Source organism: Actinacidiphila oryziradicis (genome assembly GCF_005047355.1).
Taxonomy (GTDB): Bacteria; Actinomycetota; Actinomycetes; order Streptomycetales; family Streptomycetaceae; genus Actinacidiphila; species Actinacidiphila oryziradicis.
Window position 1 is genome coordinate 54,554 of the sequence record NZ_SUMC01000008.1, and the last position, 56,124, is coordinate 110,677.

At 69.7% G+C, this 56,124-nt stretch carries 53 protein-coding genes, 1 tRNA gene and 3 pseudogenes (1 of these 57 running past the window's edge); 27 read left to right on the top strand and 30 right to left on the bottom strand.

The genetic code is table 11. The features are described from left to right. Nucleotides 1-35: 35 nt before the first annotated feature. The 5 genes from FCI23_RS11175 to FCI23_RS11195 form a co-directional block, all read right to left on the bottom strand. A complete protein-coding gene (locus FCI23_RS11175) occupies nt 36-536 on the bottom strand; it encodes a SigE family RNA polymerase sigma factor (protein ID WP_136723348.1) in 501 nt (166 codons plus the stop codon). Nucleotides 537-670: 134 nt separating this feature from the next. Beyond that, a complete protein-coding gene (locus tag FCI23_RS11180) occupies nt 671-1,708 on the bottom strand; it encodes a glycoside hydrolase domain-containing protein (RefSeq protein ID WP_136723349.1) in 1,038 nt (345 codons plus the stop codon). 52 nt (nt 1,709-1,760) lie between these two features. Continuing rightward, the gene (locus tag FCI23_RS11185; protein ID WP_136723350.1) at nt 1,761-2,951 is read right to left on the bottom strand and encodes a lipid-transfer protein; all 1,191 of its coding nucleotides are present in this window, start codon (nt 2,949-2,951) and stop codon (nt 1,761-1,763) included. Next, complete coding sequence (locus FCI23_RS11190; RefSeq protein ID WP_136723351.1) at nt 2,948-3,391, bottom strand: FAS1-like dehydratase domain-containing protein; 444 nt, start codon at nt 3,389-3,391, stop codon at nt 2,948-2,950. The genes FCI23_RS11185 and FCI23_RS11190 overlap by 4 nt, the downstream gene beginning before the upstream one ends. Nucleotide 3,392: 1 nt before the next feature. Then, nucleotides 3,393-4,301 (bottom strand): Zn-ribbon domain-containing OB-fold protein, encoded by a 909-nt coding sequence (locus tag FCI23_RS11195; protein ID WP_136723352.1) that lies wholly within the window; start codon nt 4,299-4,301, stop codon nt 3,393-3,395. A gap of 511 nt (nt 4,302-4,812) precedes the next feature. Here FCI23_RS11195 and FCI23_RS11200 point away from each other — a divergent pair. Next, on the top strand, nt 4,813-6,459 hold the full coding sequence (locus FCI23_RS11200) for an APC family permease (protein ID WP_136723353.1): 1,647 nt from the start codon (nt 4,813-4,815) through the stop codon (nt 6,457-6,459). A gap of 593 nt (nt 6,460-7,052) precedes the next feature. Here the strand turns inward: FCI23_RS11200 and FCI23_RS11205 are convergent. After that, a complete protein-coding gene (locus FCI23_RS11205; RefSeq protein ID WP_246143635.1) occupies nt 7,053-8,360 on the bottom strand; it encodes a PP2C family protein-serine/threonine phosphatase in 1,308 nt (435 codons plus the stop codon). Nucleotides 8,361-9,160: 800 nt separating this feature from the next. Between FCI23_RS11205 and FCI23_RS11210 the strand changes: the two genes are divergently transcribed. Continuing rightward, nucleotides 9,161-9,349 carry a hypothetical protein gene (locus FCI23_RS11210; protein WP_169316764.1) on the top strand — a complete coding sequence of 63 codons (189 nt, stop codon included), beginning with the start codon at nt 9,161-9,163 and terminating at the stop codon, nt 9,347-9,349. 688 nt (nt 9,350-10,037) lie between these two features. On the opposite strand, the gene FCI23_RS11215 is transcribed toward FCI23_RS11210, so the two are convergent. The 3 genes from FCI23_RS11215 to FCI23_RS11225 all read right to left on the bottom strand — a co-directional run bounded on the left by FCI23_RS11215 (nt 10,038) and on the right by FCI23_RS11225 (nt 12,919). Further along, nucleotides 10,038-10,124, bottom strand: a tRNA-Ser gene (locus FCI23_RS11215). A gap of 166 nt (nt 10,125-10,290) precedes the next feature. After that, nucleotides 10,291-10,956: a class I SAM-dependent methyltransferase gene (locus FCI23_RS11220; RefSeq protein ID WP_136723354.1), complete on the bottom strand. Its 666-nt coding sequence runs from the start codon at nt 10,954-10,956 to the stop codon at nt 10,291-10,293. Nucleotides 10,957-11,506: 550 nt separating this feature from the next. Then, nucleotides 11,507-12,919: a S1C family serine protease gene (locus tag FCI23_RS11225; RefSeq protein WP_136723355.1), complete on the bottom strand. Its 1,413-nt coding sequence runs from the start codon at nt 12,917-12,919 to the stop codon at nt 11,507-11,509. A 176-nt stretch (nt 12,920-13,095) separates the two neighbouring features. Here FCI23_RS11225 and FCI23_RS11230 point away from each other — a divergent pair, with 176 nt between their 5' ends. The 3 genes from FCI23_RS11230 to FCI23_RS11240 all read left to right on the top strand — a co-directional run bounded on the left by FCI23_RS11230 (nt 13,096) and on the right by FCI23_RS11240 (nt 15,798). Continuing rightward, nucleotides 13,096-13,941, top strand: coding sequence for a glycerophosphodiester phosphodiesterase (locus FCI23_RS11230; RefSeq protein WP_136723356.1), 846 nt, complete (start codon nt 13,096-13,098; stop codon nt 13,939-13,941). Between the two features lie 180 nt (nt 13,942-14,121). Continuing rightward, nucleotides 14,122-14,703 carry an ATP-binding protein gene (locus FCI23_RS11235; RefSeq protein WP_136723357.1) on the top strand — a complete coding sequence of 194 codons (582 nt, stop codon included), beginning with the start codon at nt 14,122-14,124 and terminating at the stop codon, nt 14,701-14,703. 114 nt (nt 14,704-14,817) lie between these two features. Next, the gene (locus FCI23_RS11240; RefSeq protein ID WP_136723358.1) at nt 14,818-15,798 is read left to right on the top strand and encodes a DUF5926 family protein; all 981 of its coding nucleotides are present in this window, start codon (nt 14,818-14,820) and stop codon (nt 15,796-15,798) included. Nucleotides 15,799-15,975: 177 nt separating this feature from the next. Here FCI23_RS11240 and FCI23_RS56315 read toward each other — a convergent pair whose 3' ends face one another. Then, the gene (locus FCI23_RS56315; RefSeq protein ID WP_169316765.1) at nt 15,976-16,554 is read right to left on the bottom strand and encodes a hypothetical protein; all 579 of its coding nucleotides are present in this window, start codon (nt 16,552-16,554) and stop codon (nt 15,976-15,978) included. A 138-nt stretch (nt 16,555-16,692) separates the two neighbouring features. Next, the gene (locus FCI23_RS11255) at nt 16,693-17,352 is read right to left on the bottom strand and encodes a bifunctional DNA primase/polymerase (RefSeq protein WP_136723361.1); all 660 of its coding nucleotides are present in this window, start codon (nt 17,350-17,352) and stop codon (nt 16,693-16,695) included. Nucleotides 17,353-17,993: 641 nt separating this feature from the next. On the opposite strand from FCI23_RS11255, the gene FCI23_RS11260 reads away from it, so the two are divergent. From FCI23_RS11260 to FCI23_RS63035, 4 genes are all read left to right on the top strand, one after another. Continuing rightward, nucleotides 17,994-19,370 carry a PP2C family protein-serine/threonine phosphatase gene (locus tag FCI23_RS11260; RefSeq protein ID WP_136723362.1) on the top strand — a complete coding sequence of 459 codons (1,377 nt, stop codon included), beginning with the start codon at nt 17,994-17,996 and terminating at the stop codon, nt 19,368-19,370. A gap of 104 nt (nt 19,371-19,474) precedes the next feature. Next, nucleotides 19,475-20,962: an aminopeptidase P family protein gene (locus tag FCI23_RS11265; RefSeq protein ID WP_246143636.1), complete on the top strand. Its 1,488-nt coding sequence runs from the start codon at nt 19,475-19,477 to the stop codon at nt 20,960-20,962. Nucleotides 20,963-21,169: 207 nt separating this feature from the next. Then, a complete protein-coding gene (gene nicT, locus FCI23_RS11270) occupies nt 21,170-22,327 on the top strand; it encodes a Nickel transporter NicT (RefSeq protein ID WP_246143637.1) in 1,158 nt (385 codons plus the stop codon). An 81-nt stretch (nt 22,328-22,408) separates the two neighbouring features. Beyond that, nucleotides 22,409-22,792, top strand: a complete 384-nt coding sequence (locus FCI23_RS63035; RefSeq protein ID WP_211265285.1) for a Rossmann-fold NAD(P)-binding domain-containing protein — start codon at nt 22,409-22,411, stop codon at nt 22,790-22,792. Nucleotides 22,793-22,984: 192 nt separating this feature from the next. Here FCI23_RS63035 and FCI23_RS11280 read toward each other — a convergent pair whose 3' ends face one another. Then, a complete protein-coding gene (locus FCI23_RS11280) occupies nt 22,985-23,452 on the bottom strand; it encodes an ATP-binding protein (RefSeq protein WP_136723364.1) in 468 nt (155 codons plus the stop codon). 192 nt (nt 23,453-23,644) lie between these two features. On the opposite strand from FCI23_RS11280, the gene FCI23_RS11285 reads away from it, so the two are divergent. From FCI23_RS11285 to FCI23_RS11325, 9 genes are all read left to right on the top strand, one after another. Next, nucleotides 23,645-24,442: a hypothetical protein gene (locus FCI23_RS11285; protein ID WP_136723365.1), complete on the top strand. Its 798-nt coding sequence runs from the start codon at nt 23,645-23,647 to the stop codon at nt 24,440-24,442. Between the two features lie 85 nt (nt 24,443-24,527). Continuing rightward, on the top strand, nt 24,528-25,238 hold the full coding sequence (locus FCI23_RS11290; protein WP_136723366.1) for a YcnI family copper-binding membrane protein: 711 nt from the start codon (nt 24,528-24,530) through the stop codon (nt 25,236-25,238). 45 nt (nt 25,239-25,283) lie between these two features. Next, on the top strand, nt 25,284-25,934 hold the full coding sequence (locus FCI23_RS11295) for an SCO family protein (protein ID WP_136723367.1): 651 nt from the start codon (nt 25,284-25,286) through the stop codon (nt 25,932-25,934). After that, the gene (locus tag FCI23_RS11300) at nt 25,931-26,377 is read left to right on the top strand and encodes a copper chaperone PCu(A)C (protein WP_246143638.1); all 447 of its coding nucleotides are present in this window, start codon (nt 25,931-25,933) and stop codon (nt 26,375-26,377) included. Before FCI23_RS11295 ends, FCI23_RS11300 begins: the two co-directional genes overlap by 4 nt. Nucleotides 26,378-26,392: 15 nt before the next feature. Beyond that, entirely contained in the window at nt 26,393-28,717 is a 2,325-nt protein-coding gene (locus FCI23_RS11305) for a copper resistance CopC/CopD family protein (RefSeq protein WP_246143639.1), read from the top strand. 13 nt (nt 28,718-28,730) lie between these two features. Then, a complete protein-coding gene (gene efeB / locus FCI23_RS11310; RefSeq protein ID WP_136723368.1) occupies nt 28,731-29,987 on the top strand; it encodes an iron uptake transporter deferrochelatase/peroxidase subunit in 1,257 nt (418 codons plus the stop codon). Nucleotides 29,988-30,334: 347 nt separating this feature from the next. Further along, the gene (gene pheA, locus FCI23_RS11315; protein ID WP_136723369.1) at nt 30,335-31,264 is read left to right on the top strand and encodes a prephenate dehydratase; all 930 of its coding nucleotides are present in this window, start codon (nt 30,335-30,337) and stop codon (nt 31,262-31,264) included. 572 nt (nt 31,265-31,836) lie between these two features. Further along, nucleotides 31,837-33,114: a serine--tRNA ligase gene (serS, locus tag FCI23_RS11320; protein ID WP_136723370.1), complete on the top strand. Its 1,278-nt coding sequence runs from the start codon at nt 31,837-31,839 to the stop codon at nt 33,112-33,114. Continuing rightward, entirely contained in the window at nt 33,111-33,920 is an 810-nt protein-coding gene (locus FCI23_RS11325; RefSeq protein WP_136723371.1) for an HAD family hydrolase, read from the top strand. The genes serS and FCI23_RS11325 overlap by 4 nt, the downstream gene beginning before the upstream one ends. Nucleotides 33,921-33,931: 11 nt before the next feature. On the opposite strand, the gene FCI23_RS11330 is transcribed toward FCI23_RS11325, so the two are convergent. The 7 genes from FCI23_RS11330 to FCI23_RS11360 form a co-directional block, all read right to left on the bottom strand. Beyond that, a complete protein-coding gene (locus tag FCI23_RS11330; protein WP_246143640.1) occupies nt 33,932-34,630 on the bottom strand; it encodes a rhomboid-like protein in 699 nt (232 codons plus the stop codon). Nucleotides 34,631-34,665: 35 nt separating this feature from the next. Then, the gene (locus FCI23_RS11335; protein ID WP_136723372.1) at nt 34,666-35,274 is read right to left on the bottom strand and encodes a YceI family protein; all 609 of its coding nucleotides are present in this window, start codon (nt 35,272-35,274) and stop codon (nt 34,666-34,668) included. Between the two features lie 84 nt (nt 35,275-35,358). Then, on the bottom strand, nt 35,359-36,399 hold the full coding sequence (locus tag FCI23_RS11340; RefSeq protein ID WP_136723373.1) for a Vgb family protein: 1,041 nt from the start codon (nt 36,397-36,399) through the stop codon (nt 35,359-35,361). Between the two features lie 214 nt (nt 36,400-36,613). Next, the gene (locus tag FCI23_RS11345) at nt 36,614-37,333 is read right to left on the bottom strand and encodes an ABC transporter permease subunit (protein ID WP_136723528.1); all 720 of its coding nucleotides are present in this window, start codon (nt 37,331-37,333) and stop codon (nt 36,614-36,616) included. Nucleotides 37,334-37,362: 29 nt separating this feature from the next. Then, nucleotides 37,363-38,280, bottom strand: a complete 918-nt coding sequence (locus FCI23_RS11350) for an ABC transporter ATP-binding protein (RefSeq protein ID WP_136723374.1) — start codon at nt 38,278-38,280, stop codon at nt 37,363-37,365. After that, nucleotides 38,277-39,191 (bottom strand): ABC transporter permease, encoded by a 915-nt coding sequence (locus FCI23_RS11355; RefSeq protein WP_136723375.1) that lies wholly within the window; start codon nt 39,189-39,191, stop codon nt 38,277-38,279. Before FCI23_RS11355 ends, FCI23_RS11350 begins: the two co-directional genes overlap by 4 nt. Beyond that, complete coding sequence (locus tag FCI23_RS11360) at nt 39,181-40,149, bottom strand: ABC transporter ATP-binding protein (protein ID WP_136723376.1); 969 nt, start codon at nt 40,147-40,149, stop codon at nt 39,181-39,183. The genes FCI23_RS11355 and FCI23_RS11360 overlap by 11 nt, the downstream gene beginning before the upstream one ends. A gap of 144 nt (nt 40,150-40,293) precedes the next feature. Here FCI23_RS11360 and FCI23_RS11365 point away from each other — a divergent pair, with 144 nt between their 5' ends. Continuing rightward, on the top strand, nt 40,294-40,467 hold the full coding sequence (locus FCI23_RS11365; RefSeq protein WP_136723377.1) for a TetR family transcriptional regulator: 174 nt from the start codon (nt 40,294-40,296) through the stop codon (nt 40,465-40,467). A gap of 81 nt (nt 40,468-40,548) precedes the next feature. Here FCI23_RS11365 and FCI23_RS11370 read toward each other — a convergent pair whose 3' ends face one another. The 4 genes from FCI23_RS11370 to FCI23_RS11385 all read right to left on the bottom strand — a co-directional run bounded on the left by FCI23_RS11370 (nt 40,549) and on the right by FCI23_RS11385 (nt 43,521). Further along, a complete protein-coding gene (locus FCI23_RS11370) occupies nt 40,549-41,340 on the bottom strand; it encodes a VOC family protein (RefSeq protein WP_136723529.1) in 792 nt (263 codons plus the stop codon). Nucleotides 41,341-41,545: 205 nt separating this feature from the next. Further along, nucleotides 41,546-41,920, bottom strand: a complete 375-nt coding sequence (locus FCI23_RS11375) for a DUF6344 domain-containing protein (protein ID WP_136723378.1) — start codon at nt 41,918-41,920, stop codon at nt 41,546-41,548. Between the two features lie 135 nt (nt 41,921-42,055). Beyond that, nucleotides 42,056-42,886 (bottom strand): SDR family NAD(P)-dependent oxidoreductase, encoded by an 831-nt coding sequence (locus FCI23_RS11380; protein WP_136723379.1) that lies wholly within the window; start codon nt 42,884-42,886, stop codon nt 42,056-42,058. After that, on the bottom strand, nt 42,883-43,521 hold the full coding sequence (locus FCI23_RS11385; RefSeq protein ID WP_136723380.1) for a TetR/AcrR family transcriptional regulator: 639 nt from the start codon (nt 43,519-43,521) through the stop codon (nt 42,883-42,885). Before FCI23_RS11385 ends, FCI23_RS11380 begins: the two co-directional genes overlap by 4 nt. Before the next feature lie 55 nt (nt 43,522-43,576). Here FCI23_RS11385 and FCI23_RS11390 point away from each other — a divergent pair, with 55 nt between their 5' ends. Next, complete coding sequence (locus FCI23_RS11390) at nt 43,577-44,296, top strand: SDR family oxidoreductase (RefSeq protein ID WP_136723381.1); 720 nt, start codon at nt 43,577-43,579, stop codon at nt 44,294-44,296. 111 nt (nt 44,297-44,407) lie between these two features. Further along, nucleotides 44,408-44,494, top strand: a pseudogene (locus FCI23_RS62335) (DUF433 domain-containing protein); the annotation flags it as partial. A gap of 129 nt (nt 44,495-44,623) precedes the next feature. On the opposite strand, the gene FCI23_RS59455 reads toward FCI23_RS62335, so the two are convergent. Continuing rightward, the gene (locus tag FCI23_RS59455; protein WP_136723378.1) at nt 44,624-44,998 is read right to left on the bottom strand and encodes a DUF6344 domain-containing protein; all 375 of its coding nucleotides are present in this window, start codon (nt 44,996-44,998) and stop codon (nt 44,624-44,626) included. Between the two features lie 403 nt (nt 44,999-45,401). On the opposite strand from FCI23_RS59455, the gene FCI23_RS11400 reads away from it, so the two are divergent. Both FCI23_RS11400 and FCI23_RS11405 read left to right on the top strand, forming a co-directional pair. After that, the gene (locus FCI23_RS11400) at nt 45,402-46,307 is read left to right on the top strand and encodes an LLM class flavin-dependent oxidoreductase (RefSeq protein ID WP_136723382.1); all 906 of its coding nucleotides are present in this window, start codon (nt 45,402-45,404) and stop codon (nt 46,305-46,307) included. 470 nt (nt 46,308-46,777) lie between these two features. Further along, nucleotides 46,778-46,876, top strand: a complete 99-nt coding sequence (locus FCI23_RS11405) for a DUF3696 domain-containing protein (RefSeq protein ID WP_246143653.1) — start codon at nt 46,778-46,780, stop codon at nt 46,874-46,876. 116 nt (nt 46,877-46,992) lie between these two features. Here FCI23_RS11405 and FCI23_RS11410 read toward each other — a convergent pair. Next, a pseudogene (locus tag FCI23_RS11410) lies at nt 46,993-47,124 on the bottom strand (LLM class flavin-dependent oxidoreductase); the annotation flags it as partial. A gap of 99 nt (nt 47,125-47,223) precedes the next feature. On the opposite strand from FCI23_RS11410, the gene FCI23_RS11415 reads away from it, so the two are divergent. Both FCI23_RS11415 and FCI23_RS11420 read left to right on the top strand, forming a co-directional pair. Next, complete coding sequence (locus FCI23_RS11415) at nt 47,224-47,535, top strand: calcium-binding protein (protein ID WP_136723383.1); 312 nt, start codon at nt 47,224-47,226, stop codon at nt 47,533-47,535. 38 nt (nt 47,536-47,573) lie between these two features. Further along, nucleotides 47,574-48,794, top strand: a complete 1,221-nt coding sequence (locus FCI23_RS11420; RefSeq protein WP_246143641.1) for a hypothetical protein — start codon at nt 47,574-47,576, stop codon at nt 48,792-48,794. Between the two features lie 172 nt (nt 48,795-48,966). On the opposite strand, the gene FCI23_RS11425 is transcribed toward FCI23_RS11420, so the two are convergent. The 3 genes and pseudogenes from FCI23_RS11425 to FCI23_RS11435 form a co-directional block, all read right to left on the bottom strand. After that, the gene (locus FCI23_RS11425) at nt 48,967-49,419 is read right to left on the bottom strand and encodes a DUF5615 family PIN-like protein (protein WP_136723384.1); all 453 of its coding nucleotides are present in this window, start codon (nt 49,417-49,419) and stop codon (nt 48,967-48,969) included. Continuing rightward, nucleotides 49,416-50,063, bottom strand: coding sequence for a DUF433 domain-containing protein (locus tag FCI23_RS11430; protein ID WP_136723385.1), 648 nt, complete (start codon nt 50,061-50,063; stop codon nt 49,416-49,418). Before FCI23_RS11430 ends, FCI23_RS11425 begins: the two co-directional genes overlap by 4 nt. A gap of 163 nt (nt 50,064-50,226) precedes the next feature. Further along, nucleotides 50,227-50,466 (bottom strand): annotated as a pseudogene (locus FCI23_RS11435) (LLM class flavin-dependent oxidoreductase); the annotation flags it as partial. 109 nt (nt 50,467-50,575) lie between these two features. Between FCI23_RS11435 and FCI23_RS11440 the strand changes: the two are divergent. Beyond that, nucleotides 50,576-50,731 (top strand): AbfB domain-containing protein, encoded by a 156-nt coding sequence (locus FCI23_RS11440; RefSeq protein WP_136723386.1) that lies wholly within the window; start codon nt 50,576-50,578, stop codon nt 50,729-50,731. Nucleotides 50,732-50,760: 29 nt separating this feature from the next. Continuing rightward, nucleotides 50,761-51,630: an HAD-IIB family hydrolase gene (locus FCI23_RS11445; RefSeq protein ID WP_136723387.1), complete on the top strand. Its 870-nt coding sequence runs from the start codon at nt 50,761-50,763 to the stop codon at nt 51,628-51,630. A gap of 5 nt (nt 51,631-51,635) precedes the next feature. Here FCI23_RS11445 and cydD read toward each other — a convergent pair whose 3' ends face one another. Next, nucleotides 51,636-55,706, bottom strand: a complete 4,071-nt coding sequence (gene cydD / locus FCI23_RS11450; RefSeq protein ID WP_136723388.1) for a thiol reductant ABC exporter subunit CydD — start codon at nt 55,704-55,706, stop codon at nt 51,636-51,638. Nucleotides 55,707-55,720: 14 nt separating this feature from the next. Next, a protein-coding gene (gene cydB, locus FCI23_RS11455; protein WP_136723389.1) for a cytochrome d ubiquinol oxidase subunit II crosses the window boundary here: on the bottom strand, nt 55,721-56,124 show its end. Its footprint extends 601 nt past the window's final position; 404 of the gene's 1,005 nt are visible here — the last part of the coding sequence; the start codon falls outside the window, past its right edge — the gene reads right to left on this strand; it ends in the stop codon at nt 55,721-55,723.

The following is a 56,124-nucleotide window of genomic DNA, read 5'->3' on the forward strand; positions in this document are numbered from 1 at the left end:
CCCGTGATTGTGCTGGCATACCGCTCGGTATGTCACTACCCAAGGCGCAATTCGGGGTCTTCCCTCAATTTGCCGAGCGCACGCGATACGGCACTTTTGACGGTGCCGACCGAGACTCCGAGTACCTCGGCCGTCTGTACCTCGCTCATGTCCTCGTAGTACCGCAGCACCACCATCGCCCGCTGCCGGGCCGGCAGCCGCGAGATCGCCCTCAGCATCGCGTCGCGCTGCGCCTGCTGCTCGGTGGGATCGGGCCGGCCGCGGACGGTCGGCTCGGGGATTTCATCGGTGGCGTACTCGTCGATCCGGCGCTTCCGCCACTGGGAGGTGCGCGTGTTGAGCAGGGTGCGGCGGACGTAGCCGTCCAGGGCCGCGTGGTCGTCTATCCGGTCCCACGCCAGGTAGGTCGCGGCCAGCGCGGTCTGAAGCAGGTCCTCTGCGTCGCACGGGTTCGCGGTGAGCGAGCGCGCGGTACGCAGCAGTACCGGGCCCTTGGCCCGTACGTAACTGGTGAACTGCAACGCGGTCGTGGTCATGCTTCCACGCTAGGAGCCCACCATGGGTCACCGGATCCCCCGCAGGTCCCGAAACCGGATCACCCTCAGGTCGTACGGAGGGGGCTCGCATACCCCCACCGGGCGGATGTGCGCCCTGAGGTCGACGCTCCGCGTCATCCGGGGTCCGCGCCCCATTGGTCGGCGCCCCACGAGCCCCACAGTCCGACGCCCCAGGAGGTGACCCCCCATGGGTTGACGCCCGGCGGATCGGCATGGGACGGGTATGCCTGGGACGGATCGGCATGGGACGGGTCGCCACGGGACGGGTCGGCCCCCGACTGGTCACCATGGGACGACTCGAAGACGGCGACCGGCGCGTCCAGCCGGTTGCGGTCGATGGTCAGTTGATGGCCGCCGTGCTTCTCCTTCACATTGCCCGAGTACTGGTGGATCCGGCGGTGCGGCTGCCAGGCGTCGGAATCCAGCGACGGCTCGTCGCTCAGGGTCGGGCCCACCTTCCAGCGGGCGTACCAGATGGTGACCGGCAGGTCGCCGTAACCCTGGCGGCGGGCGTCCTCCATGTGCGCGATACCGGAGTCGGCGCTGCTGTAGAAGCCGGGCAGATACCCCTGGCGGCTGACCTCGCGGTCCCAGGCGCGGACGAAGTCCAGGGTGGGGCCGGTGCAGCTGTCGCTGTTGATGCGGTACGTCTCCATGTCGAGGTAGAGCGCGCTGCCGGGCCCGAAGCCCAGGTCGTCGGCGCGGCTGACGGCGTCGCGGGCCTCGGCGGCGCCCTCGTCCCAGGCGTTGTCGGCGCTCATGCGGTAGCCGCGCTTCTTCTGGTTGGTGACGCAGGGGCTCTGCGAGCCGACGTAGAGCGGTACGATCCGCCAGCCCATCCCGGTCGTGGACCGCACCCAGTCGGGGGTGAGATTCGGCTGCTTCCTGCAGCCGCGGGCGCGGCCCGCGTAATAGACGCCGATGGCCCGGTAGTCCGAGCTCAGCCAGGCGCGCATGGTGGCGGTTGACGGGGTGTGGCAGGTGTCGAAGCCCCAGCCCCGGAAGACGCGCGCCTGGGATGCGACAGCAGCGGGGCCCGAGGCCGTACGCCAGGACTCGGCGGCTGAATCGCCGACCGGGGCGGCGGACATCAGGCAGGCGAACAGGACGACCGCCACCACATATCGGATGATCCAGTTTTTATGGCGCATGCGCCGAGTCAAGCCACCGACCCCGGCCCCGCCGCGCAGACACGCCCGCGATTCAGCCGTCTGCGCCGTCTGCGCCGTCCGCCCCGAGCAGCAGCCCTGACGTAGGAACCCCCGCCCCCGCCGTCACCAGGACATGCGCGGCGCCCGGCACCTGGTTGACGCTCTCCCCACGCAGCTGCCGTACCGCCTCCGCGATGCCGTTCATCCCGTGCAGATAGGCCTCGCCGAGCTGTCCGCCATGCGTGTTGAACGGCAGCCGGTCCTCGGCCACAAAGGCGCCCCCCTCGCCGCGTCCGCAGAAACCGAACTCCTCCAGCTGCATCAGCACGTACGGCGTGAAGTGGTCATACAGCACCGCCACATCGATGTCCGCAGATCCGAGGCCGGAAGTCCGCCACAGCTGGCGGGCGACGACCCCCATTTCAGGGAGCATGACCAGATCGTCCGCGTCCCGGTAGAAGCTCGTCATCTGCTCCTGCCTGCGGCCCGCCCCCTGCGCGGCTGCCCGCACCACCGCCGGCGCGTGCGCCAGGTCCCGGGCGCGCTCGGCGGACGTCACGACGAGCGCCTGGCCGCCATCCGTCTCCTGGCAGCAGTCCAGCAGCCGCAGCGGCTCCACGATCCACCGTGACGCGGCATGGTCGGCGAGCGTGATCGGCTTTCCGTAGAAGTACGCTGCCGGGTTCCTTGCCGCGTGCCGCCGGTCGGCCACCGCCACATGGCCGAAAACCGTTGCGTCGAGGTGGTACGCGTGGAGGTACCGCTGTGCCGCCACGGCCACCCAGGACGCGGGCGTCAGCAGCCCCGCCGGCAGATTCACCCCCAGCGCCGCGCCTTCCGCCGACGGCTCCCGATGCTGCACCCCGGCCCCGAACCGCCGCCCCGAGCGCTCGTTGAACGCCCGGTAGCACACCACCACCTCCGCGACCCCGGTCGCCACCGCCATCGCCGCCTGCTGCACCGTCGCGCAAGCCGCCCCGCCCCCGTAGTGCACCCGGGAGAAGAAGGACAGCTCCCCGATCCCGGCCGCCTGCGCAACCGTGATCTCCGGGCTGGTGTCCATCGTGAACGTCACCAACCCGTCCACGTCCGCGGGGCGCAACCCGGCATCCGCGATGGCCGCCCGTACCGCCTCCACGGCGAGCTTCAGCTCGCTCCGGCCCGAATCCTTGGAGAACTCCGTCGCCCCGATCCCGGCGATCGCAGCCCGCCCGCCGAGCCGATCCGCACTGCGCAAGCTCACCGGACCCCACCCCCCTCTTCCCCGAGCACCGGCCCCGGCATCGCCGCCGTCACCGCCCCGGTGACGTGCGAGCCGAGGCTGTTCGTGCCGGTCACCTCCACACTCACCACGTCACCCTCCACCGCTGTGACCCGCCCGGTCAGCACCAGCTCGTCCCCGGGATAGCTGGGCACGCCCAACCGGATCCGTACGCTCCGCAGCACTACCCCCACGCCGAAACACTCGGCCATATACCGGCCGACCAGGCCATTCGTCGTCAGGATGTTCATAAAGATGTCCGGCGAGCCCTTCGCCCGCGCCGCCTCCGCGTCATGGTGCACATCCTGGTAGTCCCGCGTCGCCACCGCGCCGGCCACGATCAGCGTGCGGCTCACCTCGATCCGCAGCGGCGGCAGCTCATCCCCGACCTCCGCCGTCCCAGCCGCCGTCCCAGTCGCCATCTCAGCCCTCCTCCGCGCGGAACACGGGCACCGTGAACTCCCCGTCCACCCGCTGGAATTCCAGCGCCACCGGCATCCCGACCCGCACCTTCTCGTACGGCACCCCGATCACATTCCCCAGCACACGCACCCCCTCCGCCAGCTCCACCAGCGCCACCGCGTACGGCGGGTCGAACGCCGGGAACGGCGGATGGTGCATCACGACATACGAGAAGACCGCACCCCCGCCCGCCGCCGGAACCGTGTCCCACTCCTGCCCGCCGCACCCATTGCAGCCCGGCAGCCAAGGCAGCCGCAGAGCGCCGCAGCCACCGCAGCGCTGGATGAGCAGCCGGTGCTCCTCGATGCCCTGCCAGTAGCCCGCGTTGTCCCGATTGACCACCGGCCGCGGACGCCGTGCCCCCGGCGGCGCCTTGGTCGCCGCCTTGGCCTGCCGCTCAGCCGGCTCGTACTTGAGGATCCGGAAGCGATGCGTACCCACCAACTCGCCGCCGCCGACCCGGATATCCGTCCGCGTGGTGACGAAATACCCGGTCCCGAGCGCCGTCGTCTTACGGGTCGATACGGACTCGATCACCGCATCGAACGTAATCCGCTCGCCGGGGCGCAGCACCCTCACGTACTCCTGCTCGCAGTCTGTCGCGACGACCGAAGCGCACCCGGACTCGTCAAGCAGCGCGAGCAATTCGTCATACGCCCCCGCCCGCGCCGCCCCATGACCGGCGAGGCCGCTCATCGTCCACACCTGGAGCATCGTCGCGGGCGCCGACCCGTCCTCCGGAACGGGGTGGCCCATGGCCTCGCACCAATGCCGGATCATCGGCGAGTTCACCGGGTCCTTGCCCTCGGCCGCGATCGCGGCGGGCCGGCCCTCGTACGCCTTGAGCCGGTCATACAGCTCGTCCACGATGGCGGCCTCCTCGTATCTGACTGACCGTCAGATTCGGGGTGGATCGTGAGGCCTGTCAAGAGACAAAAGTTATCCACAGCCTGTGGAAACATTTCGGGACTCCACTCATGGACATCAGCGCTGCGCAGGCTCAGCGAAGCCGCGAGATCAGAACTGCCCGCGCGATTACTGACGAACCGCCCCTGATGGACATTAACCAACAAACTGCGAAGAACCGAAAATAAGCTGTGAAGTTCACAACACACACAAATCATCTGATCAGCCCCCCAGGAGCCACCCCCACCTCACCCCAGGGAGTGAATTTTCCCGACGCATTTTCAGCCACCTTGCGTCGGCCGCCCACCGACTCGAATCACCCCACCCCGCGCCCAGCCGGGCCGCCTATCAGGAGTGACATAAAGAGTAGGTAAATATTCAGCAAGCAAGTCTTTGCATTATGGACAACAGAAACTAGCCTGATGCGGCCCCGACCACGACCTCAACAAGATTCGAGTCCCCCGAGAGGCCGCACATGGCAAGCGTTGATCAGCTGTCCAAAACGAACAGGCCAGGGGGCGGCAACACCCTCCGCAGAGACGTCGGACTCGTCGGCCTCCTCTGGGCGTCCGTCGGGTCCATCATCGGCTCGGGCTGGCTGTACGGTGCCAAGAACGCCGTCGTGGTCGCCGGTCCCGCCGCGCTGATCTCCTGGATCATCGGCGCGATCGCCATCGTCCTGCTGGCCCTGGTCCATGCCGAGCTCGGCGGTCTCTTCCCGGTCGCGGGCGGCACCGCCCGCTACCCGCACTACGTCTTCGGCGGCCTGGCCGGCATGTCCTTCGGCTGGTTCTCCTGGCTGCAGGCAGCCACAGTGGCGCCCATCGAGGTCGAGGCCATGATCGGCTACGCCGGGCACTGGTCCTGGGCCGCCGGCTTCCAGCACGCCAACGGCACCCTCACTGTCTCCGGCTTCATCGTCGCGCTGATCCTGATGGCGGTCTTCGTCGCGGTGAACTTCCTCGGCGTCCGGCTTCTGGCGCACACCAACAGCGCGGCGACCTCGTGGAAGGTCGCCATCCCGCTGTTCGCCATCTTCGTCCTGGCGGCGACCCACTTCCACCCCGGCAACTTCACCTCCCAAGGCTTCGCGCCCTTCGGCGCCAAGGGCGTCCTCGGCGCGATCAGCACCAGCGGCATCATCTTCGCCCTCCTCGGCTTCGAGCAGGCCATCCAGCTCTCCGGCGAAAGCAGGAACCCCAAGCGCGACATCCCCCGAGCGGTGCTCGGCTCCGTCGCCATCGGCGCCGTGATCTACGTGCTGCTGCAGGTGGTCTTCATCGGCGCCCTGCCCGGCAGCTCCTTCGTCAAGGGCTGGGGGCACCTCGACTACCCCGGCATCAGCGGCCCCTTCGCCGGCCTCGCCACCACCATCGGCCTCGGCTGGCTCGCCTGGATCCTCTACCTCGACGCCATCGTCTCCCCCGGCGGCACCGGCCTCATCTACACCACCTCCACCTCCCGCATCTCCTACGGTCTCAGCAAGAACGGCTACGCGCCCCAGCTCTTCGAGCGCACCGACGCCCGCGGCGTGCCCTGGTTCGGCCTGATCATCTCCTTCCTGACCGGCGTCATCTGCTTCCTGCCGTTCCCCAGCTGGCAGCAGCTCGTCAGTTTCATCACCTCCGCCAGCGTCCTCATGTACGCCGGCGCCCCACTCGCCTTCGGCGTCCTCCGCGACCGCCTCCCGGACCGCGAGCGCCCCTACCACCTGCCCGGCGGCAACGTAGTGGCGCCGCTCTCCTTCGCCGTCTCCAGCCTGATCATCTACTGGTCCGGCTGGAACACCCTGTGGCGCCTCGGCGCGGCCATCATCCTCGGCTACGTCCTGCTCGGCTCCTACGCCGCCTACGCGACCACCAAGCAGCTGCCCAACGCCCCCCGGCTGGACTGGAAGGCCGCCCAATGGCTGCCGGTCTACCTCATCGGCATGGGTCTGATCTCCTGGCAGGGCGGCTTCGGCGCCGGCTCGCAGGGCAACATCGGGCTCTGGTGGGACATCGCCATCATCGTGGTCTTCTCGCTCGCGATCTTCTACTGGGCCCGCGCCGTCGCGCTCCCGGCCTCGGAGATCGACCGCAACATCGAGGAGATCGCCGTGGTCGACGAGGGCGGCCACTGACCTCCCCGCCCCAACACGTTACGAGCCCGGCCGGACCCCGGCCGGGCTCGTTGCTTGCCCCGGCCCGTACGCGCTGGACCACCTCGCGATCCGGGCGAGCACAGCACTGAGCGGGCGCCCGGGAGGCTTCTCGTATGAACAGCTGCGGGTAGAGCCCCGCTTCGTTTGATGATCGTGCGACCGGCATCCAGTCCACAACTATAGATACTATCTACGGTAGGCCTGACCTGGGCGTATGACACAGATGAGCGCTTCTCCGCCTGTGATACCCCGCCATCCGCCACGGGGGGCAGCAGCCGACCGGTGCGTCAACGCGCGCCCCGTCGCTGCGCCCCCGAACGCTACGGCGTCCTCAAGCCATTCGGCAGGCGGGATGGGAGCTGGGGAAGCTGGTGGGTAGAGGGGGCGGAGAAGGTGACGGTTAGAGGGGGGGCGATCAGGGAGTCACCAGGCCGGCCGCTGGTCCCGGCGACTGCTGGGGGTCTGCTCGGGCAGGTCGCGACCTTGGTCCGTCCGCTCAGGGCGCGGGTTCGATTCCCGTCATACGCTCCGTGTCATACGTGACCCTGCGATCGAGCAGTGCGGTTGGGGCCCTAACCCGGTGTCCGGGCGGGGATGCGCAGGGCCAGGAGAGCCACATCGTCGTGGAAGGTGCGTCCTGCTGGATCGACCAGTTCGTCGCACATCATGGTGAGGGACTGGCCGACCAGTGCCCCGGCCCGACGGGCCAAGGCGTCCATGCCTTCGCCGATCGTGTGGTGAGGGTGTTCGACGAGTCCGTCGGTGTAGAACACCAAGGTGCTGCCGGGTGCCACGATGTGCTCGTGATCGGGCCGAGGAATGCTGCAATCGACGCCGAGCGGTATTCCGTGGCCTTCCTCCGGGTCGAGGTAGCCGGCCTGGCCGGCGGTGATAAGCAGCGGCGGAGGGTGGCCGGCGCTGGTCCAGCGCAGCCGCCACGAGGTCTCTGGGCGCTGCTCTAGCCTGGCCATGATCAGGGTGGCCATCGTGCCGCCGCCCAGGCCTTCGAGTGCCTGGTCGAGCTTGCGGACGATCTCGCTCGGGGGTAGGGGCTGGTCGTAGGCGAGCACGCTCAGCATGTTGCTGATCCGGTGCATCGTGATGGCCGCCTCGATGTTGTGGCCCATGACGTCGCCGACCATGATGCACCGCGTGCCCTCGGGGAGCACGATCACGTGGTGCCAGTCCCCGCCGACGCGCGGGGCAATGGAGGCGGGCTGGTAGCGGGCCTCAGCCTGGATCGGTCGGATGTCCGGTAGGCGGGGCAACAGCTTCCGCTGGAGCTCCTCGCCGGCCTTCACGAAGCGCCCGTGGAGGCGGGCGTTTTCGATGGCCACGCCGGCGACGCCGGCCAGGGCGGTGACCACGCCCTCGTCGGTGGCGGTGAACGGCTCTGCGTCACAGCGATCACTTAGGTAAAGGTTGCCGTAGACCGTTCCGCGGACCCGGATAGGCACCCCGAGCAGGCTGTGCATTATCGGGTGACCCGGCGGGAAACCGCAGGCGCCCGGGGAGCCGGCGATGTTCTCAACGCGGAGCGGCCTTGGATCGCGTACCAGCACGCCCAGGAGACCCAGGCCGCGCGGCAGGCGCCCGACTGCCTTGGGCCAGTCCTCGTCTGCGACCGTTGTAAAGAGGTCCACGAACTCCCCATATTCGTCCAAGACTGCCAACGCGCCGTATCGGGCGTCCACTGTGGCTGCGGCAGCCTCCACAATGTCTTGCAGCAAGGACCGCAGGTCCAAGTCGGTGCCGATCGCCAATACCGCTGCCAGCAGGCGGCGCAGTCGGTGCTGATCGTCGGGCAGCTGCTGCAGTTGGCTTTGCATCGCCTCGACCAGCAATCGATTTCGGCGCGACTTCTCCACATCGGTCGACATATCCGATTCCTAACATTTTCCGCTCCTCTATCTCTCAGGTGCCCAAACCTCCAGGAGCCAACCTCGATGCCGTGCAGCCCTGCCGACCGGCGGGAGTCGTCAGCGAGGCGCGGCGGCCGCACCCGTTGGAACCGCCACATGGCCCGGATTCGACCTTCCTGGGAGAGCGAGGCCCGGCCTATTCACGGCTTCCAGCCTGCCTGGCAAGCGTCTGACCAGCGTGAGCGGTCGATGAGCCCAGGGCCTCCGGCACCGTTGCACGAGATCCGCACCAAATGCGCGCGCGTCATTGCAGGAGACTTGTCCGCCGCCGTCGTTCGTTTGCTCGCGAAGAGAACGGCAGAGGAGGAATCGCGCTGACGGCGACGCGTCCGAACGGCGCAGGAGGCGCGACAAGCACTTGTCGGGCCGGCCCCCGAGCTCCCCGCCAACGCCCAGCCTCGGCCTATTCACGGCCAAGCAGAGACCCCAGCCGACTGCACAAGCCGATGACCGGCGAAAAGCCTCGATGGGCCGACGCACTCCGGAGCCGTGTGCGCAGGTTCGAATCCTGCCGGGGGCACTTCAGCTGAAGTGCCAAAAGACCCCGCCACCAGCCAAGACGCTGAGTGCGGGGTCTTTGCGTATGCGCAGGCATGTGCTGCTGTGGGCGGCCGGATGTCGGGTGCTGTGGACTATTCGTGGACAGAGATCCCGCCCGTCGCCGCAGGTCACCCTATGTCAGCTCCTACCCCAGAGCCGCTCCACCGCCCTCGATGTACCGTGCCCCGTAAGTCATCACGGCGCAGAGGGAACACAGCGTGAGCAGAAAGCGGTACGTGGCCAGAGGTGTCCCAGGCGGCTACCGCATCTGGGACAACAAGGGGCGCCGGTGGTGGGGCGACCACTACGAACTGTGCCCTGATGATCTCCTTGCCGAACTGAACGGTGCCGCCGACTACGGGAAGATCACGGCTCTTCTCAAGCGGTACAGGGCCCAGAAGCGTTGAATCGTCGTGCCCGATGCGTGCCCGATCGGTCGGAGCCGTGCGGGGAACCACGGGGAACCACAGTGATGTAGCCCTCTCCCTCAAGTCAGCGAACGTCCAGGTCAGCCGCAACCCGCATACGGGATCTTCCAACTGGGGCTCGACCAGGCGATACTCTGCCTGAGCTACGGGCTAAAGAGCAGGCACACTGGTGCGTCAACGAATACGCAGATTCGGCAGCGAACTTGGGAGGTGCCTCGCCTTGATCTGGTTCGCCGGTCACGTGGTTACGGGTACCGGCCCAGCGAGGGTAGCGTCGGCCATCGTGCTCATCATCATGGGAGCCCTCGCCTCTTTTGCGTTCTGGGAACGCACCCACCCTCGACCGAAGCGTCGGCGGGTGCGTGAGAGGGAGAACGGCGTCAACGGCTGAGGCACGGAGCCTGCCCCCACTCGATCGGGTTTGCAGTACAGCAATGAAGTACAGCAACCACACCAACCGACCATGCCCCGTACCGCCCCCAGCGGCCCTCCGAGCGACCCCTAGGACCCCAGGTGACCGATCCCGGCTAGAGCTACGGATCAGAAGGTGACCGTGCCCCTCGCGTGCCCGATCGGTCGGGAAACAACGGGGAACGACGGTCGCTAGCGGACAGCGCGCACCAGAACAGTCCCCGACCGATTTGCCTGGTCGGGGACCGTTCACTTGCGGTGGGTGTGGGATTTGAACCCACGGTGACATCGCTGCCACGACGGTTTTCAAGACCGTTCCCTTAGGCCGCTCGGGCAACCCACCTGCACTCCGGCCACCTGCGGCGGAGCGGGTACAGAGTATCGCGTGCGGGCCGCCCGGCGGCGACGGTGGCCGCCGGACGGCCACGAAGCCCGTCATTGCGGCCGGGATGATCGGTAGCGTCCACACACATCATCCCGGATGCTTGCTCCGCCGTCGGTCGGCAAGGTCAACTCCGCGACTGGTGCCCGTCCCCCCGAGCCAGGGCGTCGTACCCGACGAAAGTGAACATGCTCGCGCCGGGCGACAGCGGTTGGGGCTCACCGTTGAAGCGGTGCGCCCCGACGCCGAAGCCCGCGTCCGGCTCGGACAGCCACTGCCGCTCGAAGTCACGTTCCTCCAGCCAGTGGCAGATCTGCGGCGCCAGGTCGGGCACCTTGCGGTGCCGGGTCCACACGAGGGTTCCGCCCTGCTTGCACAGCTGGCGGCAGTAGGTGATGGTCCGCTCAACATCCTCATCGGTGATGTTGCCGAACACGCCGCACACCAGCACGAGGTCTGCGGGGACCATCCCGGCGTAGTGGCTGGTCAGCGAGGCATCGCCCACCACTACTTCTACCCGCTGCAGGCCCGCGCGATCGGCGGCCTGCTCAGCCAGTGCCGCATTGCGGGGGTCCAGTTCGACCAGACGCGCGGTGACGTCCTCCCGGCGCGGGTGCTCCGGCAGCACGCCGAGCAGATCGCGCCCTTGGCCGGCACACATGCTGACCGTCAGGAGCGGGCCCGGCGGACACGCGTCCAGGGCCAGCCGGATCCGCTCTTGAACAGCGCGCAGTCGTCGCGCGAGTACCGAATCAGGCCGGTCGTAGTCGTCGTGCCAGGTGTGCCAGTCCATGGTCCGGAGCCTAGGAGCGCGGAGGTAGACGACGCAGCCGACTTTCCAAGGCCCACTGTCGGACCTGCGCGAGGCAACGGTGCGGGAGGGCGGCGGCCAGCCGGAAGGGCGGCCAGGGCGTCACCCCAGCAGCTCCCAGCCCCTTGGGTACCTTCAGCAGGCTCAGCTGCCGAACTTGCCGTTCTTGATGCTCGATATGAAGACGTCCCACTGCGTAGGGTCGAAGCCAAGGAAGCCACCTGCGCCGAGGCGTCTGAGTCGCCGCCCCGGGCGGAGGGCGGCCGGGGCCCGGGAGCGGGACGCCGAGCTGCTCAGCCGCACTCTGGCCCGGCTCTACAGGCCGTGATGTCCGAAGCGGCGCGGCGTCGGCTCGCCGCCGCAGGGGAAGCCAGGCTCTTCGCCGGTTGCGGCTTCCTGCCGGAGGACTCCGAGGCGAACACGTACTACGAAGCCGCCCACGGGCCAGTGAAAAAACGGCCGCGCCCCGCGCCACCGGGGTGCGGTGGTGCGGGGCGCCAAGCGCGGGAACTGACGAGCTCCCCCGGAGGGATCAGTTGGTGCTGTCGCCGACGCGCTGGCCAAGGGTGAGGGTGGCGGTGGAGGACTTGCCGCCACGGGTGTAGGTGACCTTGACCTTGTCACCGGGGTTGTACTGCCAGATCTCACCGATGAGGGTGGGGCTGGAGTCGATGACGGTGTCGTTGAGCTTGGTGATGATGTCACCGCCCTTGAGGCCGGCCTTGTCGGCGGGGCCGCCGGAGGTGACGGCTCCGCTGCTGGTGGTGATCTTGGCGCCTTGGCCCGTGTAGCTCGAGTCCACCGAGACGCCGATGACGGGGTAGACGGGCTTGCCGGTACTGATGAGCTCGTCGGCGACGCGCTTGGCCTGGTTGATGGGGATGGCGAAGCCGAGGCCGATGCTGCCGGACTGGGAGGTGCCGCTGCTGCTGCCGGTGGACTGGATGGCGGAGTCGATGCCGATGACGGCGCCGTTGGCGTTGAGGAGAGGGCCGCCGGAGTTGCCGGGGTTGATGGAGGCGTCGGTCTGTATGGCGCTCATGTACGAAGAGCTGGAGCCGGTGCCGTCGCTGGAGGCGACCGGGCGGTGCATGGCGCTGACGATGCCGGTGGTGACGGTGCCGGAGAGGCCGAAGGGGGCGCCGATGGCTACGGTGGCGTCGCCGACGGCGGTGGTGTCGGAGTTGCCGAGAGCAAGCGGGGCGAGCTGGGAGGCGCTGACGCCCGTGAGCTTGATGACGGCGACGTCGTAGCCGGAGGCGCGCCCGACGACTTCGGCGGTGTACTTCTTGCCGTTGGAGAAGGTGGCGGTGAGCTTGCCGCCGTTGGCGGCGGGGGCGACCACGTGGTTGTTGGTGAGGATGTGGCCTTGCTTGTCGTAGACGAAGCCGGTGCCGGTGCCACTCTCCTGGCTGCCGGTGGCCTCGATCGTGACGACGCTGGGGAGGGCCTTCTTGGCGATGGTGGCGACTGAGTCGGCGGCGCGGCTGAGGTCCTTGGAATTGCCGCTGGAGGTGATCGTCGTGGAGATGCCGCTGTCGTTCTTGTTGGAGGCCCAGTAGCCGATGCCACCGCCGACGCCGCCCGCCACCAGGGCGGCGACGAGGACGGCGGCCACAAGCCCGCCGTTGCCGCGCTTCTTGGGTGCGGGGACCGGGGCACCAGGCACAGGGGAGTCGCCCCAGCCACCGCCGCCGGATCCGCCGGCGCCCCAGCCGCCTCCGCCACCGCCGCCGGAGGCGGCGTAGGCGGGCAGGGCGGGGACGGGCGGGAGGGGGGCGGTCTGGGGGGCGGTCTCGGGGGCGGGGGCGGGCTGCGGCTCGTCAGGCCCGTACGGGTGCGGCGTGGGGGGCGTCGCGGCCTGCGCGGGCAGAGGTGCCGGGGCCGAGAAAGGCTGGGGCGGTGTCGCCGACGGCAGCGGGCCGCCCTCGTTCTCGGTGCTCACAGCGGTTCTCCTCGGATTCTTCAGGGCACGGGCAGGGCACTGGCGGGACGGGCGGGAACGGGCTGGCTGCACTCAGCTTTGCCCACCGGGTGTCAGGACGCTGTAAACAGTGCCGCACACAGCTGTGTAATGGGTACTGTGGACGGCACCCGCGCAGCGGATGGCACCATAGCCCGGTGACTTATGAGCACGCGATCCAGGTTGTGGCGCACAGGGGCGCGTCCGAGGACGCCCCCGAACACACGCTCGCCGCGTACCTCAAGGCTATCGACGACGGCGCCGATGCCCTGGAGTGCGATATCCGGCTGACGGCGGACGGCCAACTGGTCTGCGTACACGACCGACGCGTCAACCGTACGTCAAACGGACGGGGGGCCGTTTCCGCGATGGAGCTCGCCGACCTGGCCGAGCTGGATTTCGGCTCCTGGAAGGTCACGCCGGGCGGCCGCGGCCACGGCCGCACCTCGGACGACTCGCTCCGGTCTCTTCTCGACAGCGACGCGGAGGCCCCGGACCTCGAACTCAGCCGCGTACTGACCCTGGAGCGGCTCCTGGAACTGGTCACCGACACCGGCCGGCGGGTGGAGCTCGCGATCGAGACCAAGCACCCGACGCGCTGGGCCGGCCAGGTCGAGGACCGGCTCATCGAGCTCCTGGCCCACTTCGGCCTGACGAAGCCGGCCGGCGGCGAGCGCTCCCAGGTGCGGGTCATGAGCTTCTCCTCGCGATCTCTGCGCCGGGTGCGCACCGCCGCGCCCGAGCTCCCCACCGTCTTTCTCATGCAGTACGTCCTGCCGAGGCACCGCGACGGACGGCTGCCGGGCGGCGTCCACATCGCCGGGCCCAGCATCCGCATCCTGCGGGCCAACCCGGGCTATGTGGCGCGACTGCACCGAGCCGGGCACCGGGTGCATGTGTGGACGGTGAACGAGCCGGGGGACGTCGAACTGTGCGTACGGCTCGGAGTCGACGCCATCATCACCAACCGCCCGAGGCAGGTTCTGTCCCAACTCGGGCGGTAACACCCAGGAACACCCAGGAACACCCAGGAACACTCAGCCGTAATCCCGGAGCGGTAGTGCTCCGGCGCGTTCGGACCGTATTGGACCGATATAAGTGCCCCAGAGGATCACAGTTGGCCGGTTTCCGGCGCAGACCCAGGGGGCATCCATCCCGTGGCTGGGGTGAAGGAGGTCTCGGGGGTGGCGTTCGTGGTGGCCCAGGACGTGCCGACATCGTCGACCATGGCCTTGACCCATGGTGCGACGGGTGTGGCAGAAGCGCGGCGCAGGCTGCGCAAGGAGCTGAGTACGCAGGGGATCGCGGACCCGGTGATCGATGACGCGGTACTGATCCTGTCAGAACTTCTCAGCAATTCGTGCCGGCACGCCCGGCCGCTCGCCAAAGACAGGGACGGGAGCGGCCGCTACGACGTCGAGGACGGCGACGAGGGCGGCGACGAGGACGCCGACGAGGACGCCGACGGCGGCATACGGGCCGTCTGGCGGATCGATCCGAACGGCCTGCTCGCCATCGAGGTTACCGACGGCGGCGGCCCGACCCGTCCGTCCCCCGCGAGCCCGTCCCTCACCGCCCGCGGCGGCCGCGGGCTCGGCATCGTCCGAAGCCTCGCCCTCCACTGGGGCGTACGCGACGATCAGTCCGGCGAGGTCACCGTCTGGGCACTGCTCCCCACCCGCGCCCGGCACGCCCGCCGCGACGACCTCCCGCCGCGCGTCGACGTCCCCATCGACTTCGCCGACTCCTTCGACGACGTCGGCTGACCGGGCTGCCGACCGCCCGCCGCAAGGGGGCGCCGGTGCCGTTGCCCGGACCGGGCGGGCGGCGGGCGCTAGGCTCACGGCCGAACCGTAGCCGCACCGGGAGAAACGACACCGATGGCCAAAAAGCGCCCGACAACGAAAACCCCGACAACGAAACCGAAGGCACCACAGCTTGTGGGCGGGGAGATCCCTGTCGTCGGAGCGCGTGAGCCGTGCCCGTGCGATTCGGGGCGGCGGTACAAGGCGTGCCACGGCCGGGAGGCGGCACACGCGGCGACGGAACTGGTGCGGCGGCCGTTCGAGGGACTGCCGGCGGAGTGCGACTGGGTGGCGCTGCGCGAGCTGGTGCCGGCGGCGACCGTCGAACTGGGGCTGAGGGACGCCCTGCCGCAGGGGGTGCCGGAGGTGCGGCTGGCCACGGTGCTGCCGATGGCGTGGCCGGCGCTGCGCCGCGACACCGGGGCGGTGTTGCTGGGCCTGCAGAACGACACGGCGTCCGGCGACATCAGCCGGGACCTGGCGGACACTCTCGTCCGGGCGCTGGCCGCCGAACCGGGGACGCCGGTGGACGGGCAGCGCCCGGCTGCCGACGGGCCGCGATTGCAGGACCTGCTGGATCCTGCGGCGCCGTTCGAGCCGGTGGTGCACACCGGGTTCGAGTTCTGGCTGGAGAACGCGGAGGGCGCGACCGGAGAGGTCGCGGCCTCACTGGAACGGGCGAACGCGGCGGCGATCCCGACCGTACGGCTGACCGGGGTGGACGCGGCGTACTGGTGCGAGGCGCCGGAGAAGAACCACCTGCGGTGGGTGATGCCCCATCCGGAGGAGGCGCTGCTGGACGCGCTGGCGCGGCTGCACACCGCCGGGGCGTCGTCGCTCGGCGAAGGGACCCGGCTGGTGGGCTCGTTCCGGGCGCACGGGCTGGTGGTGCCGGTGTGGGACCTGCCGATGGGCATGGGAGCTGACGAGGCGGAGAAACCGGCCGCGGAGTTCGGTGAGCGGCTGGCGGAGACGCTGGGCTCGGCGAAGCCGCTGACGGCGGAGGAGCGGCGGGCCCGCAGCGGCTTCACCAACCGGCAGATCACCCTCAGCTGACGTGTGGCGCAGCCGGCGGCATCGGCGCCGCTGACGTGACGTCCGTCACAACTCAGGCTTCCGGCCAGTAATTTAGGGACCGAATCGGCGCAGCTGAATTTGCGTTCGGCCGACTCCTTGTTACTGTTTAAACAGTCCGGTCGCTGGTGCATCCCCCGTCGCCAGCGACCGGACGTTTCAATGTCCGGCCGCGGATCCCGCCCCGGACCCGGAGCGCAGCAGCAGCCGCTCCGCATCCGCCGGGCCCCCGGCCGCGATTTCCGCCACCGCCGCGTACGGTTCCGCGGCAGCCCGCACCGTCCGTTCGCGCGGTGTCTCGCAGATCCCCGCCGCTGCCCGCGCCTCGATGGAGCACCGCGCCTGCACGGTCCGCCCGTCGGGTCGCATGAGGCTGAGCATCCCGCTGAGCGGTTCGCCGGTGGCGTTGCGGTAGTACGTACGCGCCCAGGTGTCGCCGTCCTCGCTGATGGTGCAGGTCTGCGCGCGCAGGCCCCCGGGTGCGGAGAGGCGCGGCCCGCAGACGGCGGTCTGCCGGGTGTCGCCGGTACCGCTGGTGCCGCCGGAACCGCCGCCGTCGGCGCCGGCTTCGCCGCCCGTGCCTCCGTCACCGACGAGGGCGTCGAGCAGCCCGGCCCCGGCGTCCTTGGGAGCGGGCGAGCCCGGCGGTTCGGCGAGCGCGTCGGCCGACGGCACTATCGCAGCCAGCGCGATGACGCTCGCGAGGGCGATCATGCGCAGATTCGACGCGCGCTCCATCCGGGGACCCACCTGTGGCTCAAGATTCAAGGGCTGTGCGGTGAGCCGAACATACCGGGCGGAGCAGGGCCGAAAAGCGGGCCGCGCGGCGTATGCCGGACAACGGCCCCCTGTTCCGACCCGAAAGATTGAACCGCGTCAGTACATGAGGCGCGGACCGTCCGGCGCCGCCCGGCCCGCCTCGACCAACGCGTCGACGACGGTACGGATGCCCGGCAGCCACGGCGCCCGGCGGCCCTCGTCCACGACCGGCTCCCGGGCCCAGCGCACCTGCCCCGTCCCGGCGGACGAGGGCGGCAGCACGACGTAGCCGCCCTGCCCGTGGTAGCGCAGCGACGTCGGCACCCAGTCGTGCTGGTCGAGCAGCTCGCCGAGCTCCTCCAGCGCGTACGGGGCCACGAGCAGCGCGTACCGGGTGGGGCCGGCGATCACCGGGCCGAGCCGCACGCCGAGCAGGTCGAACGCCGCGAGCGCCCGCGCGCCGGCGACAGCGGGCAGGCTGACCGCCGAGACCCGGTCACCGGTGGCGAGTACCAGTGGCATGTCGGGGCGCACTGTCCACCACCAGCGAACCATCCGCGGATCACAGGTCGCCGCCAGCAGCCCCGGATCGTGCGGATGGGCGCCCGGCACCGGACAGTCCGGACGCGGGCAGGCGCACCTCACACCTCCCCCTCTGCCGCTGTGGTCCATTCCGGCACCCGGGACCACGGGCCATTGCCACTGCTCGGCACAGGTGAGGGCCGCGCTCAGCAGAGCCGAGCCGCTCTCGCGTCGCCTTCCGAGGATCTCGCGCATCGGCGCTCGTCCTTTCCGTTAACGCTCAGGGATCTGCCCATTGCACAACGTAACCTCGAGCACACCGCTTACAAGGGAGCGCATCACGCCGCCAGCCGAGCGTGGAACGTGGCGGGGGGTGGCGCGCTTATGGCGCTTGCTGCACTGCGTGATCCCGCTGAGGTGTCGCAACACCCCGCCGTGGGGGAGGGCCGGTCTGTCGTCGGTTAGGACGCCGGAGCCGAGCGGGGGGTTCCTGAGCCCGCCAACTCCCACCTCGTACGTACCCACTGCTGTCGATATGACGCGCTGTCGAACCGTGTCAGTCGAACCTGAATTGAAACGTGGGGTGGCATTTTTCAGCCACAGTCAACCACACTCAAAGCCGGCTCGCGCACCACTCAGGACTCACTCCGTACCGCCTCGCACCCCGCTTCGGACCTGCGGCGTCTCCACCACACCGCTACGTCTTCCCTTCGGCGCCGCTCCGACACCAGACCACCTAGGTGGGCAATCCTGGACACACCAGGAATCAAGCGGTAGAAGTGAACTCATTGATAGCGGCGCAGCACGTGATGGGGGTTTGCGATGCTATTGACAGAAATTGCCCGCTCTGCGGAGCCCAAGGCACCCGGCAGGAAAGATCACGGAAGCCGTCGGCCATGAATGCCGCCCGCCTTCCGAAAGTGGCCGGAATCAGCCCACTCATCACCCCTGCGGCGCACACTGCGGCCCCCCCAGTCCGCCCGGTCGGCCAACTCGCCGCTGTCCAGGACCGGTTGGCGTCCTGGATCTCGGATCTCACCACGCTGCACGAACTCACTGAGCGCCTCGTGCGCACCACCACCCTCGACAGCGCCCTCAACGAACTCGTACAGGCCGGAGCCGCCCTCGTCGGCGCCCCGCGCGGCCTGGCCGCTCTGGAGCCGACCGACCACCTCGGTCCCGACATCACCGTCGGCCTCGGCCTCGGCCGCGCGGACCTGGGCGCCATCGAGACGGTGCCGCTCGGGACAGCGCGCCAGACACTCCTCACGACACCCGGCCAGGCGTCTCGTGAGGGCCTCGACGGGATCGTCCACGCCGACCTTCCGCACGAGCCGGGCCTGGACCCGCGGCTGCGCGAGGTCGCCGCCTGCCTCGGCTTCGACGCCAGCTACTCCCTTCCCCTGGCCAGCGACACCGCGGGCCACCTCGGCACCGCCGTCTGGTTCTACGACGAGCCCGCCGAGCCGGACGGGCGCCGTCGGCACCTCGCGGGTCTCTACTGCCGGTACGCCGCCGAGCACCTCGCCCGGCTGCTCGAACTGGCCCGCGCCCGCACCGCCGTCACCACCCTCCGGGACGAGCTGCTGCCCGCCCGGCTCCCCCGCGTCCCCGGCGTCCGGCTGGCCGCACGACACCGCACCGGCCCGCGCGGCGGCGGCGACTGGTACGACGCGCTCCCGCTCCCCGAAGGCGCCATCGGCCTCGGCGTCGGCGGCGTCACCGGCTCGGGTCCCGGCGCGGTCGCCGCGATGTGCCGGCTCAGGGCATCGCTGCGCGCCTACGCGGTGATGGAGGGCGAAGACCCGGTCGCCGTCCTGTCCGACCTCGAACTGCTGCTCCGCCTCACCGAGCCCGCCCGCTCCGCCACCGCCCTCTTCGTCTACGCCGAACCCGGTCCCCGCAGGATCGTGCTGGCCGGCGCCGGCCACTGCCCGCCGCTGATCCTCGGCAGCCACCGCGCCGAGTACATCGAGACCACCCTCTCCGCCCCCCTGGGCATGCTCGCCTGCTGGGAAGCCCCCAGCGTCGAATTCGACGCCGCCCCCGGCGACACCCTCCTGCTCTATACCGACGGCCTCCTCCACCGCACCGGCGACCCCATGGACCGCGCCTTCGGCCGCCTGCACTCCGCCGCCGCCGGCGCCCCCCGATCCGTACGCGAGGACCCGGACCAGCTCGTCGACCACGTACTGCACACCATGCTGCCCGACGGGTCCGACAACGCGGACAGCCCCGACGATGTGGTGCTGCTCGCCGCCCGTTTCGAGTGACCGCTTCCAGTGACCGCCGGCTGATGACCGCCCATCTGATGACCGCCACTCGCACAGCCCGTACGCACATACGATGGAAGGCGGTCCGATACAAGGAGGCACACGTGACCGAGGAGCGCGCCACGGAGAACCCGGAAGGCGACGAGCAGGCCGAGCAGTCCGACCAGCCCACCAAGCTGCGGAAGAACGGCCTCTACCCGGCGGTATCCGATGAACTCACCGCAGTGATGAAGTCGGGCTGGGCCGACACCGAGCTGCACGACCTGCGCCCCATCGAGCAGGTCCCCTACGCCGCCGAGCGCCGCGCCGCGCTCTCCGCGCGTTTCCCCGGCGAGCGACTGGTGATCCCGGCCGGCAATATGCGCACCCGGTCCAATGACACGGAGTACCCGTTCCGCGCCTCGACCGAGTACGTGCACCTCACCGGCGACCAGACGCAGGACGCCGTCCTCGTGATGGAGCCGGAAGCGGGGCAAGAGGCAGGCGGCCACGTCGCCACCGCCTACCTGCTGCCCCGCTCCAGCCGCGAGAACGGCGAGTTCTGGCTCGACGGCCAGGGCGAGCTGTGGACCGGCCGCCGCAACAGCCTCGCCGAGGGCGCGCAGCTGCTCGGCCTGCCCACCGGCGATGTCCGCAAGATCGCCGACCAGCTCCGGGAGGCCACCGGCCCGGTACGTGTTGTCCGCGGCCATGACGCCGGCATCGAGGCCGCGCTCACCGACAAGGTCACCGCCGAGCGCGACGCCGAGCTCAAGGAGTTCCTCTCCGAGCTGCGCCTGGTGAAGGACGAGTGGGAGATCGCCCAGCTCCAGGCCGCCGTCGACTCGACCGTCCGCGGATTCGAGGACGTCGTCAAGGTGCTCGACAAGGCCGAGGCCACTTCCGAGCGCTATATAGAGGGCACTTTCTTCCTCCGCGCGCGTGTCGAGGGCAATGACGTCGGCTACGGCTCCATCTGCGCCGCCGGACCGCACGCCACCACCCTGCACTGGGTGCGCAATGACGGCCCGGTCCGCTCCGGCGAGCTGCTGCTCCTCGACGCGGGCGTGGAGACCACCACCCTCTACACCGCCGACGTCACTCGCACCCTCCCTGTCAACGGCCGCTTCACCGATATCCAGCGCAAGGTGTACGACGCGGTCTACGAGTCGCAGCAGGCGGGTATCGACGCGGTCAAGCCGGGCGCCGCCTACCGCGACTTCCATGATGCCTCGCAATGGGTCCTCGCCGAGAAGCTCGTGGAGTGGGGGCTCCTCGAAGGCCCGGTCGAAGGGGTCCTGGAGCTCGCCCTCCAGCGGCGCTGGACCCTGCACGGCACCGGCCACATGCTCGGCCTCGACGTCCACGACTGCGCCGCGGCGCGCACGGAGACGTATGTGAACGGCACCCTGGAGCCCGGTATGGTCCTCACCGTCGAGCCCGGCCTGTACTTCCAGGCCGACGACCTGACCGTCCCGGAGGAGTACCGCGGCATCGGCGTCCGCATCGAGGACGACATCCTCGTCACCCCTGACGGCAACCGCAACCTCAGCGACGGCCTGCCGCGCCGCTCCGAAGAGGTCGAGGCCTGGATGGCCGGCCTGAAGGACTGAGCGGACAGGAAGCCGCCCGCGGCGCCGTCACCCTCCTGGTGTGCGGCGCCGCGGGCGTTGTCATCCCCGAGGACCCCCGTATATACACGCGGCGAAGATCACCTGGGGCCTTACTGCACATTGGTTGCAACTAGTAATCTCATGCTTCAAAGTAGGCGTGTCACCTACGTCCGGCCAGCAGCCAGGAAAGCAGAGGCCACCACCCCTATGGCCCCCATCCCCAGCACATCCACCGCCCCGCAGTCGGCCGCCGCCGCGACCGGCACCCGTTGGAACCGCCTGCGCCGGTCGATGACCCGCCAGGAATGGACCCGCCTCGGCGGGATGGCCGCCTTTGTCCTCGCCCTGCACATCATCGGCTGGTTCACCCTGGTGTGGATCGTCGCCCCCGAGCACTACAGCGTCGGTACCAAGTCCTTCGGCATAGGCATCGGCGTCACCGCGTACACCCTCGGCATGCGCCACGCCTTCGACGCCGACCACATCGCCGCCATCGACAACACCACCCGCAAGCTCATGGGCGAGGGCCAGCGCCCGCTCTCCGTCGGCTTCTGGTTCTCCCTCGGCCACTCCAGCGTCGTCTTCGGCCTGACCTTCCTCCTCGCCCTCGGTGTCAAGGCGCTCGCCAACCCCGTCCGCGACGACAACTCCCAGCTCCACAACGTCACCGGCCTCATCGGCACCACCGTCTCCGGCGTCTTCCTCTACCTCATCGCCGCCATCAACCTCCTGATCCTCGCCGGGATCTGGAAGGTCTTCCGCGACATGCGCTCCGGCCACTTCGACGAGGCCGCCCTGGAAGCGCAGCTCAACAACCGCGGCTTCATGAACCGCATCCTCGGCCGCCTCATGAAATCCATCACCAAGCCCTGGCAGATGTATCCCCTCGGCCTCCTCTTCGGCCTCGGCTTCGACACCGCCACCGAAGTCGCCCTCCTGGTGCTGGCCGGCTCGGGCGCCGCCTCCGGCCTGCCCTGGTACGCGATCCTCTGCCTGCCGGTCCTGTTCGCCGCCGGCATGTCGCTGCTCGACACCATCGACGGCTCGTTCATGAACTTCGCCTACGAGTGGGCCTTCTCCAAGCCGGTCCGCAAGGTCTTCTACAACCTCACCATCACGGCCCTCTCCGTCGCCGTCGCCCTCATCATCGGCACCGTCGAGCTCCTGGGCCTCCTCGCCGAGAAGCTCAAGCTGCACGGCCTCTTCTGGGACTGGGTCTCCGGCCTCGACCTCAACGTCATCGGCTTTGTGATCGTCGGCCTCTTCTTCGCCACCTGGGCGCTGGCCATAGTCGTGTGGAAGTACGGCCGCATCGAGGAGAAGTGGACGGCGGGCCTGCGCCCGGCGGAGCAGCCGGCGGAGTGACCGGTGTCGCGCGGTGCCCTCAGCCGCCGGACGGGCCCTTCCTGAGCGCGTCCGGCGGCTGAGGACGGAGCGCGGGTCCTCATGCGTCTGCTCGTTCTCGGTGGCACCAAGTACCTCGGGCGCCATGTCGTCGAACTCGCCCTGGCGGAAGGCCACGACGTCACCCTCTTCAACCGAGGACGCACCGGCCCCGGCCTCTCCCCCGGCGTTCCCCGGCTGACCGGCGACCGCTCCAGCGGTGATCCCGCCGGCCTCGCCGCGCTGGCCACCGGCGAGTGGGACGGCTTCATCGCAGCATCACGGCGTCGGAAAGGCCGGAAAGACCGTCAGACGGCCCGCGTCATGGGCGGCGGCCACCGCGGCGCGGACAGCGGCATAGTCCACGGCGAGCCGGACAGCCACGACTACCGGCGCGGCAATGGGAAGGAACGCGACGGTGTCGAGCATCAACCTGACACCGTGTGACGAGCCCACCAACCGGGGCAGATTACCGAGCATGAAACCGAGGCTGCCGAAGATCACAAAAGCGCCAACCCGGCGGACCCGCACAGAACCTGGGCGAAGCGGGCGGGTCACCGGCCACACTCCGGCGCCCTCGCACAATGCCCCGGGCAGCGTCGGTGAGGCATCCGGGCCCGGCGCGGGCCGAGTTGGGGCCTACGACGCCTTCAGCAAGGAATCGTCCCGCCACTTGAGAATCTTGTCGAAACTGACCACCGCCCCCCGCCCCGGCCGGTTGTGGAAGTGGACGTGGTCGACCAGGGCCTCGATGAGGAAGAGGCCGCGGCCGTGTTCAGCGGGTTGTGCCTGGTGGTGCTGCTGTTTCTGGGAGAGCGGGCGGGCGAGGCGGTAAGGACTGGGGTCCGTGGTGATGGGGGAGAAACCGGGGCCGGTGTCGGAGACCTCGATGCGACAGCGGTCGCCGTCGATGCGGGCGGTGACGCTGTATTCGCCGTCTGCGGCGTGTTCTACAGCGTTGGCGCAAGCCTCGGTGAGGGCGACGGACAGGTCGTAGCAGATGTCCGGATCGACGCCGGCCGTCTCCATGGTCCCCAGAAGTAGGCGTCTGGCGAGCGGAACGCTCGCAGCCTCGCGCCGCAAGTGGAGAGACCACGAGATGCTCATGCTCCAGCCTCCTGGCTGCGGCTCGACATACGGTTACGTATTGCCCATGCGGACGTGTGGTAAGCGTCCTGCGGACGTGATACCGCTCATTCGGCCGATGCGTACGCCCGTTACAGCGGTGTAATAGGACACCCTTCGCACACCGCCGCAAGTCGGACCCCGGCATGTGCGGGCGCCCAGGACGGTGAGAAGATGGCGGCCGTCATGGGCTCGACAGTGCGCGCCGGCGCCGATATGCGACTGCTGCGGGCCGCGGTGTTCACCGCGGTCTGCGTTGTGCTGGCCACTGCCGGGCACATGGCGGCGTCGGGTCGCGGGGTGCCGTTCTGGACGCTGGCGGCCGGGTGGCTGGCGGTCTTCGCCGTCGTGGCGCCACTGGCGGGACGGGAAAGATCGCTGCCCGGAATCGCGGTGGGGCTGGGGCTCGGCCAGACCGCGCTGCATGTGCTGTTCGACATCGGGCAGAGCTGCGCGGAGCCGGCCGCCCCGCGGCAGGCCGGCGGGATCATGGCGATCGCCGAACGGCTGGTCTGCAACCACGACGCGGCGCGGCTGACACCGGAGGCGGCCGCGCGGATCGTGCGGGGCGCCGGGATAGACACGGCGCACGCCGCCGCGACCACCGCGGCCACGATGCCGATGGGCGGAACACCAAAGGCCGCTACGTCGGCCATGTCTGCCATGTCTGCCATGTCTGCCATGTCGATGTACTCGCTGTCCATGCTGCTGTGGCACACCCTCGCCGCACTGATCGCGGGCTGGCTGCTGCGCCGCGGTGAGGCCGCGCTGTGGCGGCTGGTGGCGTTGTCGGCAGGCGTGCTGCGGTATGTGTTCGGGCTCGTACGGGTGCTGGCCGCCGGAGTCGCACGGGAGCCGGCGACCGCGCTGCGGGGGCGCCGGTTCGCCCGTCGGCGCGGGCGCCCGAGGACGGTGCGGCTGCGGCACAGCCTGGCGCGGCGCGGGCCGCCGGTGCCGGCTCTCGGGGTCTGACGCGGTCCGCTCCACGAGGTGGGTGGCCGCGTACCGCACGCGTGCCATCCCATCCATCACCACCCACTGTGGAGTGCCGCAACCCATGAATACCGTTTTGCGCCGTTCGGCCGCTGTCGGCGGGCTCACCGGAGCCGCCGTTCTCATCGCCGCCGTACCGGCGTTCGCGCATGTCTCCGTACAGCCCACAAGCGCCGAGAAGGGCAGCTACAGCACGGTCGCCTTCAAGGTGCCGAACGAGGAGGACAGCGCCAATACGATCAAGGTCGAGGTGAGCCTCCCGACCGACCACCCGATCGCGTCGGTCTCCACCCAGCCGGTGCCGGGCTGGACCGTGCAGGTCACGAAGTCCAAGCTCAAGACACCGCTGAAAACGGACGACGGGACGGTCAACGAGGCCGTCCAGAAGATCACCTGGACCGGCGGGAAGATCGCACCGAGCGAGTTCCAGCAGTTCACGGTCTCGCTGGGCCCGCTGCCGGACAACGCGGACCAGCTGGTGTTCAAGGCGGTCCAGACGTACGACAACAAGGACGTCGTCCGCTGGATCGAGCCGCAGCAGCAGGGCCAGGCCGAGCCCGAGCACCCGGCACCGACCCTGACGCTCACCGCGGCCCCGGCCGCGAACACTGCCGCGAAGGGGGCGACGGCCGCGGCGGCGGCTCCCTCCTCCTCCGGCAGCACTGACACGACCGCCCGTGTCCTCGCCGTCGTCGGCATCGCCATCGGCGTGCTCGGCGTCGCGTACGGCGTACTGACCGGGCGCCGCCGCGACAGCACGACGCCCTCCGCCTGACGGAATCCGCCCGGCCCCCGTAACTCTCTTCCTGAGGAAAGACTTATGCGCACAACTTTCAAGACGGGCGCGGCGCTCACCGCACTCGCCGTTTTCGCCCTCGCCGGGTGCGGCAGCGGCGGCAGCTCGGCGGACAACAGCCCGGCGGCGGTCATCACCGCGTCGCCCAAGGCCGGCACCGTACTCGACACGCCGTTCGACAAGCCGGACATGATCCTGACGGACGGACAGGGAAAGAAGTACGACCTCGTCAAGGAGACCGCCGGCAAGCCGACGCTGATCTACTTCGGCTACACGCACTGCCCGGACGTCTGCCCTACGACGATGAGCGACATCGCGATCGCCAAGTCCAAGCTGTCCAAGGCCCAGCAGGCGGCGCTCCGGGTCGTCTTCGTGTCCACCGACCCGACCCGTGACACGCCGAAGCGGCTTACGGAGTGGCTCAATGCGATGGACAAGTCCTTCATCGGCCTGACCGGCGACTTCACCACCATCCAGGCGGGCGCGCGGTCGGTGGGCGTGGATGTGGAGAAGCCGGTGAAGGCGAAGGACGGTTCCATCACCTCTACGCACGGCGCGCAGGTTCTCGCGTTCTCGCCGAAGGACGACAAGGCGCACGTGCTCTATATGTCGGGGACCACCTCGGAGCAGTTCCAGGCCGACCTGCCGAAGATCATCAAGGGTGAGACCCCGTGAGGGGGCGGTTCGGGCCGGCCGCAGCCGCCGTAGGCCTGCTCGCGCTCGCCGGGTGCTCGGCCACGGGGTCGAGCGGCCCCGAACTCAAGGTCAGCGGCGCCTACATCCCGCAACCGGTGCTCGCCGACATGGCGGCCGGGTACTTCACAGTCACCAACACCGGCGGCACCGACGCCAAGCTCACCTCGGTCACGAGCAGCTTCGCCGGTGAAATCACCATGCACACCACCAAGAACGACCAAATGAGCGGGGTGACCGCCTTCACCGTCCCGGCAGGCGGAAAGCTTACGCTCAGCCTCGGCGGCAATCATCTGATGTTGATGGATCTCAAGCGCAAGCCGCGCGTCGGCGACAAGGTGTCCTTGGAGCTGCACTTCGCGAAGGGCTCCCCGATCGACGTGCGAGTGCCCGTGAAACCGGCGACCTACCGGCCCGAGGGCTGAGGAGAGCTGAAAGCCATGAATCCGCTGCCCATGACGCTGCCCCCGCCCGCGCCGCTGCCCCCGCCCCCACCACTGCGCCTGCCGCGCACTATAGGGAACCGCCGCCCGCACCTGCCCAAGCGCACGCTCCTCGTGCTCGGCGCGCTGCTGGCCGTCCTGCTCGGCGGCGCGGCCCCCGCCTCGGCGCACGCCGCGCTGCTCAAGACCTCACCGGGCGACAGTACGACGGTCCAGAGCGCCCCCGCGCAGGTGACGCTGACCTTCTCCGAGGGCGTGCTGGTCTCCTCCGACTCCATCCGCGTCCTCGGCCCGGACGGGAAGCGCGCCGACTCCGGTGCCCCGCGCGGCAGCGGCTCCACAGCGACCGTCGCCCTGCACTCCGGGCTGCCGCTGGGCACCTTCACCGTCGCCTGGAAGGTCGTCTCGGCCGACAGCCACCCCGTATCGGGCGCCTTCACCTTCAACATCGGCACCCCGTCCAAGACCACCGTCGTCATCGCCAGTCAGGACGTCGGCGGCGGCCTGGCCGGCACTCTCTACGGCATCTTCCGCTTCATCGCCTACGCCGGCTTCGCCCTCCTCATCGGCGCCTCGGCCTTCCTCGGCATCTGCTGGCCGCGTGGCGCCGCGCTGCGGCCCATGCAGCGGCTCACCGCGGGCGGCTGGGCGGGCATGGTGGTCTCCACCATCGCCCTCCTGATGCTGCGCGGGCCCTACGTCAACGGAGGCAGCCTCAGCGGCGCCTTCGACCTCGACACCATTCGCGGCGAACTGGAGACCAAACCCGGCGCCGCCCTCCTCTCCAGGCTCCTGCTCCTCGCCGCCGGCGCCATCTTCATGGCCGTCCTCTTCGGCTCCTACGCCAAACACGACGACCCCGTCGAACGCCAGGACCTCGCCTGGGGCCTCGCCATCGGCGGCACCGTTGTCGCCGCCGGACTCGCCGCGACCTGGGCCATGGTCGAACACGCCTCGGTCGGCATTCAGTCCGGCATCGCCATGCCCGTGGACGTCCTGCACCTGGTGGCGATGGCCCTCTGGCTGGGCGGACTCGCCGCCCTGCTCACCGCCCTCTTCAGCCGCGGGGTCCGTATCGAACGCGAAGCCGTGCAGCGCTTCTCACGCGTCGCCTTCTGCGCGGTCGTGACCCTCGTCGCCACCGGCATCTACCAGTCCTGGCGCCAACTCGGCTCCTGGAGCGCCTTCGCCGACACTTCCTACGGCCAACTGCTCCTGGTCAAGATCGGCCTCGTAGCCCTCCTCCTCGAACTGGCCTGGTTCTCCCGCCGCTGGACCGCCCGCTTGGCCGACGCCCGCCCGAAGGCCCTGGCCGAGCGCACCGGCCCGGCCACGGCGAAGGCCGCGCCCTCCGCGGCGGCAGGCACTGACCGTGGCGCCCAGAAGCGCCGCAAGGTGACGGCCGCGTCCTCCGGTACCGCCCAGCGCGGTGCCACCGCCACCATCACCGCCTCCGAAGCCCCGGACGCCGCCGCCCGGGACGCCGACGAGACCTCCGCCGCCGGCCGCGTGGCCACGCCCGGCAGCGCAGCGACCACCGACGGCGCCGAACCGCCCGCTGAGGTACCCGCGCCCGGCAGCGCGGCCACAGACCCGACCGGCACAGCGGCCACCGCCGCGGCAGCCGGCGGCACAGCCGCCACCGCCCCGGCAGCCGCCGAGGGCGCCGAGCCGCCCGCGACAGGTCCCGCGCCCGGCGCCACGATCACCCCCGGTCCGCTCCGCGAAGCCCAGCTAGCCCGCCAGCGCAGCGCGCAGGCCAAGGCAGCGGCCGGACATGCCAAGGCCGAGGCCAGGGCGAAGGCCAGGGACGCCGACCCGGAGCGCCGCGGGCTGCGCAAGTCCGTGCTGGCCGAGGTCGCGGTCGCGGCCGTGGTGCTGGCCGTGACGACGGTACTGACGACGACGCAGCCGGGACGTGCCGACGAAGAGGCGGCAGCGGCGGCGAGCGCCGCGAAGGCGTCGGCGGCGCAGTCGAAGGGCGTGGATGTGAAGCTCCCGTACGACACCGGCGGCCCGGGCGGCAAGGGCACGGCGGAGGTGACCATCGCCCCGGCGAGCGCAGGCAGCACGAATGTGCTGCATCTGCTGATCGACGGCACCGACGGCAAGCGGAGGGATGTTCCGGAGGTGACGATGTCCTTCACCCTGCAGGCGAAGAAGATCGGCCCGCTGCCGGTGACGCTGAAGCACATCGCCACCGGGCGCTGGACGTCGGCCGAGGTGGCACTGCCGATCGCGGGCGAGTGGACGATGTCCGTGACCGTGCGGACATCCGACATCGACGAGATTACCGAGACAAAGAACGTGAAGATCTCCTGATGACGGAACAGAAATGACGGAACAGCAACAGAACCCCTCCCATGCCCCTTCCCGCGTCTCCCGCAGGTACGTGCTCGGCGCCGCCGGAGCCGCCGGCCTGATCGCCGGCGGCGCGGGCGGGGCCTTCGGGGCGGCCCAACTGAAGGAAGAGCCGACGGCCCTCGCCTCCGTCGGCTCGTCCTCCGTGCCCTTCTACGGGAACCGCCAGGGCGGCATCACGACGCCGGCGCAGGCCCGCGGCCACCTGGTCGCGTTCGATCTGGCGGCCGGCGCCGGCCGGAAGGGCGCGGCCGCACTGCTGAAACGCTGGTCCAGGGCGGCGGAGGAGATGACGGCCGGGCGGGTCCCGCCCGGGGACAACCAGATCGCGCTGGACGCGGGGCCGTCGTCGCTGACGGTGACCTTTGGTTTCGGGCGGTCCTTCTTCGCGAAGACGGCTCTGGCCAAGCAGCTGCCGGACGCACTGGCCCCGCTGCCGGACTTCCCGTCGGACGAGCTGGTCGCGGCACACAGCAATGGCGACCTGTGGGTGCAGATCGGCGCGGACGACGCGCTGGTCGCGTTCCACGCGCTGCGTGTGATCCAGAAGGAGGCCGGAGACGGCGCAGCCCGCCTGCGCTGGCAGATGAACGGCTTCAACCGCACGCCGGGCGCGACGGCGGAGCCCCGTACGGCACGCAATCTGATGGGGCAGGTGGACGGCACCGACAATCCCAAGCAGACGGACGCCACCTTCAACGAGCGGGTCTTCGTGCCGTCCTCCGGCTCCCCGGAGTGGATGGCGGGCGGGTCGTACGCGGTCGTACGGCGGATCCGGATGCTGCTCGACGCATGGGACGACCTATCCCTGGAGCGCCAGGAGAAGGTGATCGGCCGCCGCAAGTCGGATGGCGCCCCCCTCTCGGCCGGCAAGGGCGGTACGGAGACGACCCCCGTCGACCTGGACAAGCGCGACGCGGACGGGCTGCCGGCCATCGCGGCCGACGCGCACATCCGGGTGGCGAAGCCGGAGTCGAACAGCGGGGCGGCGATGCTGCGGCGGACCTTCTCGTACCACGACGGATTCCGGGACGACGGGGCGCCGGACGCGGGGCTGCTGTTCGTGGCCTGGCAGGCGGATCCGCTGAAGGGCTTCGTCCCGGTGCAGCGGAAGCTGGATGGCGGCGACGGGCTGTCGCGGTTCCTGCGGCACGAGTCGAGCGGGCTGTTCGCGGTGCCGGGCGGAGCGGGAAAGGGCGAGTACGTGGGCCAACGCCTTCTGGAGAGTTAAGAGGCCGCGCGAATAGGTGGGGTGGAGGAAGGTGGGGGCACCTCCCGGCCGAAGGCTGGGGGGAGGTAGCTGGGGAGGGGCAAGTCTGGCAAGGCGGAGGTGGGGGCACCTCCCAGCGGTAGCTCGGGGAGGAGGCGACGCGATGGGGGTGCCCCCTGCCCGAGCGGAGCCGAGAGCTTGGTGGGGGCACCTCCCGGACGGAGTCTGGGGGAGAGTCGTCGACCGACACCGACGGCAACACTTCCAGGCGCCGCCCATCGGCACGCGACGCCGCCCCACCTATTCGGCGGCCTCTAAGAGGCCGCCGGCGCCGGACAGGGACTGAGCGGGTCCTCTAGGCTGACCGTATGTCGCCAGCCAGCCGTTACACCTATCTGGGCCCTGAGGGCACCTTCACCGAAGCCGCTCTCAGGACTCTTCCCGAGGCGGCGACCCGCGAGCTGGTCCCGATGGTATCGGTGCCTGCCGCGCTGGACGCTGTCCGTAGCGGAGCGGCCGCGGCGGCGCTCGTGCCGATCGAGAACTCGATGGAGGGCGGGATCAACGCGACCCTCGACGAGTTGGCGACCGGGGTGCCGCTGATGATCTACCGCGAGGTGCTGCTGCCCGTCCGCTTCGCCCTGCTGGTGCGGCCGGGCACCGGGATGTCGGATGTGAAGACGGTGACCGGGCACCCGGCGGCGCAGGTGCAGGTGCGGAACTGGATGTCGGCGAATCTGCCGGACGCCGTGTGGGAGTCGGCGGCGTCGAACGCGGACGGGGCCCGGCTGGTGCAGGAGGGCAGGTTCGAAGCGGCGTTCGCGGGGGAGTTCGCGGCGGCGACGTACGGGCTGGAGCCGCTGGCCACCGAGATCCATGACGCGGAGCACGCGCAGACGCGGTTCGTTCTGGTCGGCCGTCCGGCGCGGCCCGCGGCGCCGACGGGGGCGGACAAGACATCGGCGGTCTTCTGGCTGGCCGACGACCACCCGGGCGCGCTGCTGGAGCTGTTGCAGGAGTTCGCGGTGCGTGGGGTGAACCTGCTGCGGATCGAGTCACGGCCGACGGGCGAGGGGATCGGGCAGTACTGCTTCTCGATCGACGCCGAGGGGCACATCACCGACCGGCGGGTGGGTGAGGCGTTGATGGGGCTGAAGCGGATCTGCCCGCAGGTGCGGTTCCTGGGGTCGTATCCGCGGGCGGACGAGGTGCGCCCGAAGCTGCGGCAGGGGACGACGGACGCGGAGTTCACGGATGCCGCGGACTGGCTGGGCCGGGCGCTGGACGGACGCGCCTGAGAGGCGCCCCGGCCCGTCCAGGCCCCGTCCAGGCCCCGTCCAGGCCCCGTCCCGCCCGTACTGACGTTCTCCACAGGGTTATCCACAGGCTCAGTCGAAGAGCTGGGGATAAGTCGACACCAGGGGCCGGTCAGTCGACAAATCGGCACACAGACCCCGACCGCATCCACGGCGCCGTACGCCATCCCGGTCAGTCGAACCCCTTCGAACAACCCCTCAGAGGGAGGATAACTCACTCTAAAGTGAGCGTTAGGACGGTTTGATCCGGTAATCCGCAACCACGGACCCGCTCTTCGGAATGATCGACTATTTCTTCCACAGGCCCCGGCCCCGGCCTGTGGACAAAGAAAGGGAACCTCCCCCGCCCTGTGGATAACTCACCCCGGCCCACCTGCCCAACTCCCGTTGTCCACAAGGTGGATGTCCCCGGAGGAGGGATACGGAGAATTCGGTTGACGGACACCTTTTCGTCATCGGCGAGTTTCCCGGCACTCTTCCCGGTAGCGGACAAAGGCTGACATAAAGCACTTAACTTGTCGCGTCGGAGGCCATCGCACCGGTAGCCTGTAGCCGTGATTGACCTTCGTCTGCTCCGTGAGGACCCCGACCGTGTGCGCGCCTCCCAGCGCGCCCGTGGAGAGGACGTCGCACTCGTCGACGCCCTCCTCTCCGCCGATGAGCGGCGCAGGTCGTCCAGTCACCGCTTCGACGAGCTGCGCGCCGAGCAGAAGCAGCTCGGCAAGCTCATCCCCAAGGCCCAGGGCGAGGAGAAGGCGAGCCTGCTGAAGAAGGCCGGCGAGCTCTCCGCCGGCGTCAAGGCCGCCGACGCCGCACAGAACGAGGCGGCCGAAGAGGCCCAGCGCCTGCTGCTCCAGCTCGGCAATGTCGTCCACCCGGATGTCCCGGTCGGCGGCGAGGAGGACTTCATCGTCCTGGAGACCATCGGCACCCCGCGCGACTTCGCCGCCGAAGGCTTCGAGCCCAAGGACCATCTGGAACTCGGCGAGCTGCTCGCAGCGATCGATGTCGAACGCGGCGCCAAGGTGTCCGGCTCTCGCTTCTACTACCTGACGGGCGTCGGCGCGCTGCTGGAACTCGCGCTGGTCAACGCCGCCATCGCACAAGCCACCGCCGCCGGCTTCATCCCCATGCTCACCCCGGCCCTGGTCCGCCCGCGCGCCATGGAGGGCACCGGCTTTCTCGGCCAGGCCGCGGAGAACGTGTACCACCTGGAGAAGGACGACTACTACCTCGTCGGCACCTCCGAGGTACCGCTCGCCGCCTACCACATGGACGAGATCATCGACGCGGCCAAGCTCCCGCTGCGCTACGCCGGCTTCTCGCCCTGCTTCCGCCGCGAGGCCGGGACGTACGGCAAGGACACCCGAGGCATCTTCCGCGTACACCAGTTCGACAAGGTCGAGATGTTCAGCTATATCGACCCGGCCGACGCCGAGGCCGAGCACCAGCGGCTGCTGGAGTGGGAGAAGCAGTGGCTGACCGCCCTCGGGCTGCCCTTCCAGGTGATCGATGTCGCCACCGGTGACCTCGGCTCCTCGGCCTCCCGCAAGTTCGACTGCGAGGCGTGGATCCCCACCCAGGGCAAGTACCGCGAGCTGACCTCCGCCTCCAACTGCAACGAGTTCCAGGCCCGGCGGCTGTCCGTCCGGCTCCGCGACGAGCACGGCACCCGGCCGCTCGCGACCCTCAACGGCACGCTCTGCGCCGTACCGCGCACCATTGTCGCCATCCTGGAGAACCACCAGCAGGCCGACGGCTCGGTACGGGTGCCGGAGGTGCTGCGGCCCTATCTGGGCGGTCGCGAGTTCCTGGAGCCCGTCGCCCGGTGAGCCCTCTTCCGTACCGACTGATCGCGACTGATCTCGACGGCACGCTGCTGCGCGGCGACCACACCGTCTCCGTCCGCAACCGTTCAGCGCTCGCCGCCGCCACCGCGGCGGGCGCCGCCCACATCATCGTCACCGGCCGCCCGGCCTCCCGGACCCTGCACATCTTCGACGCGCTGGGCTACGAAGGGCTCGCCGTGTGCGGTCAGGGCGCGCAGGTCTACGACGCGGGTGAGCACCGCCTGCTGACCTCCGTCACCCTCGACCGGCGGCTGGCGCAGCTCGCACTCGCCAAGATCGCGGCCGAGACCGGCCCCCTCGCGGTCTCCGGCGTCCGTGACGGCCTGGACGGGGCGTATCTCCGCGGCCCCGGCTACCGCATCATCCCCGAGCTGCCGGTCCAAGACATCACCGAGGACCTGGCCGAACTGTGGGACGCGCCGCTCAGCAAGCTCTTTATCCAGCACCAGGCGCTGGGTGACGACGAACTCGCGAGTGCCGCCCGCCACACCGCCGGTGACCTGGTCGGCGTCGTCATGTCCGGCGAGGGCCTGGTCGAGCTCCTGCCACTGGGGCTGACCAAAGCCACCGGCCTCTCGCTGGCCGCCCGCCGCCTGGGGCTGAAGGCCGCCGAGACGATCGCCTTCGGCGACATGCCGAACGACATCCCGATGCTGAACTGGGCGGCGTACGGGGTCGCGATGGCCAATGCGCACGACCAGGTGAAGCTTGTCGCCGACGAGGTGACGTCGTCCAACGAGGAGGACGGCATCGCCGTCGTCCTGGAGCGGGTTTTCGCTTCGCGCTGAGCGTGTCGCGGTCAATCCCCCAATGCTTGCTTCGTGGGGGTCATCGGGTAGCACGCGAACCCGAGCAACACGGCCGTGAAGTGGCCGAGGTCCGTGTAGGAGCGGTCGCCGCTCAGCAGGGGGTACGTGAAGAAGCCCAGCGCCCCGGCCGCGTAGAGCCAGCGCCAGGGCCGGGGCACACGGTAGGTGAGGACGCCGACGACGCCCGCGAGGCCGTAGCTGACACCTATGTCGACCGTATGGACGAGGGATCTGGGCAACTGGTCGTAGTCGATGCCCATCAGGACGGCCTTCTGGCTGATGAGGGTGGCGCCTATATGCGCGATGGCGGCCACGGCGAGCCATCGGGGGGTGCCGAGCCAGCGTTCGGCGTGTGCGTGGACCAGTTCGTACAGGACGAAATAGAGCGCGATGCCGGAGGGGACCTCGATCCACAGGGCACTGACGATCAGAACGCGGATCGGATGCTTGCGCAGCTCGATGAGGTTGGTGCTGTTGTGGTGCAGCAGAAAGCTGCGGACGCTTGGCGACACCACGGCGAGAATGCCGCTGTTGACTGCCAGGAACAGCAGCCAGATGTGTGTGCCGGGCGTGGAACGCACCCAGGAAACGACGAAGCGCGCCGCGCCATGAGCGGTGACGCGGCGTTGCTTCGTACTGCTGCGGCTGCTGGTGCTGGCGCTGCTGCGGCTGCTGTCGTCGGCGGTCATCCCCTCCATTTTCCGCCCACGGGGATTTAGCGCGTTCAGGCGGCCTTGATCGCGGAGATGTCGAAGGTGAGCGTGACCTTCTCGCCGATCAGCACGCCGCCGGTCTCCAGGGCCGCGTTGTAGCTCAGGCCCCAGTCGGTGCGGTCTATGACGGTGGAGCCCTCGAAGCCGACGCGCTGGTTGCCGTAGGGGTCAGTGGCGGTGCCGTTGAAGATGAAGTCGATGCTGACCGGCTTGCTGGTGCCCTTGATGGTCAGGTCGCCGGAGAGCCGGTACGAGTCGTCGCCGAGGTACTCGGCGGAGGTGGAGCGGAAGGTGATCTCCGGGTGGTTCTCGGCGTCGAAGAAGTCGCCCGTGCGGAGGTGACCGTCACGCTGTTCCTGGTTGGTGTCGATGCTGGCGACCTTGATGCGCACCTCGGCGGTCGACTTGGCCGGGTCGCTGCCGTCGAGGTGCAGAGCGCCCTCGTACTCGGCGAACTGGCCGCGGACCTTGGTGACCATGGCGTGGCGGACGGAGAAGCCGACCTCGCTGTGGGTGGGGTCGACGGTGTAGTCGCCCGTGAGATGTGGGAGGCCCGGGCCGGCGGCCGTGGCCCCGTCGGTGGCGGTGTCGCTGTCGGTCTTGCGGCTGAAGAGGCTCATGGTCTGCTCCTGGGGACTGGCAGCTAGTTGTTTAATGTTGAACTTCAAACACCGTAGCGGCATTCCCTTGAAGCTTCAAGGTGATCAACGTCGTACGCGAAGAACGATGAGACCGCCGAGCGCCACGAGGAACGCCCCGACGGCGAAGAGCAAAGGCGGGTCGAGGTCGTCGATGTCCAGGTCAAGGTCGAAGCCGACTCCGATCCCGGCGCGACTCGAGTTGTCCGGCCGAAGTGCGGGCTCAGGCCCGGCGTAGACACGGTTGCCGTCGAAGTCCGACACATAGAGGCGACCGCCGGGGCCGACAGTGGTGCCCCAGGGCCTGGCGAGCCCGTCGGCGGAGTCCGCGAGGACCGTGTAGGTGCCGTCACGGGCGACTCGGAAGAGCTTTCCGGCAGCCGGGCTGGTGAGGTAGAAGGTGCCGTCATCGACGGCGGTGAGGCCGCGGACATCCAGTCCCGGCGGGCCGCCGGGGACGATCACCCTCGCACTGCCGCCGGTGAGCCGGTAGATCTTGCCGTCACCTGCCGCGTAGAGCCTCCCCGAGCCGTCCACCGCCACCGTGGTGACCTTGACGCCGGCGGGAAAGAGGGAACTGACCGCGCCGTCACGGGCGATCCTCTTCAGGCCGCGGGCGCCTGCCGCCGCGTAGACACTCCCGTCGGCACCCAGCGCGACGTCGAAGTATGTGCCGGCGTCGACCAGCAGCTCGCTGGTCGACCTGGCGTCGGGAGTGATGGCGACGACCTTGCCGTCCCCCGAGACATAGACCTTGCCGTCGCCGCCGACCGTCACGCCGTACGGGGTGAAGTCGGTACTCGCGAAGGTCCCGATCATGCCGTCCGTGCCGACCCGGCGGATCGCGTCATTGTCCGAGTCGACGAGATATACGCGCCCCCGGGAATCGGCGGCCAGCCCGGCCGGTGCGTCGAGTGCCGCACCCACGGCCCTCGAACCGTCACCGGCGTACCCGGCGGCCCCGGTGCCGGCCAGCACGGTGGACGGCCAGCCGGTGGGACCGGCCCCGTGGGCCGCCGCGGCGGCGGGCGAGACGAGGAGGAGGACGGCCAGGAGGCAGCCGACCAGCGCCGGCCGGCCGGCCTGTCGGCGGGGATCGTGCTTCACGACGAGGCTCCGGGGGTCGGCGTCACGGACAGGAAGTCACAAATGTGACAATCCGACCACCCATGCGCCCGGAGCCGGGCCCACCCGAGCCTCTAAGACCACTCGCCTGGACCACGCCTCGCCCTTGGCCACCAGGGCCGGCGGCCAAGGCGGCCAAGGCGGCCAAAGCGGCCAAGGCGGCCAAGGCGGCCAAGGCGGCCAAGGCCAACCACGCTCACTCCTCGCCCGCCAGCTTCAGCACCCTCAGCCTCTGCCCCGCGAACCAGGTCGCCACCACCGTCACCGCCACCAGCCCGATCACCCCCGCCGTCAGCCCCACGTCCGAGCTGACCGTCCCCTCACCCGCGATCCGCTGCGCCAGCGACAGCGCCCACTGCTGCACGCTCAGCGCCCGGGCCCCGGGCACCAGGTTGCCGATCAGCGCCTCCCAGACCAGCGCGTACACCAGCCCCACCACCACCGCGTGCCGCGTCACAACCCCCAACAGCAGGAAGAGCGCGCTGTACGCGACCGACGCCACCGCCGCCGCGACCCCGAAGGCGACCGCGATCTGCTGGCTGTTGCCGTTGAGGATGAAGCCCGCGATGAAGGTCGGCACCGCCGAGAAGAGGACCGAGACGCCGATCGCCACCAGCAGCTTGGTGAAAATGATCGACGGCCGCTTGAGCGGCTTGGCCAGCAGATAGACGATCGACCCGTCGTCGATCTCCGACCCGATCGCCCCCGTACCGGCGATGACACCGATCACCGGCACCATCGCCGCCAGCGCGAAGCCGCCGAGCACACTGGTGGCCGCCGAGTCATCGGCACCCGACAGGGCTCGTACGGCGGCCGAGATGACGATGAGCAGCAGTGGCAGGGCGAAGAGGATCAGCGCCCGGCGGCGCCCGAGAAGCCCTTTGTAGGTCAGGCGGGCCACAGTTGGGTGGTACAAGGACATGGCCGATGGCTCCTTATTACGCATTACGCCGAGACCAGATAGGAGAAGACGCTCTCCAGGGACTCGTCCGAGGGCGAGACCAGGTAGAGCCGGATGCCGTGCTCGCGGGCGACCCGTGGCAACAGCTGGGTGAAACCCGCGAAGTCGATCGCCTGGATACGCAGCGCGCGCTCCTGCCAGTCGAGTTCGATGCCGGCCGTCGACGCGTCGGCGATCAGCGCGGACGCCAGCGCCCGGTCGTCACTGGACCGTACGAGATACCGGTGCGGGCGGTCCGTCATCAGCCGGCGGATCTTGCGGAAGTCTCCCGATGCAGCGTGCCGTCCGGCGACGACCACCTCGATATGACTCGCGAGCTGCTCGACCTCCTCCAGGATGTGCGACGAGAACAGCACGGTGCGGCCGTCCGCTCCCATCTGCCGCAGCAGCTCCATCAACTGCATCCGCTGCCGCGGGTCCATCCCGTTGAACGGCTCGTCAAGGAGCAGCACCGACGGATCGTGGACCAACGCCGAGGCCATCTTCACCCGCTGCCGCATGCCCTTGCTGTACGTGACGACCTTGCGGTCCTGCGCGTACTCCATCTCGACCGTGGCCAGCGCCCGCTGCGCCGCGGCGCCCGGATCCGGCAGCCCGTGCAGCTCCGCGTTGGCCACGACGAATTCACGAGCCGTCAGGAAGTCGTACATCGCCTCCCGCTCCGGCACGATGCCGATGTGCCGGTACACCTGCTCATTACGCCAGATGGCGGTGCCGTCGAGGGTCACCGAGCCGACCGAGGGGGCCAGAAAGCCGCCCATCATGTTGATCAGGGTGGACTTACCGGCACCGTTCGGTCCGAGCAGGCCCGTCACGCCGGGGCCGATGGTCATGCTTATGTCATTGACGGCGACAACATTGCCGTACCAGCGCGAGACATTGGCGATGGAGATCGTGGTCACGACAGTCCGACCTTTCCGTAGCGGCGCATCAGCAGCCCGAATGCCCCGGCGATCAGACCGAGTACGACCAGCAGGTACACGATGCCCGCGAAGACGCTCGACGGCCCCTGACCGTCCACGAACGAGGAGCTCGCACCGAGCCACCAGGTCTGGACCCCGTCGATCAGTGTGATCGGCGAGAAGAGCCCCAGCCAGCCGATCGCGTGCGGGCTTCCGGTCGCCAACGCCACGCCCTGGACGCTGGTCACCGCCCCGTAGGAGAGCGTGAGGACGGCGATGATCGCCGCGACCCCGAAGCCGCGGCGGGGTGTGAGTGCCGCGATCACCAGGGCGATCCCGGAAAAGAGCAACGAGAGAAGAAGGACGGCCACCAGAGCCTTCCCGAATCCGGCGGTCTGGTCCGCGAAGCCGAACTTCGCGAGCAGTGCGCCTACATAGAGGATGAGGATCGGAGCGGCGGTGAGGATGAAGAGCGCCGCCGTCATGGCCGCGAACTTGGCGGCGACATAGTCGATCCGCTCGATCGGGCGGGAGAAGTACAGGGACGTGACCCTGAAGCGCAGGTCGCGTGAGACGGACTGCGGGGCCTGCGCCGCCAGGTAGAGGCCGATTACCGCCTGCATGATGATCGCGTAGCGGGTGTACTCGATCGGCAGCTTGGTCATGTTCGTGGTCAAGGCGACCGCCACGATCATCAGCGCCGGGGCGGTCATCACCGCGAACAGGATCATCGGCAGGACCTTCGACTTCCCGGAGCGGCCGAGGCCGTACGCCCCTCGCAGGCTCTGCGAGAAGAGCGAGCGGCGGGCGTACGCACGTCCCAGGCGCGGCCCGTCGTAGTGCCGGTAGCCGATGTTGTGGATGACGTCCGGCGCCGTGGGCGACGCCGTCTTGACGGTCTCAGGCGGCATCGCTGCTGGCCCCTTCATTCTGCGGGTTCGGGCTGTCCGTGATCCCGGCCGGCTGGAAGACTTCGGCGATCTTGTGCCTGCGCTGTTCCATGCGCACCAGCCCGAGGCCGAGTTCGGCGACGGCGTCGCGGACCTTGTCGTACGTCTCGTCACCCTCCAGATCCACGAGCAGCACATGGCCCGAGCCATCCACCTTGACCCCCGCCAGGTCCAGCGCGGCGCGCAGCGCACGGGTGCCGTCCGGGTGGCGGTCGCTGTCGGTCACCTCGACCGCGAGGGAGGCGGTGGTCTGGGTGAAGTCGCTCGTCGACGACGAGCGCAGCAGACGGCCGCCGTCGATGATCACGATCTGGTCGCTGGTCCGCTCCAGCTCGCCGAGCAGGTGCGAAGTGACCAGCACCGAAATCCCGAAGTCCGTGTGGACGCGGCGGATCAGGCCCAGCATCTCGTCCCGGCCCGCCGGGTCCAGGCCGTTGGTCGGCTCGTCGAGCAGCACCAGCTTCGGGTCGTGGACAAGGGCCTGGGCGAGCTTCACACGCTGCTTCATGCCCGTGGAGTAGCCGCCGATCGGGCGGTACCGCTCCTCGTGCAGCCCAACGTGCCGCAGCGTGTCCGCCGTCCGCTCGCGCGCGGCCGTCGGCGGCAGCCCCGACATCCGCGCCATATGAACGACGAACTCCGTCGCCGACACATCCGGCGGGAGGCAGTCATGCTCAGGCATGTACCCGACGAGGCTGCGGATCTCCGCCCCCTCGGTCGCCACGTCGAGCCCCAGCATGGACGCCCGGCCCTCCGTGGCGGGGGACAACCCCAGCAGAATCTTGATCAGGGTCGATTTGCCGGCTCCGTTGGCACCCACCAGGCCTGTCACGCCCGGCGCGACGTCCACGGTGAGCCGGTCCAAAGCGGTTACCTTGGGGTACCGCTTGCTCAGGCCTTCTGTAGCGATCACTGTCACGCCTACGACGCTAGTGGCGTGCGCCACATCCGTCGTCAGTCTTGAGAGGGTTTCCGTCTACTCCTCGGGGTTGAGCGCCCCCTGTGCCTGTGTAGGGGGTCCTCAGGGTCTGCTCGGCCCTGCGTAGCTGCTGTCGAGGTCCGGATGCCCGAGGTGGCGCGCGCCGCCGGGGTTGGCATCGGCACGGTCTACCGGCGCTTCCCGACCCGGCAGACCCTGGCCCGGTACCTCCGCCATGTCGGCCAGGTGCTGTGCGGCGACCGACGCCGCTTCGTCGACCTCGCCTTCGCCGACCCGCGCCCCCGCACGGACAGCTGATCCGGCACCGGCCCTCCGCGGCATGCCGCAAGGCCGCCGGGCCGTGGCACGGGCGCCGCGCGGCGGACGGGACGGACGGGGTCAGGACACTTCCGGTGCGCCGACCGCGACCACCGCGAAGACCGCGCCCTGCGGATCCTGCACAACGGCCATCCGGCCGACCTTCTCCATGTCGAAGGGGGGCGCCATCACCGATCCGCCGGCCCGTACCAGCGCATCGACCGTGCTGTCGGTGTCGTCCACGGCGAAGTTCACGAGCCAGTGCGGCGGAATCCCCTCCGGGAGATTCTCCATGCCCTGCACACCGGCGACGGTGCGGCTCTTGACCTGGAAACCGGTGAATTCCGGCATCTCGGGGATCGGGGCGGCTTCCACGCCCAGCGCGGCGCGGTAGAAGTCCGCGGCCGCCTCGGGGTCCGGGGTGCTCAGCTGGTTCCAGCACAGCGCGCCGGGCTCGTTGACGATCTGGGCGCCGGGGAACTCCAGCGGCTGCCACACGCCGAATGCCGCGCCCTGCGGGTCCGCGGCTACCAGCATCCGGCCGATCTTGCCGACGTCCATGACCGGGACGATCACGGTGCCGCCGTTCGCGCTGATCGCGGCCTGGGTGGCGTCGGCGTCCGCGCTGGAGAAGTAGGTGGTCCAGTTGGGCGGCGGCGGGGGCTGGTCCCCCGTCGACATCGTCTTCATGATTCCGGCGACCGGCTTGCCCTTCACCGTGCAGACCAAGTAGCCGCCGAACTCCTGGGGGCCCACCTCGCCCTGCCAGCCGAAGAGGTCCCGGTAGAAGTCCAGGGCGGCCTGCTGGTCCGGGGCCATCAGGTCGATCCAGCACGGCGTGCCGGGTTCGTACGGAGCGGTGACTTCGGGCATCTTGTCCGTCTCCAAGCGGTGATCCGGCCGCAGACAGGCGTCCCGGCGGGTACGCGTCCCCCGCTGACGACCTTCCCCGCCGCTCCACCGATACCGCCATCCCAAGGGCCGGAAATGTCCTCCGCGCCGATGGAACGGGTCGGCGGCTGCGCCGCGGTCGTCGAGTCGAGCGCCAAGGCTCTGCGACGTGGGACGTGGGATGTCGTCAGGCGTAGAGCGGTCTCGCGTTTCGGCGGGGCGAGGGGATCGGGCCCTGGGCCGCGGTGTTCACCACCGGGACGGCGTCGGCGATCTCGCCGGGCATGCTCCGAGCCCGGGGCGAGGCACCATGCGCCTCAGCATGGATCCGCTGCTTCATCGTGGGCGGCAGCGACCGGTCACGTCCCGGCTCGGACGGCTGACCGGAGGGGGCCACCACGCCGCCACCGGCCACCTCCGCTCGCGGCGCGGCAGGGGACGGGGCAGCGAACGGAGCAGAGAAGGGGGACCTGGACGGCACCGCGAACCCCAGCGCGGCAACGCACTTCAGGAGCGCGGTGATAAAGGCACTCCAGAACGTCCTGACATTGGCGACAGCCATGGCCTCTCTCACTTCCTCATCCGTCGATCAACCTCCTCCGATGATGCGGAAACAAGCACGAAAACCCGGAAGCCGCACCCCGAATTCGCCGATATACACACCAACGCCACCCGCACGGCCCAACAAAAGCCGCGCTCAGCGCGGCTCTGTGGCCTTGGTGAGTTCCACACTCGTGTCCCACAGCCGCAGGCGGGCGTCGGGGTCGTACGCCTGCGGGTTGGCGCGGGTTTCCCGGATCCGGTCGAAGAACCGGCCGGTGGTGTCGGAGAGCGCCGGGTCGGTGACGAGCCGGAGGGTGGCGTTCGCTCCTTCCTCCAGCGTGTCGATGCTGTAGCCGACCTCGGCCAGGACCATCTTGGTCGGCATGTAGGTGGCCGGGTGCAGGCTGTTGACGGTGACCTCGGCCGCGGGCAGGCGTGCGGCGAGTTCGAAGCCGGACATGATCTGGGCGAGCTTGCTCTGGCCGTAGGCACGGCTGCCGTTGTAGCCGCGTTCCAGCATGAGATCGGCGAAGTCGATGGGGTGCTGCCCGATGGAGGCCACGTTCACGATGCGGGCCGGCGCCGAGGCGCGCAGGAGGGGGAGGAGTTCGAGGGTCAGCAGGAATCCGGCGAGGTAGTTCACGGCGAAGCGCAGTTCGTAGCCGTCGGCGCTGGTCCGACGGGTGCGGCCGTCGGGCTCGCCGCCTCCGATGCCCGCGTTGCTGACCAGTACATCGAGGCGGTCGGTGGCCGCGCGGACCTCGGCGGCCATACACCGGACCTGGCCGAGGTCGGCGAGATCGGCGAGCACCGTCCTGGGGCGGGCGGCGCCGCGGGCGGCGAGGGCGTCCGCGATCCGGTCGAGCTTGTCCCGGTCCCGGCCGTGCAGGATGAGGTGGGCGCCGTCGGCGGCCAGTTGGCCGGCCAGGGCCCGGCCGAGACCGTCCGTGGCGCCGCTGATGAGGATCGTTCGTGAGCTGGTCACAGTGCCTCCGTCGGGTCGCTGGCGGCAGGGGTGGTGGTGGGTGGGGGCGGGGCTTGGACGAGGGTTGCCAGAAGGTCGTCGACGAGGTCGCTGTCGAGGGCTTGACGGGTGGCCAGGAGCCGGTACCACAAGGTGCCGAACACGATGTCCAGCACGGTGGACGGAGCCGGGTGCGATGGCAGGTCGCCGCGCCGCCGGGCCCGGTCGATGACCGTCTGGAGTGAGTCGCGGCGCCGGTGCAGGAAGGCGGTGCGGAACCGTCCGCCGAAATCGCGGTCGATCTGGGCCTCGGCCATCAGCGTGCACAGGATGTCGATGACCTTTCGGCCGCGGGCGAGCCGGTAGGTGTCTTCCAGGAAGGCCCGCAGGTCCTGCCCGTAGGAGCCGTGATCGGCGGTCGTGACGTACAGCTCGCCCTTGACGGCCATGGCGTCGAGTAGGACGTCGGCCTTCGACGGCCACCAGCGGTAGATCGTCTGTTTTCCACAGCCGGCGCGGGCCGCGATGCCCTCGATGGTCAGGCCGGCGTAACCGACCTCGCCGAAGAGTTCGAACGACGCGGCCAGGATCGCCATCCGGCTTTCCTCGCTGCGCTTGCGGCCTGGGCGCCCCGCGGTGGGTCGTTGTTTGTCCATCGGTATGGATGCTAGCTTAAAACGAGACGCGACGGTTCGATTTAGGAGACGCATCATGCCCCAGCGCACCGCCCTCGTTGTCGGAGGAACATCCGGCATCGGGCTCGCCTCGGCCCGCCTGCTGCACACTCGCGGGGCGACGGTCCATGTCGCCGGCCGCAGCAAGAGCCGCCTCGACAACCTTGCCGCCACCGACCCCGACCTGATCGGACACCAGGCCGACGCCGGCCACCCCGACGAGCTCAACGCACTCGCCGACGCGATCGGCACCATCGACTGGCTGGTCGTGAGCCACAGCGGAGGCGACGGCGTGGGCCCGGTCGCCGATCTGGACCTGGCCACACTGCGCCGCGCCTTCGACGCCAAGTTCTGGGGCCACATCGCCACGATCCAGGCCGCCCTGCCCCATCTCGCGTCCGACGGCTCGATCACCCTGATCAGTGCCATCAGCGCACGAGCCGCCATGCCGGGAACCGCGGGCCTCGCCGCAATCAACGGCGCCATCGAAGCGCTGGTCAAGCCCCTTGCCGTGGAACTTGCCCCGATCCGGGTGAACGCGGTGTCTCCTGGGCTCGTCGACACGCCCTGGTGGAGCGGCATGCCCGAGGAGGCCAAGCGCGACTACTTCGCGCAGGCCGCCGCCGCTCTGCCGACGCGGCGTATCGCAACGGCGGAGGACATCGCCGAGGTCGTCGTCCTCGCCGCGACCAACGCCAACACCACCGGCACCATCATCGAAACCGACGGCGGCGCCCGCCTCGTCTCCCTGAGCTGACACGCCGTCCGGCCCGGAGAATGCAGTACGTTCAGAAAAGTATCAAGTGGGAGGAAGCGGTGGTGATCCACGAGCTGGTGGACGTACCGGCTCCCTCATGTCTCGGTCGACCCAGCCGTACGTGGCGGCAAGCCGGTGATCCCAGGCACCCTCATCCCGGCGTCCGAGGTCGTGGCACTGGTCAGGGACGGGATTCCACTGGAGCAGGTGCAGCACTCGCGTTGTGACTCCAGGCATCCGCCAGGTGACGCTCAACCAGCAGTCTGCAGTGCGACAGGCGCCGTGACCGCAGGTCCAATGCCCTGCTACATGGGACGTGGGATGTCGTCAGGCGTAGAGCGGCCTCGCGTTTCGGCGGGGCGAGGGGATCGGGCCCTGGGCCGCGGTGTTCACCACCGGGACGGCGTCGGCGATCTCGCCGGGCATGCTCCGAGCCCGGGGCGAGGCACCATGCGCCTCAGCATGGATCCGCTGCTTCATCGTGGGCGGCAGCGACCGGTCACGTCCCGGCTCGGACGGCTGACCGGAGGGGGCCACCACGCCGCCACCGGCCACCTCCGCTCGCGGCGCGGCAGGGGACGGGGCAGCGAACGGAGCAGAGAAGGGGGACCTGGACGGCACCGCGAACCCCAGCGCGGCAACGCACTTCAGGAGCGCGGTGATAAAGGCACTCCAGAACGTCCTGACATTGGCGACAGCCATGGCCTCTCTCACTTCCTCATCCGTCGATCAACCTCCTCCGATGATGCGGAAACGAGCACGAAAACCCGGAAGCCGCACCCCGAATTCGCCGATATACACACCAACGCCACCCGCACGGCCCAACAAAAGCCGTGGCCGAGCCCCCCGCCAGGCAGAATCCGTGCGCGGGTGTGTCCTCCTGCCCATCCACCGTTGGGGCGAGGTCCAGCAGGCCCGGTCGGACACGCCGACCAGCGAAGATGACCGGTTGCTCCCGCACCCGGCGGACGTTCCGGGACCGGCCGGAAGACCCCGGACATCCCGTGCACAACCCTGGCCAGGAATGAGAGACACCGGCCCCCTTAACCCTCGTTGCTCAGGACCGTCCTGTCACCTGGATATACGGACCCGTAGGCTCGGGCGCATGAGCCTACGTCTGAGCACCGTGATCCTGCCGATCTACCGCTGGAATGAGCAGGGCCGGGAGGTGTGGCAGCAGGCCGAGGAGTTGGGCTTCCACGCCGCTTACACCTACGACCATCTGTCGTGGCGGGTGCCCTTCCGGGACAGGACATGGTTCGGAGCCATCCCGACGCTGACCGCCGCGGCCGGAGCGACGGAACGTATCCGCTTGGGAACCCTCGTAACCTCACCGAACTTCCGTCATCCAGTGCCGTTCGCGAAAGAGCTGATGACGCTGGACGACGTCAGCAGCGGGCGGCTGACACTGGGGATCGGGGCCGGCGGTACCGGATTCGACGCCGAGGTGCTCGGGCAGCAGCCGTGGTCGCCGAAGGAGCGCGCCGACCGCTTCGGCGAGTTCGTGGAAGTGCTCGACCGCCTGCTCACCCAGGGCGACAGCAGCTTCAGCGGCACTTCCTACTCGGCCTTCGAAGTGCGCAACATCCCCGGCTGCATGCAGAGCCCCCGCCTGCCGTTCGCCGTGGCCGCCACCGGCCCCCGCGGCATGCGGCTCGCCGCCAAGTACGGGCAGGCATGGGTGACCACCGGGGACCCGAGCCTGTTCGACGAGGGCACCCCGGAGCAGTCCCTCGCCGCCATCCGCGGCCAGGTCGACCGGGTCTCCGCAGCCCTCGCCGCCGAGGACCGCGACCCCGCCGACGTACCGAAGATCTTGCTCACAGGCTTCACCCCCGATTACGCCAAGCCCTTCACCTCGGTCGACGCCTTCGTGGACTTCGCCAGACGCCACGCCGAGGCCGGCATCGACGAAATCGTGCTGCACTGGCCGGTGGCCGACACGATCTTCGGCCACGACCCCGCCACCTTCGAGCGCATCGCCACCGAAGCCCACGCTCAGCTTCGTTGACTCCGCCCCTTGTCGCTGGTGGAGATCGAGACCGGAACCTCCGAGCAGTCCCGCGAGACGATCCGTCCGACAGATTGAATGGCTCGGCGAGGTGTGCGCAGAAACTGGCCGCTGGACTGGAACAATCCTCACCCCGGATCACGGCGCCCCCGCTGGAATCTGCCGATGCCTCCGTAGACTGCGCCGGCCGCCGCGTCGAACTCGGCGTCATCGAGATCGTCATCCACGCTCCGATCTCTGATTCGGGCTTCGACGCCGACCAGACCGTGGTCGCGAGGATCGCAGCGAAGGCGCAGTGCCAGCTGAAGTTGCAGGTCAGCCTGGTTGCGTACGAACGACCCCTCTGCTGAGCGGTCGGAAGCTCGACGTCGTCAGTCGTGACAGGGCGGAAACGAAGTCGGTCGCGCCCCGACTCGGGCGTCGTGCGAAGCTAGTTTCGCTTCGATCACGACAAGGCCCTGCCCATCGACATCAACGACAAGGGCGAGCTCAGCCACTGGCCCAGCGGTTTCTTCGACCAGATCGAGACCGATCTCGGGAGGCTGGCCCGTGCCCAACGCGGCAGGTAGGAACGGAAAAGGAAACAAGCAGGACTTACCGGGTGCCTCCATCGCTCTGGATGCCGACGACGATTACCGCGTCGTCGTCGCGGAGGAGGCCGAGGCGGCGGCGGTCAGCGTAGCTTGTCCCGAAACGACCGCCATGAGAGGTGGTCGTAGGTGTAGGCGGCGTGGAACCCGAGTTCTTCGGCCCGCTGCCAGATCTTCTGCCCTTCGTACCACCGTTGGACGGGAAGGATCACTGTGCTCAGACGCATGCCGTGGACGATACGCGGGGGTACGCGAACCGTGGCTGTGCCGGCGGAGCAGGTGCGGAAGCCGCGCGGCGTCACCCCGGTGGTCGGTAGTCTTGCTCCATGGGCATGTTGGGTAAGGCCGAACTCGAGGCCATGATCGATGAGGCGACTGTCGACGCCTACAACGAGGACGAACAGCTGACCGGTCTGCTCACCATGCTCCAGGAGAACCTCGACGTTCCGTTCACCACTGCGGTTCTCGGAGTCGAGGTGACCGTGCGCGGCGTCGACCTCACGCCGGGTGGTCAGATTGTCGCGCTGTGCTCTCGCGGCAGCATCCGGCAGTCGATCGAAATCCTGGAGCTGCCGTTGCCCACCCCAGCCCCTGAAGGCGCGGAGTGGATCGATGCGTACCGTCACTGGGCCGGTTGAGGGCAAGCGCCTCACACTGCACGTCGCTACTGGCTTGTATGGAAAGGCAGAACGTGGCCGTCGCCGTCCGGGACACGAATCAAGGCACCGGTGAGCCGTCGCTTACTGATCTCATCGAACGCAGTGCCGAGTTGAAGGGGGAACTGGTCGCCTTCGCGCAGAGCGCTCGTTTTGACCGGTGGTTGACTCCCGCCCTACTGGAGGCCGCGGGTCCTGAACGGCAGCTGGACGAGGGCGAGGCGATCCGGATCATCGACCACTTCATCCTGCGGTACCGCCTACCCGATGGTTCGACCGTCGTGGACCGGTTCGTCGCCGGACGGCGGGACCTGACCGCAGTCGACCGGGAGATGCTGCTTGGCTGGCGTGACCCGGTTGAGGGCATCTTCGAGATCCAGCGCAAGGACGGAGATGCCGTCATTCTGCTGAACCTGGTCGACGACCTTGAGTACCGCACGTACTCGAATGTCGGGCGGGCGGCGTTCCGCGGAGTCTCCAAGCGAGGATTCCTCCACGCTCGCCTGGTGCCCGTCCGCTCGGCCGACGGAGTGTGGCTGGTCTCCGGGGCGCTGTCGTACTACCCGAAGTCCAGCGCCGCGCAGATCGCTCAAGTAGCGCTCCAACTGGCCACCCACCAACCCGAGCTGGTCTTCCGTAACCCCGAGAAGATCGAACAGGGATGGCAGCGGATGCGGGAGGACCGGGCCGCGTTCATCGAGTTCTGCGGCGGCGACGAACTGGTCCTTCCCCCTGCCGAAGCCGAGGACCGGCTCAACGCCTACTACCTGCACCGGCAGGAGGCTGCCGTCGCCGGACAGCCCGATCGCGCCCGAGGCAGGCGGCTCCCCGGCCTGGACCTGCCATTCTTCGAACTGCCGCGAGAACTCGCGGACTCGGACACCATCGGCGTCATCTACGACGAAGTCGACGGGCTCAACTTCTACCCGGACTACGGGATGCTGCGGGACCTTTTTACCGACCCGGCCCTCGCGGGCCGCAGACGGCACCAGAATCTGCTGCGCAAGTACCTGCACGAGGAGTCGATCGCGCCACTGCCGATCCGCCGGCTGGTCGCCGCCCACCCGGAGACCGGCGACGCGGTGTTCCGGAAGCTGCTGAGGAAGCCCGGATTCACCTGGAGCGAACACGGTGAGGCACTGCTGCGCCGCCGCAAGCCCTGGTACTACGCGAACGAGCCCCGCCCTGGTGTCTCCGTGATCGGCGACCGCCTCAGTGCGCTCGTTACCGGCCGCCGGTAGCGACAGTCCACGCGGGCACGGCGGCTGCCGCGCAAGCCGGCCCCGTTGGATGAACCGCAGCCTCCAGAGGTGGCTTGCGGGGCAGTCGGCCGAGCCGACAACACTCACCGTCCGATCGCGGTTCTAGAATCACGCAGCGCCATTTCCGCACGGTCGGCTCATGGAGTGCGCGTCAGCGGCCCGTCCAGAATTTTGGCGGGGTTGTTGTCGGGTTGGTGATCCGCATGCGGCTTTGCCGCGAGGGGTCGATGGCGTTCAGGGAGATGAGTCGCTGGCCGTCGGCGTCGGCGAGCTCCGTCAGAGCGTGTGGGAGCCCGGCGCATATGGTGGCGATGGCAGTGCCCAGCCCTACGAGGCCGCCGTGCTTGTTGTTCTGCCGGTATTCGATGCGGTGCAGCCCGGATGAGGCGATCGCCGCGACCTCCAAGGGTCGACTGAGCTGTTTGGTGTCGTTGGTGATGACCGCGTGGAAGCCTTCGGCTTTGGCCATGGCGTACAGCTCGACGTCCTTTGTGCCCGCCCAACCTTTGAGGTCGTGGACGTGGGCCACCTCGTGTCCCTTCAGCAGGATCCGCACGATCTCGGCCATGGGACGGGGCACGTTCTCGTCGAGCAGCAGTTTCAAGAAGCGACCTGCCGGGGGTGGCTGTCGGTGTAGCTGTCGACGTAGTCCGTGAAGTCGGCAGCGTCGCGTGCTGCGTCGGCGTTCACCCCGGGGTAGAAGTCGCTGATCTGGTCTGGTGGGATCCCGTCCCGTACCAAGGCCGCGACCTCGGAGGCGGGGATGCGGGTGCCCTGGATCACGGGCTCGCCACCGCGTACCGCTGGGTCGACCGATACGTGAGGGCGAGGCGCGAGCAGGTCGGGGATATGCCGGCCGTCCCGGTAGAACGGGGCGAGGACGTCCACGAGCTCGTGGATGACCACGTTGCCCTTGCTCCTGAGCAGGTCGACCGCGTGGTCGGAGTCGGCGAGGTAGATGGTGTCCGGCCCGGCGACGAGCCGGTAGGCCGAGAGGTGCTCCCGCTCGCCCAGGTCGTCCCGGAGAGTGTTCAGTGCCCGTCGGATCTTCTGCAGCGATGTCTCCTGCCGCAGCCGCACGCAAGCGCGGAGCGCGACGACATCCCGGAAGGAGTACAGGATTGGCCGCGAAGTGGAGAGCTCTGGCACGAGCAACGCGCCGCTACTGCCCGAAGTGCGGCGCCAGTGGGACAGCTGGCGCAGGGTGGCACCGGAGAGAGCCGCAGCGAGCTTGGGCTCGTAAGACACGGTGCACCTCCTCCCACCCGATACCTGCCCGACCGTACTGCATTCTCCCGGAGGCTGGCCTACATAGGCGGAGGACGCCCTCTTTGGGGTGATAGAACCACGAACGGATGCGCTGCCGTCCGGCTCGCGCGCCTCACCGCTGGAGCGTTTTGCCTGCTCAGCCCGTGATGGGTAAACGAGGCTTGACTGACGTGACGAGGGTTCCCAAGCGCATCCGCTCGGTGGCCGTCGCGGCGGCGGTCAGGGTGGGAACGGCACCGAACCACGGCTGGTCGCGGAAGCTGCGCCAGGACAGGTGGTCATAGGTGTAGGCGGTGTGGAAGCCGAGATCTTCGGCTCGACGCCAGACTTTCTGGCCTTGGTGCCAGGGGTGGATCGGCAGGATGACGGTACTCAGACGCATACCTGTGAGCCTACGAGACCGTTGGCCTGGGACCGGGCCTGGGACCGGGCCTGGGACCGGCCGCAGCCGACGGCGGGCTGCCACCGCCCGCGCCTCCTGGGTCCGTCAGATGACTGGCGGGCGGCCCAGCGCTTGCGCCCCAGCAGTTACAAATCCCGGCCGTTATCTCCGGCACCGCAACTTCCAGCTCTGGTTGGACCAATACCAGAACAGCCAGCGGTTTCACGCCGACAGCTCCTTCACGATCGGTGCACCCCTGGCCTGAGATCACCGGACGTACGGGAGGATGGGCAGGTGACCTCGACCTACCGGACCTCCGGGTCCCCGGAACCCTGTGCCCTGCCCGGCGTGCCGGAGAAGAAGCCCCGGCTGATCGCCACCGACCTCGACGGGACTCTGCTGCGTGACGACAAGACGGTCTCGGCCCGTACGATCGCCGCGCTGGCCGCCGCCGAGGACGCCGGCATCGAGGTCTTCTTCGTCACCGGCCGCCCGGCCCGCTGGATGGATGTGGTCGCCGAGCACACCGCCCGCCACGGCATGGCGATCTGCGCGAACGGCGCCGTCGTGTACGACCTGCACCGCGGCCGGCTGCTCACCGCGTATCCGCTCGCCCCGCAGGACGGGCTCGCGGTCGTCGGCGCGCTACGGGCCGCCGTCCCCGGCACGGCCTTCGCGGTGGAGTTCACCGACAGCTTCGCGTACGAATCCCAGTACCTGCCGTACGACCCCGAGCCCGACCCGGTCATCGGTCCGGTGGAAGAACTGCTCGCCCCCGGGGCGCAGGGCGGCCGGCTGGTGCTGAAGCTGCTCGCCAGGCACACCGTTCTCGACCCGGACGCCTTCCTCGACGTGGCGCGGCGGGTCGCCGGTGAGCACGGCGAGATCACCCGGTCCAGCCCGTCGGCACTGCTGGAGATCAGCGGCACCGGGGTCAGCAAGGCCACGACGCTGGCGCGCTGCTGCGCTGAGCGCGGCATCACCGCCGACGAGGTCGTCGCCTTCGGCGACATGCCGAACGACCTGGGCATGCTCTCCTGGGCCGGCACATCGTACGCCGTCGCCAACGCCCACCCCGCCGTGCTGGCGGCGACCACCCACCGTACGGCCGCGAACCAGGACGACGGCGTCGCGCTCGCGATCGAGCGGATCCTGGCGGGGTAGGCGGCCTACACCGGCAAGAGGTCGGCCTGCGCGGGCAGCAGGTCCGCTGCCCGCTCCCGTTCGAGCGTACGGCGGAATGGGCCGTCGGCCGCCGCCAACTCCTCGAAGGTGCCCCGCTGGACGGTGCGGCCCTGGTCGAGGACGAGGATCTCGTCGACGGCGCCCGGCACGCCGAGGCCCGCCAGGCGGTGGGTGATCATCAGCGTCGTGCGGCCCTCGGTGGCGGCGAGCAGGTCGGCGGTGAGCGCGTCGGCCGTCGGCAGATCCAGATGCTCGGCCGGTTCGTCGAGTACGAGAACCGGGAAGTCGGCCAGCAGCGCACGTGCCAGCGCGAGACGCTGCCGCTGGCCCCCCGACAACCGCGCGCCGTGCTCGCCGACGTCCAGGTCCAGGTCCAGGTCCAGGTCGAGACGGGCGGCGGCCAGCGCCGCCCGGAGCGCGCCGTCCTCCGCGTCCGGCCTGGCCAGGCGGACATTCTCGCGGACGGTGCTGTCGAAAATGTGCGCGTCCTGGGCGCAGAGCCCGACCATGCGGCGCACGGCGTCGCCGTCGAGCGAGGCGGCATCCTCCCCGGCGAGGGTGTACGTACCGCTCTCGCGGTCCAGGAAGCGCAGTAGCACATGCGCGAGGGTGGTCTTGCCCGAGCCGGACGGACCGACGACGGCGACCCGCCGGCCGGGGGCCAGTTCGAGGTCGATGCCGTCCAGCGCGGGCCGCGCCTGCCCGGGATGGCGGGCCGTCAGTCCTCGCACGGCCAGCGGGAACGGCGCCGTCGGCGCGACCGCCGGGCGCTCGGGCTCCCGCACCGGCTCGGGCGCGTCCAGCACCTCGTACACCCGGCGGGCCGCCGCCCGGCTGCGCTGCCGGTGCTGGACGGCCTGCGGCAGGCCGGCCACCGCCTCGAACGCGGCGAGCGGCGTGAGAACCACCACGGCCAGGGTCACACCATGCAGCGCCTGTACGCCAAGGAACGCGCAGACGGTGACGGTCATCCCGGCGACCAGCGCCATCAGCCCGGCGCCGAGCGCGGTGCTGGCGGCGGACCGCGCCGCGATCCGGGTCAACGTACGGTCGGCCCCGGCGGCGGCCTCCAGCCGGGCCGGCAGCGCACCCGCGACCGTCAGCTCGGCCGTGCCGGTCAGCACCTCCACAACCTGCGTCGACAGCTCACCCCGCGCGGGCGCCAAGCGGCGCTCCGCCCGGCGCGACACCGCCGCGGACAGCGCCGGGACGCCCGCCCCGGCGGCCAGCAGCCCCACCGCGAGGGCGGCACCCGCCGCCGGCAGCAGCCACCCGGTGAAGACGGCCGTGGCGAGCGAGACGGTCACCGCCGCGCCCACTGGCAGCAGCCAGCGCAGGAAGTAGTCCTGCATCCCGTCGACATCCGCCACCAGCCGGGACAGCAGATCGCCCCGGTGCGTCTCCCGCAGCCCCGCCGGGGCCAGCCGCTCCAGCCTCCGGTAGACCGCCACCCGCAGATCCGCGAGCGCCCGGAACACCGCGTCATGCGCCACCAGCCGCTCCGCGTACCGGAACGCCGCCCGCCCCAGCCCGAACGTCCGCGTCGCCGTCACCGCCACCATCAGATACAGCACCGGCGGTTGCTGCGAGGCCCTGGCGATCAGCCATGCCGACGTCGCCATCAGCCCCACCGCACTGGCCGGCGCGAGCGCCCCCAGCAGCAGCGCGAGTGCGAACCGCCCCCGCAGCGGCCCTGCCATCGCTCGCACCCGCCTCAGGCCTGCGGCCCCGCTCACCCGGCCCCCCGCCGCCGTGGCCAAGCTCGGCTTCATCGCCCCTGCGGCGGGCTTCCCCCGCTCGCCCACCCGATTGCCGTCGACCGCCACCTCACCCCGGCGACCCCGCACCGCAGGCGTTCCCGCCACCACCGAGCCCGGCTCCATCACGCCTGCGGCGGGCTCTTCCGGGCCGCCCGCCCGATTGCCCGGCGCCACAACGTGAAGAGGAAGGGCCGAATCCCGCCCGCCCGCGCCTACAACGGAACCGGGCTGGGACCAAGACGAAGCCGAAGCAGACGGCCGCCCGGCGGGTGCGGCGTGGGCGGATGTCCGAGCCGGGCCGGCTCCCGCCGCCCAGTCCCCGACCCCCGCCCGCGCCGGTCCCCGGTCGTCCTCGCCAGCGGCCCCCGGCTGCGCGGCCGGCTCCACCGTGCCTGCGACGGGCTTCTCCCGCCAGCCCGGTGCCACAGTGTGAAGGGCCGGGGCGGAATCTTGCCCGGCAAGGGACGCAGCCTGCGCGAGTGTCCGGGGTGCCGGGTCTACCGCCCCCGCTTGACCGCCGGCTCCCGTCGGCACCGGCACCGGCCCCGGGCTGTCCTGGCCGCCCGCCGCCTGCGGCATCGTCGTGTCTGCGCCCGCCCGCTCACCTGACGTTTCCGGGTAATCGGGTGAGTGGGCGAGCGAACCCCCCGGCCCGAAGGGCCGGGCCGCAGCCACGTACAGCGTGCGGTCGGCCACGGCGAGCAGCGCCGGCCGGTGGACAACGAGGAGCACCGTGCGCCCCGCCGCCAGCCGCCGTACCGCCTCGACGACCCCCGCTTCGGTGTCGCCGTCGAGGTTGGCGGTCGGCTCGTCCAGCAGCAGCAGCGGACGGTCGGCCAGGAAAGCCCGGGCGAGGGCGACGCGCTGCCGCTGCCCTGCGGAGAGCCCGGCGCCGCCGTCACCTATGACGGCATCGGCGGAGTGGTCACCGGCGAAGTCACCGGCGAAGTCGAGCGCGCCGGCCTCACGCAGCGCGGCGCGCAGTTCCGCGTCGGACGCGGAGGGCCGGGCGAGGCGGACGTTCTCGGCGATGCTTCCGGCGAAGAGATAGGGCCGCTGGGGCACCCAGGCGATCTGCTCCCACCAGCTGCCGGGGGCGAGCTCCGAGAGATCGACACCGTCGACGAGGATCCGCCCGCCCGCGGCGGGAACGAACCCGAGCAGGGCGTTGAGGAGCGTGGTCTTACCGGCTCCGCTGGGCCCGGTGATGGCGACCGTCTCGCCGGGGGAGAGGGTGAGGGAGGTCTCGCCGAGCCGCCCGCCGTCCCGGACGACAAGCCGGTCGACCTCGATCACCGCCGTACGGAGATCGGGCGCGGGCACGGTGCCGGGTGCGAGCAGCGGGGCCTCCAGGACCGCGAAGACCTCCTCGGCGGCGGCGAGCCCTTCGGCGGCGGCGTGGTAGTGCGTGCCCACCTGCCGCAGTGGCAGATACGCCTCGGGGGCGAGGACAAGTACGACCAGCCCGGTGTAGAGGTCGAGGTCGCCGTGGACGAGGCCCATGCCGATCGTCACCGCGACCAGGGCGACCGAAATGGTCGAGAGCAGTTCCAGCGCGAAGGACGAGATGAAGGCGATGCGCAAAGTGCGGAGTGTGGCGCGCCGGTAGTCGGCCGTGATGGTGCGGATCGCCTCGGCCTGGGCCTTGGCCCGCCCGAAGACCTTCAAGGTCGGCAGCCCGGCGACAACATCGAGGAAGTGCCCGGACAGCCGGGCGAGCAGCCGCCACTGCCGGTCCATGCGGGCCTGGGTGGCCCAGCCGATGAGCACCATGAAGACAGGGATCAGCGGCAGCGTCAGGGTGATGATGAGCGCGGAGACCCAGTCCTCGGTGACGATCCGCCCGAGTACGGCGACGGGGACGACGATGGCGAGCCCGAGTTGTGGCACGTATCGCGCGAAGTAGTCGTCGAGGGCGTCGACCCCGCGGGTGGCGAGCGCGGTGAGCTCGCCGACCCGCTGCCCGCCCAGCCAGGACGGCCCCAGCTCAGTCGCACGGGCGAGCAGCCGCCGCCGCAGCTCGGACTTGACGGAGGCGCTGGCCCGGTGGGCGCAGAGTTCGGTGAGCCAGGCGACTGCCGCGCGGCCGGCCGCGACGGCGGCGAGCAGCAGCAGCGGGTTGCGCAGCTCACCGATGCCGTAGCCGTGCTGGAAACCGCCGACGACGATCTGGGCGATGAGCATGGCCTGGGCGATCACCAGCGCCGCCCCGGCAAGACCGAGGAGGACTGAGGCACCGACGAACCATCGGGCGGCGCCGGCGTACTTGAGCAGCCGGGGGTCGACAGGTTTCACGTGAAACATTCCCCTCAGTGAGCGGACTCGGCGATGTGCTGGACGCCGATGCGCTTGCGGAAGACCCAGTAGGTCCAGCCCTGGTAGACCATCACAAGCGGTGTGGCGACAGCCGCGCACCACGTCATGATTTTGAGGGTGTATGCGCCCGAGGAGGCATTGGAGACGGTAAGGCTCGTGCCGCCGTGCAGTGAGGTCGGCATGACATCCGGGAAGAGCGCCAGGAAGAGCATGGCGACGGTTGCCGCGATCGCGATCCCCGAGAAGGCGAACGCCCAGCCCTCCCGTCCGCGCTGGTTCATCACGAGCGTGGCGACCAGCGCGAGCGCGGCGACCAGCAGGGCAGGCAGGCTCCTGGCGTTCCCGTGCTGGTACTGCGTCCACAGCAGGAAGGCCAGGGCGAGTGCGATCGTGACCG

What these genes read in the sequence shown, in the direction of transcription:
- FCI23_RS11440 (WP_136723386.1), top strand. Translation starts at nt 50,576, where the DNA reads ATGACTGGCGGGCGGCCCAGCGCTTGCGCCCCAGCAGTTACAAATCCC.
- FCI23_RS11390 (WP_136723381.1), top strand. Translation starts at nt 43,577, where the DNA reads ATGCCCCAGCGCACCGCCCTCGTTGTCGGAGGAACATCCGGCATCGGG.
- FCI23_RS11260 (WP_136723362.1), top strand. Translation starts at nt 17,994, where the DNA reads ATGAATGCCGCCCGCCTTCCGAAAGTGGCCGGAATCAGCCCACTCATC.
- FCI23_RS11180 (WP_136723349.1), bottom strand. Translation starts at nt 1,708, where the DNA reads ATGCGCCATAAAAACTGGATCATCCGATATGTGGTGGCGGTCGTCCTG.
- FCI23_RS11175 (WP_136723348.1), bottom strand. Translation starts at nt 536, where the DNA reads ATGACCACGACCGCGTTGCAGTTCACCAGTTACGTACGGGCCAAGGGC.
- FCI23_RS11370 (WP_136723529.1), bottom strand. Translation starts at nt 41,340, where the DNA reads ATGCCCGAAGTCACCGCTCCGTACGAACCCGGCACGCCGTGCTGGATC.
- pheA (WP_136723369.1), top strand. Translation starts at nt 30,335, where the DNA reads ATGTCGCCAGCCAGCCGTTACACCTATCTGGGCCCTGAGGGCACCTTC.
- FCI23_RS11295 (WP_136723367.1), top strand. Translation starts at nt 25,284, where the DNA reads ATGCGCACAACTTTCAAGACGGGCGCGGCGCTCACCGCACTCGCCGTT.
- FCI23_RS11365 (WP_136723377.1), top strand. Translation starts at nt 40,294, where the DNA reads ATGCCCGAGGTGGCGCGCGCCGCCGGGGTTGGCATCGGCACGGTCTAC.
- FCI23_RS11355 (WP_136723375.1), bottom strand. Translation starts at nt 39,191, where the DNA reads ATGCCGCCTGAGACCGTCAAGACGGCGTCGCCCACGGCGCCGGACGTC.
- FCI23_RS56315 (WP_169316765.1), bottom strand. Translation starts at nt 16,554, where the DNA reads ATGGAGCGCGCGTCGAATCTGCGCATGATCGCCCTCGCGAGCGTCATC.
- FCI23_RS11280 (WP_136723364.1), bottom strand. Translation starts at nt 23,452, where the DNA reads ATGAGCATCTCGTGGTCTCTCCACTTGCGGCGCGAGGCTGCGAGCGTT.
- FCI23_RS11190 (WP_136723351.1), bottom strand. Translation starts at nt 3,391, where the DNA reads ATGGCGACTGGGACGGCGGCTGGGACGGCGGAGGTCGGGGATGAGCTG.
- FCI23_RS11220 (WP_136723354.1), bottom strand. Translation starts at nt 10,956, where the DNA reads ATGGACTGGCACACCTGGCACGACGACTACGACCGGCCTGATTCGGTA.
- FCI23_RS11205 (WP_246143635.1), bottom strand. Translation starts at nt 8,360, where the DNA reads ATGTCGACCGATGTGGAGAAGTCGCGCCGAAATCGATTGCTGGTCGAG.
- FCI23_RS11240 (WP_136723358.1), top strand. Translation starts at nt 14,818, where the DNA reads ATGGCCAAAAAGCGCCCGACAACGAAAACCCCGACAACGAAACCGAAG.
- FCI23_RS59455 (WP_136723378.1), bottom strand. Translation starts at nt 44,998, where the DNA reads ATGGCTGTCGCCAATGTCAGGACGTTCTGGAGTGCCTTTATCACCGCG.
- FCI23_RS11285 (WP_136723365.1), top strand. Translation starts at nt 23,645, where the DNA reads ATGGCGGCCGTCATGGGCTCGACAGTGCGCGCCGGCGCCGATATGCGA.
- FCI23_RS11415 (WP_136723383.1), top strand. Translation starts at nt 47,224, where the DNA reads ATGGGCATGTTGGGTAAGGCCGAACTCGAGGCCATGATCGATGAGGCG.
- FCI23_RS11385 (WP_136723380.1), bottom strand. Translation starts at nt 43,521, where the DNA reads ATGGACAAACAACGACCCACCGCGGGGCGCCCAGGCCGCAAGCGCAGC.
- nicT (WP_246143637.1), top strand. Translation starts at nt 21,170, where the DNA reads ATGGCCCCCATCCCCAGCACATCCACCGCCCCGCAGTCGGCCGCCGCC.
- FCI23_RS11420 (WP_246143641.1), top strand. Translation starts at nt 47,574, where the DNA reads ATGGAAAGGCAGAACGTGGCCGTCGCCGTCCGGGACACGAATCAAGGC.
- FCI23_RS11335 (WP_136723372.1), bottom strand. Translation starts at nt 35,274, where the DNA reads ATGAGCCTCTTCAGCCGCAAGACCGACAGCGACACCGCCACCGACGGG.
- FCI23_RS11200 (WP_136723353.1), top strand. Translation starts at nt 4,813, where the DNA reads ATGGCAAGCGTTGATCAGCTGTCCAAAACGAACAGGCCAGGGGGCGGC.
- FCI23_RS11375 (WP_136723378.1), bottom strand. Translation starts at nt 41,920, where the DNA reads ATGGCTGTCGCCAATGTCAGGACGTTCTGGAGTGCCTTTATCACCGCG.
- efeB (WP_136723368.1), top strand. Translation starts at nt 28,731, where the DNA reads ATGACGGAACAGCAACAGAACCCCTCCCATGCCCCTTCCCGCGTCTCC.
- FCI23_RS11255 (WP_136723361.1), bottom strand. Translation starts at nt 17,352, where the DNA reads ATGCGCGAGATCCTCGGAAGGCGACGCGAGAGCGGCTCGGCTCTGCTG.
- FCI23_RS11290 (WP_136723366.1), top strand. Translation starts at nt 24,528, where the DNA reads ATGAATACCGTTTTGCGCCGTTCGGCCGCTGTCGGCGGGCTCACCGGA.
- FCI23_RS11330 (WP_246143640.1), bottom strand. Translation starts at nt 34,630, where the DNA reads ATGACCGCCGACGACAGCAGCCGCAGCAGCGCCAGCACCAGCAGCCGC.
- FCI23_RS63035 (WP_211265285.1), top strand. Translation starts at nt 22,409, where the DNA reads ATGCGTCTGCTCGTTCTCGGTGGCACCAAGTACCTCGGGCGCCATGTC.
- FCI23_RS11305 (WP_246143639.1), top strand. Translation starts at nt 26,393, where the DNA reads ATGAATCCGCTGCCCATGACGCTGCCCCCGCCCGCGCCGCTGCCCCCG.
- FCI23_RS11400 (WP_136723382.1), top strand. Translation starts at nt 45,402, where the DNA reads ATGAGCCTACGTCTGAGCACCGTGATCCTGCCGATCTACCGCTGGAAT.